This is a genomic window from Acidimicrobiales bacterium (genome assembly GCA_036270875.1).
GTDB lineage: Bacteria > Actinomycetota > Acidimicrobiia > Acidimicrobiales > AC-9 > AC-9.
Genome location: DATBBR010000034.1, coordinates 1 through 53841, shown reverse-complemented (window position 1 = coordinate 53841; position 53841 = coordinate 1). Strand labels below are relative to the sequence as shown.

The 53841-nt window shown below is 70.4% G+C and carries 56 protein-coding genes; 15 read left to right on the top strand and 41 right to left on the bottom strand.

Annotated elements, in window-relative coordinates; translation table 11 throughout:
* Window positions 1-837 (bottom strand): DUF2156 domain-containing protein (locus VH112_04010; GenBank protein HEX4539386.1); only part of this gene is annotated, 837 nt, incomplete at its 3' end.
* A 353-nt stretch (window positions 838-1190) separates the two neighbouring features.
* On the opposite strand from VH112_04010, the gene VH112_04005 reads away from it, so the two are divergent.
* Window positions 1191-1976, top strand: coding sequence for a hypothetical protein (locus VH112_04005; GenBank protein HEX4539385.1), 786 nt, complete (start codon window positions 1191-1193; stop codon window positions 1974-1976).
* A gap of 17 nt (window positions 1977-1993) precedes the next feature.
* Here VH112_04005 and sigH read toward each other — a convergent pair whose 3' ends face one another.
* The 5 genes from sigH to VH112_03980 all read right to left on the bottom strand — a co-directional run bounded on the left by sigH (window position 1994) and on the right by VH112_03980 (window position 5342).
* Complete coding sequence (sigH, locus tag VH112_04000) at window positions 1994-2641, bottom strand: RNA polymerase sporulation sigma factor SigH (GenBank protein ID HEX4539384.1); 648 nt, start codon at window positions 2639-2641, stop codon at window positions 1994-1996.
* A 178-nt stretch (window positions 2642-2819) separates the two neighbouring features.
* Entirely contained in the window at window positions 2820-3713 is an 894-nt protein-coding gene (gene rlmB, locus VH112_03995) for a 23S rRNA (guanosine(2251)-2'-O)-methyltransferase RlmB (protein ID HEX4539383.1), read from the bottom strand.
* Complete coding sequence (ispF, locus tag VH112_03990) at window positions 3710-4192, bottom strand: 2-C-methyl-D-erythritol 2,4-cyclodiphosphate synthase (GenBank protein ID HEX4539382.1); 483 nt, start codon at window positions 4190-4192, stop codon at window positions 3710-3712. Before ispF ends, rlmB begins: the two co-directional genes overlap by 4 nt.
* Complete coding sequence (gene ispD, locus VH112_03985; protein ID HEX4539381.1) at window positions 4189-4842, bottom strand: 2-C-methyl-D-erythritol 4-phosphate cytidylyltransferase; 654 nt, start codon at window positions 4840-4842, stop codon at window positions 4189-4191. Before ispD ends, ispF begins: the two co-directional genes overlap by 4 nt.
* A 20-nt stretch (window positions 4843-4862) precedes the next feature.
* Window positions 4863-5342, bottom strand: a complete 480-nt coding sequence (locus VH112_03980) for a CarD family transcriptional regulator (GenBank protein ID HEX4539380.1) — start codon at window positions 5340-5342, stop codon at window positions 4863-4865.
* A 143-nt stretch (window positions 5343-5485) separates the two neighbouring features.
* Between VH112_03980 and VH112_03975 the strand changes: the two genes are divergently transcribed.
* Window positions 5486-6145, top strand: coding sequence for a Crp/Fnr family transcriptional regulator (locus VH112_03975; protein ID HEX4539379.1), 660 nt, complete (start codon window positions 5486-5488; stop codon window positions 6143-6145).
* Between the two features lie 10 nt (window positions 6146-6155).
* On the opposite strand, the gene disA is transcribed toward VH112_03975, so the two are convergent.
* The 4 genes from disA to VH112_03955 all read right to left on the bottom strand — a co-directional run bounded on the left by disA (window position 6156) and on the right by VH112_03955 (window position 11663).
* Entirely contained in the window at window positions 6156-7226 is a 1071-nt protein-coding gene (gene disA / locus VH112_03970; protein ID HEX4539378.1) for a DNA integrity scanning diadenylate cyclase DisA, read from the bottom strand.
* Between the two features lie 39 nt (window positions 7227-7265).
* A complete protein-coding gene (gene radA / locus VH112_03965) occupies window positions 7266-8705 on the bottom strand; it encodes a DNA repair protein RadA (protein ID HEX4539377.1) in 1440 nt (479 codons plus the stop codon).
* Between the two features lie 96 nt (window positions 8706-8801).
* Complete coding sequence (locus VH112_03960; GenBank protein ID HEX4539376.1) at window positions 8802-9173, bottom strand: universal stress protein; 372 nt, start codon at window positions 9171-9173, stop codon at window positions 8802-8804.
* A gap of 36 nt (window positions 9174-9209) precedes the next feature.
* The gene (locus VH112_03955; GenBank protein ID HEX4539375.1) at window positions 9210-11663 is read right to left on the bottom strand and encodes an ATP-dependent Clp protease ATP-binding subunit; all 2454 of its coding nucleotides are present in this window, start codon (window positions 11661-11663) and stop codon (window positions 9210-9212) included.
* A gap of 203 nt (window positions 11664-11866) precedes the next feature.
* Between VH112_03955 and VH112_03950 the strand changes: the two genes are divergently transcribed.
* Window positions 11867-12844 (top strand): polyprenyl synthetase family protein, encoded by a 978-nt coding sequence (locus VH112_03950; protein HEX4539374.1) that lies wholly within the window; start codon window positions 11867-11869, stop codon window positions 12842-12844.
* Window positions 12845-12853: 9 nt separating this feature from the next.
* On the opposite strand, the gene lysS is transcribed toward VH112_03950, so the two are convergent.
* From lysS to VH112_03855, 19 genes are all read right to left on the bottom strand, one after another.
* Window positions 12854-14269, bottom strand: a complete 1416-nt coding sequence (lysS, locus tag VH112_03945; GenBank protein ID HEX4539373.1) for a lysine--tRNA ligase — start codon at window positions 14267-14269, stop codon at window positions 12854-12856.
* Window positions 14270-14294: 25 nt separating this feature from the next.
* Window positions 14295-15101, bottom strand: coding sequence for a type III pantothenate kinase (locus VH112_03940; protein HEX4539372.1), 807 nt, complete (start codon window positions 15099-15101; stop codon window positions 14295-14297).
* A 3-nt stretch (window positions 15102-15104) separates the two neighbouring features.
* Entirely contained in the window at window positions 15105-16088 is a 984-nt protein-coding gene (gene nadC / locus VH112_03935) for a carboxylating nicotinate-nucleotide diphosphorylase (protein ID HEX4539371.1), read from the bottom strand.
* 4 nt (window positions 16089-16092) lie between these two features.
* The gene (locus VH112_03930; GenBank protein HEX4539370.1) at window positions 16093-17736 is read right to left on the bottom strand and encodes an FAD-binding protein; all 1644 of its coding nucleotides are present in this window, start codon (window positions 17734-17736) and stop codon (window positions 16093-16095) included.
* Window positions 17736-18134, bottom strand: coding sequence for an aspartate 1-decarboxylase (gene panD / locus VH112_03925; GenBank protein ID HEX4539369.1), 399 nt, complete (start codon window positions 18132-18134; stop codon window positions 17736-17738). The genes VH112_03930 and panD overlap by 1 nt, the downstream gene beginning before the upstream one ends.
* 37 nt (window positions 18135-18171) lie before the next feature.
* Entirely contained in the window at window positions 18172-19020 is an 849-nt protein-coding gene (gene panC / locus VH112_03920; protein HEX4539368.1) for a pantoate--beta-alanine ligase, read from the bottom strand.
* On the bottom strand, window positions 19011-19781 hold the full coding sequence (locus VH112_03915) for a DUF2520 domain-containing protein (GenBank protein ID HEX4539367.1): 771 nt from the start codon (window positions 19779-19781) through the stop codon (window positions 19011-19013). The genes panC and VH112_03915 overlap by 10 nt, the downstream gene beginning before the upstream one ends.
* A gap of 53 nt (window positions 19782-19834) precedes the next feature.
* Window positions 19835-20284, bottom strand: a complete 450-nt coding sequence (gene folK, locus VH112_03910) for a 2-amino-4-hydroxy-6-hydroxymethyldihydropteridine diphosphokinase (GenBank protein HEX4539366.1) — start codon at window positions 20282-20284, stop codon at window positions 19835-19837.
* 3 nt (window positions 20285-20287) lie between these two features.
* Window positions 20288-20665 (bottom strand): dihydroneopterin aldolase, encoded by a 378-nt coding sequence (gene folB / locus VH112_03905; protein ID HEX4539365.1) that lies wholly within the window; start codon window positions 20663-20665, stop codon window positions 20288-20290.
* Window positions 20652-21203: a hypothetical protein gene (locus VH112_03900; protein HEX4539364.1), complete on the bottom strand. Its 552-nt coding sequence runs from the start codon at window positions 21201-21203 to the stop codon at window positions 20652-20654. The genes folB and VH112_03900 overlap by 14 nt, the downstream gene beginning before the upstream one ends.
* Window positions 21200-22024 carry a dihydropteroate synthase gene (gene folP / locus VH112_03895; GenBank protein HEX4539363.1) on the bottom strand — a complete coding sequence of 275 codons (825 nt, stop codon included), beginning with the start codon at window positions 22022-22024 and terminating at the stop codon, window positions 21200-21202. Before folP ends, VH112_03900 begins: the two co-directional genes overlap by 4 nt.
* A gap of 185 nt (window positions 22025-22209) precedes the next feature.
* Window positions 22210-22779 carry a GTP cyclohydrolase I FolE gene (folE, locus tag VH112_03890; GenBank protein HEX4539362.1) on the bottom strand — a complete coding sequence of 190 codons (570 nt, stop codon included), beginning with the start codon at window positions 22777-22779 and terminating at the stop codon, window positions 22210-22212.
* Window positions 22776-23366: a hypoxanthine phosphoribosyltransferase gene (gene hpt / locus VH112_03885; protein ID HEX4539361.1), complete on the bottom strand. Its 591-nt coding sequence runs from the start codon at window positions 23364-23366 to the stop codon at window positions 22776-22778. The genes folE and hpt overlap by 4 nt, the downstream gene beginning before the upstream one ends.
* 25 nt (window positions 23367-23391) lie before the next feature.
* Complete coding sequence (gene tilS / locus VH112_03880) at window positions 23392-24297, bottom strand: tRNA lysidine(34) synthetase TilS (GenBank protein ID HEX4539360.1); 906 nt, start codon at window positions 24295-24297, stop codon at window positions 23392-23394.
* Window positions 24294-25352: a zinc-dependent metalloprotease gene (locus tag VH112_03875; protein HEX4539359.1), complete on the bottom strand. Its 1059-nt coding sequence runs from the start codon at window positions 25350-25352 to the stop codon at window positions 24294-24296. The genes tilS and VH112_03875 overlap by 4 nt, the downstream gene beginning before the upstream one ends.
* 165 nt (window positions 25353-25517) lie before the next feature.
* Window positions 25518-25706 (bottom strand): hypothetical protein, encoded by a 189-nt coding sequence (locus VH112_03870; protein HEX4539358.1) that lies wholly within the window; start codon window positions 25704-25706, stop codon window positions 25518-25520.
* A 44-nt stretch (window positions 25707-25750) separates the two neighbouring features.
* Entirely contained in the window at window positions 25751-26011 is a 261-nt protein-coding gene (rsrA, locus tag VH112_03865; protein ID HEX4539357.1) for a mycothiol system anti-sigma-R factor, read from the bottom strand.
* 33 nt (window positions 26012-26044) lie between these two features.
* Window positions 26045-26614, bottom strand: coding sequence for a sigma-70 family RNA polymerase sigma factor (locus VH112_03860; protein HEX4539356.1), 570 nt, complete (start codon window positions 26612-26614; stop codon window positions 26045-26047).
* A 101-nt stretch (window positions 26615-26715) separates the two neighbouring features.
* Window positions 26716-27426 carry an MBL fold metallo-hydrolase gene (locus VH112_03855; protein ID HEX4539355.1) on the bottom strand — a complete coding sequence of 237 codons (711 nt, stop codon included), beginning with the start codon at window positions 27424-27426 and terminating at the stop codon, window positions 26716-26718.
* A 186-nt stretch (window positions 27427-27612) separates the two neighbouring features.
* Here VH112_03855 and VH112_03850 point away from each other — a divergent pair, with 186 nt between their 5' ends.
* Window positions 27613-28962, top strand: coding sequence for an alkaline phosphatase family protein (locus VH112_03850; GenBank protein ID HEX4539354.1), 1350 nt, complete (start codon window positions 27613-27615; stop codon window positions 28960-28962).
* Between the two features lie 53 nt (window positions 28963-29015).
* Here VH112_03850 and VH112_03845 read toward each other — a convergent pair whose 3' ends face one another.
* Window positions 29016-29198, bottom strand: a complete 183-nt coding sequence (locus VH112_03845; protein ID HEX4539353.1) for a hypothetical protein — start codon at window positions 29196-29198, stop codon at window positions 29016-29018.
* An 83-nt stretch (window positions 29199-29281) separates the two neighbouring features.
* On the opposite strand from VH112_03845, the gene VH112_03840 reads away from it, so the two are divergent.
* The gene (locus VH112_03840; protein ID HEX4539352.1) at window positions 29282-30160 is read left to right on the top strand and encodes an aldo/keto reductase; all 879 of its coding nucleotides are present in this window, start codon (window positions 29282-29284) and stop codon (window positions 30158-30160) included.
* Between the two features lie 29 nt (window positions 30161-30189).
* On the opposite strand, the gene VH112_03835 is transcribed toward VH112_03840, so the two are convergent.
* Both VH112_03835 and VH112_03830 read right to left on the bottom strand, forming a co-directional pair.
* Complete coding sequence (locus VH112_03835) at window positions 30190-32493, bottom strand: MMPL family transporter (protein ID HEX4539351.1); 2304 nt, start codon at window positions 32491-32493, stop codon at window positions 30190-30192.
* Between the two features lie 136 nt (window positions 32494-32629).
* Window positions 32630-33820: an acetyl-CoA C-acetyltransferase gene (locus VH112_03830; GenBank protein HEX4539350.1), complete on the bottom strand. Its 1191-nt coding sequence runs from the start codon at window positions 33818-33820 to the stop codon at window positions 32630-32632.
* Window positions 33821-33925: 105 nt separating this feature from the next.
* Between VH112_03830 and VH112_03825 the strand changes: the two genes are divergently transcribed.
* Complete coding sequence (locus VH112_03825; protein ID HEX4539349.1) at window positions 33926-35062, top strand: NAD(P)-binding domain-containing protein; 1137 nt, start codon at window positions 33926-33928, stop codon at window positions 35060-35062.
* 2 nt (window positions 35063-35064) lie between these two features.
* Here VH112_03825 and VH112_03820 read toward each other — a convergent pair whose 3' ends face one another.
* The gene (locus VH112_03820) at window positions 35065-36045 is read right to left on the bottom strand and encodes an aldo/keto reductase (GenBank protein HEX4539348.1); all 981 of its coding nucleotides are present in this window, start codon (window positions 36043-36045) and stop codon (window positions 35065-35067) included.
* 88 nt (window positions 36046-36133) lie between these two features.
* Here VH112_03820 and VH112_03815 point away from each other — a divergent pair, with 88 nt between their 5' ends.
* Entirely contained in the window at window positions 36134-36997 is an 864-nt protein-coding gene (locus tag VH112_03815; protein HEX4539347.1) for an LLM class F420-dependent oxidoreductase, read from the top strand.
* A gap of 163 nt (window positions 36998-37160) precedes the next feature.
* Here VH112_03815 and VH112_03810 read toward each other — a convergent pair whose 3' ends face one another.
* Window positions 37161-38150, bottom strand: coding sequence for an alpha/beta hydrolase (locus VH112_03810; GenBank protein ID HEX4539346.1), 990 nt, complete (start codon window positions 38148-38150; stop codon window positions 37161-37163).
* Window positions 38151-38237: 87 nt separating this feature from the next.
* On the opposite strand from VH112_03810, the gene VH112_03805 reads away from it, so the two are divergent.
* The 4 genes from VH112_03805 (at window position 38238) to VH112_03790 (ending at window position 41666) form a co-directional block, all read left to right on the top strand.
* Complete coding sequence (locus VH112_03805; protein ID HEX4539345.1) at window positions 38238-39464, top strand: alpha-hydroxy acid oxidase; 1227 nt, start codon at window positions 38238-38240, stop codon at window positions 39462-39464.
* A 334-nt stretch (window positions 39465-39798) separates the two neighbouring features.
* Window positions 39799-40440 (top strand): hypothetical protein, encoded by a 642-nt coding sequence (locus VH112_03800; GenBank protein HEX4539344.1) that lies wholly within the window; start codon window positions 39799-39801, stop codon window positions 40438-40440.
* Between the two features lie 36 nt (window positions 40441-40476).
* Entirely contained in the window at window positions 40477-41091 is a 615-nt protein-coding gene (locus VH112_03795; protein HEX4539343.1) for an alpha/beta family hydrolase, read from the top strand.
* Window positions 41092-41309: 218 nt separating this feature from the next.
* Window positions 41310-41666 (top strand): hypothetical protein, encoded by a 357-nt coding sequence (locus VH112_03790; protein HEX4539342.1) that lies wholly within the window; start codon window positions 41310-41312, stop codon window positions 41664-41666.
* Window positions 41667-41715: 49 nt separating this feature from the next.
* Here VH112_03790 and VH112_03785 read toward each other — a convergent pair whose 3' ends face one another.
* Window positions 41716-42708: a Gfo/Idh/MocA family oxidoreductase gene (locus VH112_03785; protein ID HEX4539341.1), complete on the bottom strand. Its 993-nt coding sequence runs from the start codon at window positions 42706-42708 to the stop codon at window positions 41716-41718.
* A 4-nt stretch (window positions 42709-42712) separates the two neighbouring features.
* On the bottom strand, window positions 42713-44101 hold the full coding sequence (locus VH112_03780) for an amidase family protein (GenBank protein HEX4539340.1): 1389 nt from the start codon (window positions 44099-44101) through the stop codon (window positions 42713-42715).
* Window positions 44102-44232: 131 nt separating this feature from the next.
* On the opposite strand from VH112_03780, the gene VH112_03775 reads away from it, so the two are divergent.
* A complete protein-coding gene (locus VH112_03775; GenBank protein ID HEX4539339.1) occupies window positions 44233-44988 on the top strand; it encodes a DUF427 domain-containing protein in 756 nt (251 codons plus the stop codon).
* A gap of 75 nt (window positions 44989-45063) precedes the next feature.
* Window positions 45064-46188, top strand: coding sequence for a HoxN/HupN/NixA family nickel/cobalt transporter (locus VH112_03770; protein ID HEX4539338.1), 1125 nt, complete (start codon window positions 45064-45066; stop codon window positions 46186-46188).
* A 48-nt stretch (window positions 46189-46236) separates the two neighbouring features.
* Here VH112_03770 and VH112_03765 read toward each other — a convergent pair whose 3' ends face one another.
* Both VH112_03765 and VH112_03760 read right to left on the bottom strand, forming a co-directional pair.
* Entirely contained in the window at window positions 46237-47133 is an 897-nt protein-coding gene (locus VH112_03765) for an A/G-specific adenine glycosylase (GenBank protein HEX4539337.1), read from the bottom strand.
* Between the two features lie 45 nt (window positions 47134-47178).
* Entirely contained in the window at window positions 47179-48189 is a 1011-nt protein-coding gene (locus VH112_03760) for a M23 family metallopeptidase (protein ID HEX4539336.1), read from the bottom strand.
* Window positions 48190-48352: 163 nt separating this feature from the next.
* On the opposite strand from VH112_03760, the gene VH112_03755 reads away from it, so the two are divergent.
* Both VH112_03755 and VH112_03750 read left to right on the top strand, forming a co-directional pair.
* Window positions 48353-49069 (top strand): molybdopterin-dependent oxidoreductase, encoded by a 717-nt coding sequence (locus tag VH112_03755; protein HEX4539335.1) that lies wholly within the window; start codon window positions 48353-48355, stop codon window positions 49067-49069.
* On the top strand, window positions 49053-49676 hold the full coding sequence (locus VH112_03750; protein ID HEX4539334.1) for a cytochrome b/b6 domain-containing protein: 624 nt from the start codon (window positions 49053-49055) through the stop codon (window positions 49674-49676). The genes VH112_03755 and VH112_03750 overlap by 17 nt, the downstream gene beginning before the upstream one ends.
* A 689-nt stretch (window positions 49677-50365) precedes the next feature.
* On the opposite strand, the gene VH112_03745 is transcribed toward VH112_03750, so the two are convergent.
* The 3 genes from VH112_03745 to VH112_03735 all read right to left on the bottom strand — a co-directional run.
* A complete protein-coding gene (locus tag VH112_03745; GenBank protein ID HEX4539333.1) occupies window positions 50366-51742 on the bottom strand; it encodes an FAD-binding oxidoreductase in 1377 nt (458 codons plus the stop codon).
* 267 nt (window positions 51743-52009) lie between these two features.
* The gene (locus tag VH112_03740; GenBank protein HEX4539332.1) at window positions 52010-53344 is read right to left on the bottom strand and encodes an adenylate/guanylate cyclase domain-containing protein; all 1335 of its coding nucleotides are present in this window, start codon (window positions 53342-53344) and stop codon (window positions 52010-52012) included.
* 119 nt (window positions 53345-53463) lie between these two features.
* A partial coding sequence (locus VH112_03735; GenBank protein HEX4539331.1) for an SH3 domain-containing protein occupies window positions 53464-53841 on the bottom strand: 378 nt, incomplete at its 5' end.

Sequence of the window (53841 nt, the reverse complement as noted above, 5' to 3'; positions counted from 1 at the left end):
CCTGCCCACGGGCACGCATGCGAGGCTGGCCCGCTCGACTCCGGCGTCTCCGAAGCCGATCAGGCTCTCGGCAATGAGGGCATCAATGGTGGCGTATGGGGCATCGGGGGCTCGGCGCATCAGGTCGAGCACCCGGGCCCGCCCGTCGTCGTAGCGGTGCCAGCTCACGAACCCGACGACCCGCCCTCCGGCGTCGACCGCGACCCGACAGTCGACCCGGTCGAGCTCCTCGGCATCGAAGCGGCCCAGGGTGAACCCCATCTCGCCGCCACGCTTGGTCGCCAGCCAGGCCGCCGAGACGGCGGCCGTCCCGTCGGCGAGGTCGTTCGTGAAGGGGACGACGGCGATGCCCGCTCGGCGGGCGGCGTTCAGGCTGTGGCGGACTTTTGCCCGGCGAGGTCCCGCCAGGGAAAAGGAGCCGAGATCGACCACGGCGTCGTCGGCGATGGGAACCGCGTGCATCCCGCGCCTCCGGTAGGGCTCGGGATCTGCCACGCAGGCGAACACCGGTCGGAGACGCTCGCCCGCGAGCACCTCCAACAGCTCGTCCAGCGCCGCCTCGGCTGCATCGACGGGCGCCGCCACGTCGGTGGCCAGCACCGCCCATCGACCCTGGCGCACCCACCCGGCGGCGCCGGCGCCCACCCTGATCACCCGGCGGTCGGCGCCGACGAGAAACGGGCTGGCCGAGCTCCGGCCCCAGTGGGCCACGGCCGCCTCGGCGAGGGAGGCGATAGTGCCCGGACTGTCGACAGGGTGCGGCGCAGGTCGGGCGACTCTCCGCTGCACCCGGTAGGTCGCGGCCACTGAGCCGGCGTACATGACCGCGGTCTTCATTGGTCCTCCTCCCCCCAGGGAACGCCGCTTCGGCGTCCAGGACTGAATGTTCCCGTCGGCTCCGTCGGCGGACTGCGGGCTCCGCCATGATCTCGCCCAGACCTGACGATGAGCTGACCGGTTTCTGACGAAACGCTGACGCGTTCGTTACTGAGGCGTTTCGGCGCCGCGCCCGGACGTCCAGGACGCGGCCCCAGTTGGGATAGGGTCGGCGCAACCCGCCGCCCGGGCAAGTCCGGTGCGAGTCCGGCGCAGTCAGCACTCCTGTAGCCGCCCGCTTTCGGGCGGGAGCCAGAAGGCCGGCGGTGGGACCCCCACAGCCCCGTTCGACATCACGTCGGAAGCGAGACGCCGTGGCCGCGCACTCCCTGCTGTCCTGGCCCACGCTGTCCATTGGCGGCACCGGCTTCCTCCTCGGGTGCCGCCACGGGCTCGACTGGGACCATCTCGCCGCCATCACCGACCTCACCACCGCCAACGCGCCGGCGGGCGCCTCGGGTGCTCGCCGCACGGGTCGGAACGGCCGCACCGTCAGCCTCGCCCTCTGGTACTGCATCGGCCACGGGCTCGTCATCGCCGCCCTGGGCGCTGTCGTCGGCGTCCTCGGGGTCGGCCTCCCCGCAGGCATCGATCGGATCTTCGAGGGCGTCGTCGGCGCCACGTTGGTCGCACTGGGGGCCTTCGTGCTGTGGCAGCTAGGTCGGGACCGCGGCGAGTACCGCTACGCCGGCCGAGTGAAGCTCCTGGTCGGCATCGTCCGCCGGGCGTGGTCGCGTGCCAGGCGTCGCGGGACTCCGCCCGCGGGCGCGCTCGATGACCTGGGGCCCCGCTCCGCCTTCGCCGTCGGCGTGCTCCACGGGACCGGCGCCGAGACGCCGACCCAGGTGGTCCTCTTCGCCAGCGCCGCGGCGTCGGGATCGACCGCCGGTGCGATGTTCATCCTGCTCGCCTTCGTCACCGGGCTGATCGTGAGCGACCTGGGCATCGCCGCCGCCTGGCTCACCGGCCTGGTCGGTGTGCGTCGCTCCGTGCGGGCCCAGCTGGTGCTGGGAGGGCTCACCGGCGTGTCGTCGTTAGCTGTCGGCGGCCTGTTCCTCGCCGGCCGGGCGGCCGAGCTGCCTGCGCTGTTCGGCGGCTGAGCCCGCCGGCAGGGCCGCTAGGCGTCGACGAGGGCGTCCTCGGCGGCCCGCTCCTGGAGGTGGAGGTCGACCTTGCGCTTGATGCGCTGGAGGGCGTTGTCGATCGACTTGACGTGGCGTCCGAGCCGCTGGCTGATCTCCTGGTAGGACTTGCCCTCGACGTACAGGCGGAGCACGTCGACCTCGAGTACCGACAGCATCTCGGCCATGGACCTGCGCATGTCCTCCATGCGCTCCCGCGACACCGCCTGCTCGGCCGGGTCGGTGGCGTGGTCGGAGCCGAGCAGCTTCTCGACCAGGCGGTCGTTGGGCTCGTCGTCGGGCCGCGTGGCCGAGATCGACACGTACTGGTTCAGGGGCTGGTGCTTGTGGCGGGTGGCCGTCTTGATGGCGGTGATCACCTGCCTGGTGATACACAGCTCGGCGAAGGCCCGGAAGGACGACTGCCGGTCGGGACGGAAGTCTCTGGCCGCCTTGTACAGCCCGATCAGCCCCTCCTGCTCGATGTCGTCGGCGTCGGCGCCGACCAGGAAGTAGGTGCGCGCCTTGGCCCGGGCGAAGCGCCGGTAGCGCTGGAGGAGCACGTTCAGGGCACAGCCGTCTCCGGCGTGAAAGCGGGCCACCAGCTCGTCATCAGGGCAGTCAATGTCCGGGACCCGGTCCATTCGAAGCGACATGTTCTCCAACCCCTGGGTGCTGTGACCGAGCTGCGGCGCTCGATGGTGTCTGGACTAGTTCTTTGTAACCAGTCGGAGCGCCCGTGTCAACCGTCACATCCGGTCCAGGATCAGGGCAGATGTACCCGCATCCCCCAAGGTGACACAAAAATTCTCCTGCCGGGGACTAGTACGAGAGGGCCAATCGCTGCCTGGCCACCTCGAAGCAGGCCACGGCGCCGGCGGCAGCGACGTTCAGCGAGGCGAGGGACCCGACGCCGGGGATGGCCACGACCAGGTCGCAGCGCTGGCGGGTGAGCCGCGCCAGGCCCCGGCCCTCGGATCCCAGCACCAGGGCCAGCGGCTGATCAGCGAGGGCCAGCCCGAACAGCGACGTCTCGGCGCTGCTGTCGAGCCCCACGGTCCAGACGCTGTGGCGGGCCAGCTCGGCCAGGCTGCCCGGCACGCTCGGGACCATGGCCATCGGGAGCCGCTCGATGGCCCCGGCCGCGGCCTTGGCCACCGTGGGCGTGACGTGGGCGGCGCCGTGACGGGCGAGCACCGCTCCCGTCGCTCCCGCTCCCTCGGCGGTGCGCAGCAGGGCGCCCAGGTTGTGGGGATCGGTGACCCCGTCAAGGACGACGAGGAAGGGGCTGGGCCCGCCCGGCGACGGCTGGCACAGGACGTCGAGGTCGACCGCCGGCAGGGCCTCGGCGTGGGCCAGCACCCCCTGGGGCACCTCTGTTCGGGACTCAGCGTCGAGACGCGACCTGGCCACGGTCCGCAGGCGCACGCCGCCCTCCGCGGCCAGCAGGCGGATCTCATCGAGGAGCGGAGAGTCGTCGAGGCCCTCGGCCAGCCACACGTCCCGAGTGCGCCGGCGACCGGCGGCCAGCAGCTCGCGCACTGCCCGGCGCCCCTCCACCTGCTCGCCACCAAGCCCGCTGGTCTGACGGCGCGCCGCGTCCCGGCCTCTGGCCGGACGGCGCTCGGCGGCTCGGCGGCCGGCCGGGACGCCGCTCGGAGCCTGCCCGCGGCGAGGCCGTCGAGACCCGCCGGGAGGTCGCGACCGGCCCGTCATCCGTCGCCGCCTTCCAGGAGAACCACCGCCAGACAGGCGATACCCTCGGCCCGCCCCAGAGACCCCAGGCCTTCGGACCGCTTCGCCTTCACGCTCACCGGCGCCTCGAGGACGCCGCTCAGTCGGTCCTGGAGCCGTGTCCGGTACGGAGCCAGCATCGGCGTCTCGAGGACCACGGTGCAGTCGGCGTTGACCGGTCGCCATCCTGCGTCGTGCACCATGACGGCCACCTGGGCGAGCATCGCCACGCTGTCGGCGCCCGACCATGTGAGGTCGGTGTCGGGGAAGTGCTGCCCGATGTCTCCCAGGGCCGCGGCCCCGAGCATGGCGTCGGCGAGCGCATGGGCGACGACATCGCCGTCGCTGTGCGCGGCCAGGCCCGACGCCCCCTCGATGGCCACACCGCCGAGCACGAGCGGACGACCAGGGTCGGCGCTGAATCCGTGGACGTCGAAGCCCAGGCCCACCCGACTGGTCATGCCCGCAGCAGCGCTTCCAACACGACGAGATCGGAGGGCTTGGTCAGCTTGATGTTGCGGGGATCGCCCGGCACCACCACGACCGTTCCCCCGGCGGCCTCGACCAAGCCGGCGTCGTCGGTGGCCTCGCCCCCGGTCTGATGGGCCGAGCGCAGCTCGCCGGCCCGGAATGCCTGTGGAGTCTGCACGGCAACCAGCTCGCTGCGATCCAGTGTGGAGACGACCCGGCCCTCGGCTACCTGCTTGACGGTCTCGGCGACCGGAAGGCCGGGAACGGCGGCGTCAACTCCCGGGGCGAGCGCCTCCACCACCGCTTTGAACAGGTCGGCTCCGGCCAGGGGGCGGGCGGCGTCGTGGACGACGAGCACCTCGGCGTCGCCCGGAACGGCGTCCAACCCGGCTCGTACCGATTCGGCGCGCGTCGACCCGCCGGCGACGACCACATCGGCTCCGCGGGCCTCCGCAGGAGCGGGACCGGGGACCACGAGCACGACACCTGCGGCCACCGATCGGGCCGCCTCCATCGACCAGTCGAGGACCTGGCGTCCTCCCAGCGTCTCGAACTGCTTGAGCCGTCCGAAACGACTCGAGCTTCCCGCCGCCACGACGATCGCCCAGACCCCAGCCCGCCGCGTCCCCGGCTCACCCACTCCTGTGGTGACCCCTGCCGCTAGGGCAGCGCCTCGTTCAGCTTCTCCTCCGCCTCCTCCTCGCTCACGCCGATGGCGAAGGTGAGCTCGGAGACCAGGATCTGGCGGGCGCGTGTGAGCATGCGCTTCTCGCCCGCCGACAGGCCCTTGTCCTTGTCCCGTATGGAGAGGTTTCGAACAACCTCGGCGACTTGGTAGATGTCGCCGGACTTGAGCTTCTCGACGTGGTTCTTGTAGCGACGAGACCAGTTCGTCGGCATCCGGGCCTCCTTCTTGCGAAGGACGGCGAAGACCTCCTCGACCTCCTCGTCGGTGATGACCTCTCGGAGGCCGACCTCGTCGGTGTTGTCGGCCGGGACCATGAGGGTCAGGTCCCCGTAGGCAAGGCGGAGCACCAGATACTCGCGGTTCTCGCCGAAGACGTCCTTCTTCTCGCGCTTTTCGATCACGGCGGCGCCGTGATGGGGGTAGACGACCTTGTCACCGACGTCGAACGACATACCACTCCCAAGAACGAGACGGCGAGGGGGATACCTCTAGGGTACGGGGACAAGGCGACTATGGACAACTCCGCGGGCGAGGTATCTGCCCGGCAGCGGTCCCGGCCCTCTCGGTGCAGGTCCAAGCTACGCTGCGGCTACAGATGCAGCACGGCGAGTTGCTGACCAGATCGGAGCTGTTCAGGGGACTCGGTTCCCCCGCCATCGACCAGGTGGTGGAGGCGGCGCGGGCGGTCACCCTCCAGCGCAACGACATGGTGTTCGCCCAGGACGACCCCGCCGAGGAGCTCTTCATCGTCCGGTCCGGGCGGATCGCCATCGCCCAGCGGTCGCCCGACGGGCGTCAGACCATGGTCGCCCTGATGGAGCGGGAGGATCTGTTCGGGGACATGCCCCTCTTCGACGGCCGGCCCCGCTCGGCCGAGGCCAGGGCTCTGGAGCCCTCCCAGCTGGTCGGCGTGCCGTACGGGCCCATCAGGGACGTCCTGGCCCGGCAGCCGGAGCTGCTGTGGTCAGTGGTCTCCATGCTGGCCGGCCGCCTGCGGGCCACCAACGCCGCCCTCGCCGACAGTGTGTTCCTCGACGTTCCCGGCCGGACGGCCAAGCGGCTCCTCGAGTTGGCGGGCCCGGCCGACGAGTTCGTGCTGCCCGTCACCCAGGAGGAGCTGGCCGGCCTGGTCGGGGCGTCGCGGGAACGGGTCAACAAGGCGCTGGCCGCCTTCCTGCGGCTCGGCTGGCTGCAGCAGGCCGATCGTCACTACCGGATCCTCGACCGCGAGCAGATGACCCGCCGGGCGACCTGATCGCCCGGGCTCAGCTATAGCGGTCGAGGATGCTGGTCTCGGCCAGCCGGGAGAGCCCGTCCTTCACGGCCCGGGCCCGCGCCCCACCGACCCCGCCGACCTCGTCGAGGTCCTCCACCGTGGCCCGCATGGTCTTCTGCAGGGTCGAGAAGTGGGCCACGATGCGGTCGATCACGGTGTCGGGCAGGCGGGGGATCTTCGAGAGCAGCCGGTAGCCGCGGGGCTCGAGGCTGGCGTCGAGCTCGACCTCCGCAGCGACACGAAGGATGTGGGCGACGTTCTTCACGTCCAGGAGGTCCTCGCTGGACAGGCTGGCCAGCTCCTCCATGGCTTCGTCGAGGTCCCGGCCTCGATGCTCGTTGAGGTAGTCCTTCACCACCAGCCGGCGGTCGTCGTCGACGCCCCCCATCAGCTCGTCGAGAGCCAGGAGCAGCAGACGCCCGTCCTCGCCCAGCTCCACCAGGTACCCGTGCACCTCCTCGGCGATGCGGCGAACCATCTCTGCCCGCTGCAGCACGGTGGCGACGTCGCGCACGGTAACGAGGTCCTCCACCTCGAGGGTGGACAGGGAGCTGCTCACCGTGTCGAGCCGGTTCTTGTAGCGCTCCAGGGTCTGGAGCGCCTGGTTGGCCCGGTTGATGAGCTGGGGGATGGGCTGAAGCGGGTGCTTGAGGTCGTGGCGGTAGACGGCGATGATCGACATGTCCTCCGACACCGAGATGACCGGCACGTCGATCGATCGCGCCACCCGCTCGGCCGTGCGGTGACGGGTCCCCGTCTCTGTGGTGGGCACGTTCGGGTTGGGGACGAGGTGCACGTTGGCCCGGGCGATCCGGCTGGCGTCGGGCGACAGGATGATCGCCCCGTCCATCTTCGCCAGCTCGGATAGCCGTTGCGGGGTGAACCCGGCGTCCACCAGGAAGCCGCCCGAGCAGATGGAGAGCACCGCGGGCCCGTCCCCCACGACGATGAGGGCCCCCATGTTGGCCTGCAGGATGCGATCGAGGCCCTCACGCAGTGGACGTCCAGGGGCCACGACCGCCAACGCTTCGATCATGGCCACGCTACGCCCGGCCAGCACAGGCGAATCGTAGCCTCGAGGTGCCGAACTGATCGATAGTTACGGCACGAGGTCCAAGGTCCGGCCTCCGGAGCCGGCTGTGCTCTCGGGCCGGCCCCCCGGGCCGGCGGTGCCCATCGGTCGCTCGGCCAATAGGAGCTCGACGGCCTCGGCCAGGGTGGCCACCCTGACGATCTCCATCCCGGCCGGTCCTTGGGGCCCCGAGGCCGGCACCACGGCGCGGCGGAAGCCCAGGCGTACGGCCTCGGCCAGGCGACGCTGCAGCTGCGCAACCTGACGGACCTCACCGCCGAGGCCGACCTCGCCGCAGACCACGAGATCCGGCGGCAGTGCCCGGCCGCTCACCGCCGAGGCCAGGGCCAGCCCGAGCGCGAGATCGGCGGCCGGCTCGGTCACTCGCACCCCACCAGTGACCGAGGCGTACACGTCGGCTCCGGTGAGCGCCAGCCCCACGCGCTGCTCGAGGACGGCGAGCTGCAGCGCCATTCGCCCGCTGTCCAGGCCCTGCGCGGAACGCCGGGGCATCGGCAGCTTGGTCGGCGCCACCAGCGCCTGGAGCTCGACCAGCAACGGACGATGACCCTCCATGGTCGGAAGCACCACACCGCCCGGGACTCCCGTCTGTCGATCTCCGAGCAGCAGCTGGCTGGGATCGGCGATGCCGGCCAGGCCGGCGTCGGCCATCTCGAACAGTCCGAGCTCGCCCGTGGGACCGAAGCGGTGCTTGGTGGCCCGCAGCAGCCTGAGGGCGTGGTGGCGCTCCCCCTCGAAGGACAGCACGGTGTCGACGACGTGCTCGAGCACCCGAGGTCCGGCCAGGGCGCCTTCCTTGGTCACGTGCCCCACGAGCAGGGCGGCCACAGCCGACGACTTGGCCACCTGCAGCAGCTGCGACGCGCACTCGCGCACCTGGGTGACGGTGCCCGCCGTCGACCCCAGATCGGGATCGAGCACGGTCTGGATGGAGTCGACGACGACCACGTCGGGGTGCAGGTCGGCCACCGCCTGCAGCACGTTGGGGAGCGAAGTATCGGAGAGCAGCCACAGCCCGGGCAGCAGGGCGCCGAGCCGCTCGGCCCGCAGACGGACCTGCTGGGCGGACTCCTCTGCCGACACCAGCAGCGCCTTGGTGCCCGCCGCGGCCATCGCGGCCACCGCCTGCAGCAGAAGGGTCGACTTGCCGATGCCGGGCTCGCCGCCCACCAGCGTGACCGAGCCGGGCACGAACCCGCCGGCCATCACCCGGTCCAGCTCGGCCAGTCCCGTCGGTATCGGTGCGGAGGCGGCCGCGTCGACGTCGGCGATCGGGCGCGGGGGCTCCGCCGGTTGACTGCCGGTCGCGGGGCGACGTCCCTTGTCGGCCGGGACAATCTCCTCGACCAACGAGTTCCAGGCGTCACACGACGGACATCGCCCGCTCCATCGAGCGGAGACGCTGTCGCACTGGTGGCACCGGTGCACGGTGCGGTTGCGGCCCATTGGGTGGCACGGTATCGGCCGGGTGCGACAGTCCGAGGGATACCTGTTCGGTTCCACCTTTTGTCGAAACGGCAGGGCGCGAAGAGCCGGTGCTACTCAGGTGGTGCGGACGACCAGGACGTTGGACGAGGCGTGGTGGCTGACTTTGTTGGGGACCGATCCCATCAGGAACCGGCTCACGCCTGTCATCCCCTTGTTGCCCATCACCAGCAGGTCGTACCGGCCCCGCTCGGCCTCGTCCAGGAGCACCGCCGCCGGATCGCCGTTGATCGCCATGGCGTCGATGGCCACGCCGCTCCCCCGGTGGCGGGCGACTTCGGACTCGGCCGTGAGCAGCGCCTTGGCCTCTGCGCCCACGGTCAGCACCGTGAGCCTGGCACCCGTGGCCTCGGCGAGCTCCACGGCCCGGTCCACGGCCTTCGCCGCGGTGCGCGAACCATCTGTTCCGACGAGTATCCGTTCGTACACGAGGCGTCAGCGTAGAAGCCTGCAGGGGGGCAGGCGCTACTCCGACGCGGGACCGGCTCCGGCCAGCTCCACCGGGGGCGGCTCGATTCCCTCGATGGCCCGGAACACGACCTCGCCGTTCTCGACGTCGACGATGATCGTCTCGCCCACCCGGAACTCCTTCCACAGGAGCTTCTCCGACAGCGGGTCCTCCACCATCTGCTGGATCGACCGGCGCAGCGGGCGGGCGCCGAGCTGAGGGTCGTAGCCCTTCTCGGCCAGCAGCTCCTTGGCTGCCCGGGTCATCTCCAGGCCGAGGCCCTGTCCCTCGAGCTGCTCGCGCACCCGCTTGGTCATGAGGTCGACGATCTCGACGACCTCCTCACGGGAGAGCTCGTGGAAGACGATGACCTCGTCGATGCGGTTGAGGAACTCGGGCCGGAAGTGCTGCTTCAGCGCCTCGTTGACCCGCTCCTTCATGCGCTCGTAGGTCACCGACTCGGTGGTCTTGGCGAAGCCCACCGAGGCCCGACGCAGGTCGGCGGTGCCCAGGTTCGAGGTCATGATCAGCACGGTGTTCTTGAAGTCGACCGAACGACCCTGTGAGTCGGTCAGCCGCCCGTCCTCCAGGATCTGGAGCAGGGTGTTGAACACGTCCGGGTGCGCCTTCTCTATCTCGTCGAACAAGACCACCGAGAATGGCTTGCGTCGGACGGCTTCGGTCAGCTGTCCGCCTTCCTCGTAGCCCACGTACCCCGGTGGCGAGCCCACCAGCCGGCTCACGGTGTGCTTCTCCATGTACTCGCTCATGTCGAGCTGGATGAGCGACCCCTCGTCGCCGAAGAGGAACTCGGCCAGGGCCTTGGCCAGCTCGGTCTTCCCGACGCCGGTAGGGCCGAGGAAGATGAACGACCCGCTCGGCCGCTTGGGGTCCTTGAGCCCGGCCCGGGTCCGGCGGATGGCACGGGACAGGGCCTGCAGGGCAGGCTCCTGGCCGATGACCCGCTTGTGGAGCTCCTCCTCCATGCGCAGCAGCTTGGCCGTCTCCTCCTCGGTCAGCTTGTAGACCGGGATACCCGTCCAGTTGGCCAGGACGTCGGCGATGACCTCCTCGTCGACCACGTCGAACAGGTCGATGCCCTCCGCCCGCCACTCGGCCTCCTTGGCCGCCTTGCGCTCGAGGCGCTCCTTCTCCTCCTCGGAGAGCTTCTTGGCCTGGTCGAAGGCCTGGCGCTCGATCGCCGTCTCCTTGTCGTGGCGGATACGGCCAATCTCGTCCTCGAGCTCCTTGTAGTCGGGCGGGGTGGCCATGCGGCGGATGCGCAGGCGGCTGCCCGCCTCGTCGATGAGGTCGATGGCCTTGTCCGGAAGATAGCGGTCCGAGATGTAGCGGTCGGCGAGGTTCGCTGCGGCGACCAGGGCCTGGTCGGTGATGGTCACCGAGTGGTGGCTCTCGTAGCGGTCGCGCAGTCCCTTCAGGATCTCGATGGTGTGGTTGAGCGACGGCTCCTCGACCTTGATGGGCTGGAAACGGCGCTCCAGGGCGGCGTCCTTCTCCAGGTGCTTGCGGTACTCGTCGAGGGTCGTGGCGCCCACCGTCTGGAGCTCGCCTCGGGCCAGCATGGGCTTGAGGATCGAGGCGGCGTCGATGGCGCCCTCGGCGGCACCGGCGCCCACCAGGGTGTGGAGCTCGTCGATGAACAGGATGATGTCGCCTCGGGTGCGGATCTCCTTCAGCACCTTCTTGAGGCGCTCCTCGAAGTCGCCCCGGTAGCGGCTGCCCGCCACGAGGGCCCCGAGATCGAGGGTGTACAGCTGCTTGGCCTTGAGCGTCTCGGGGACGTCGTTGGCCACGATCTTCTGCGACAGGCCCTCGACGATGGCGGTCTTGCCGACGCCCGGCTCGCCGATCAGCACCGGATTGTTCTTGGTCCGGCGCGAGAGAACCTGCATCACCCGCTCGATCTCGCGGTCCCGGCCGATGACCGGGTCGAGCTTGCGCTCTCTGGCCAGGGTTGTCAGGTTGCGCCCGAACTGGTCCAGGACGGGTGATCCCGACGGGGTCTCCTGGCCCGAGGACGGACCGCCCGAGGTCGACTCCTTCCCCTGGTAGCCGGAGAGGAGCTGGATCACCTGCTGGCGCACCCGCGACAGGTCGGCACCCAGGTTCACCAGGACCTGGGCGGCGACGCCCTCACCCTCGCGGACCAGGCCGAGCAGCATGTGCTCGGTGCCGATGTAGTTGTGACCCAGCTGGAGGGCCTCCCGCAGGGACAGCTCGAGGACCTTCTTGGCCCGGGGGGTGAAGGGGGGCGAGCCGGTGGGCGAGCTCCCGGCCGGCCCGATGGTCTCTTCGACCTTCTCCCTCACGGCCTCCAGCGAGATCCCGAGGGACTCCAGGGCCTTGGCTGCGACGCCCTCACCCTCGTGGATGAGGCCCAGCAGGATGTGCTCGGTACCGATGAAGTTGTGGTTGAGGAGGCGCGCTTCCTCTTGAGCGAGGACGAGCACGCGTCTGGCTCGATCTGTGAAGCGTTCGAACAACTACCGGCCTCCTGGGAAGGCTGTCTTCATGATCTCATTCTACCCGTGGCTGTCCAGTTCCTCGCCCTCCTCTTTTTCTGGACCACCACCCTCTGACGGCCCCCGGTTGGGGGAGGCAACCCCCTGTCGGTTGTCGTCAAGGTAGGCATCTCGCCTAAGTTCCTGTGACAGTGAACGTCGCTGAGGTGCTCGGCCTTCCCGGGCTCGAGGACGATCTGGCCCGCCTCGAGGACACCCTCTGCCGAGTCGTGGCCACCGAAGACCCCTTCCTCAGCGAGGTCGCAACCCACCTTATCGCCGCGGGGGGCAAACGGCTCAGACCTTCGTTGACCGTGGCCGCGGCCGCGGCCGGCGACGCCGTCGCCTCCGAGGATGTCCTGCTCGGAGGGGTCGCGGTGGAGCTGGTGCACCAGGCGTCGCTCTACCACGACGACGTCATGGACGAGGCCACGACCAGGAGGGGAGTCCAGAGCGTCAACGACCGGTGGGGGAACCTGGTGGCCGTCGTGGCCGGGGACTTCCTGCTGGCGCGGGCCGCCGGGATCGCCGCCAGCCTGGGGACCGAGGTGGCCGGGCTGCTGGCTGCCACCCTCGCCCGCCTCTGCGAGGGCCAGATCGGCGAGGTCCACACCGCCTTCGACGTGGACCGCAGCGAGCAGGCCTACCTCGCCACCATCCGCGACAAGACGGCGTCCCTGATGGCAGCCGCCTGCCGCATCGGCGGCCTGACGGCCAACCTCGACCGCCGCCAGGTGGACGCCCTGACCACCTTCGGGGAGTGCTTCGGCATGGTGTTCCAAATTCGTGACGACATCCTCGACGTCGTCGCCACCGAGGAGGAGCTGGGCAAGGGTGTCGGCCAGGACCTGGAGCGGGGCATCTACACCCTGCCTGTGCTGCGGACCCTGGGCGACGGCGGCATCGGCCCCGAGCTGCGGTCGTTGCTCGGCCGCCCGCTGGACCGGAGCCAGCGGGACAAGGCCCGGGACATGGTGACCACGTCGGGCGGCATCGCCTCGGCCGTCGGCGCCGGCCGGCGCTACGCCGACATGGCCGCCGCGGCCGCCTCGACGTTCAGCTCGAGCCCCACCGGCTCGGCCCTCGGCCGGCTGGGCCACATCGTGGTCGACGACATCCCCACCGGCTGAACCGTCTGATCAGTCCCGCCCCGCTTCAGGGCGGAGGGTGGGGAAGGCGATCACGTCGCGGATGTTGGCCACGTCACCCAGCAGCATGACCAGACGGTCGATGCCGATCCCGAGCCCGGCGGTCGGGGGCAGGCCGTACTCGAGCGCCCGCAGGTAGTCCTCGTCGACCACCATCGTGGCGTCCGGGTCCCCTGCCGCTCGTCGGGCCGCCTGCTCCTCGAAGCGGGCCCGCTGCTCGTCGGGGTCCACCAGCTCCGAGAAGGCGTTGCCCAGCTCCCGCCCGGCGACAACGGGCTCGAAGCGCTCGACCAGCCCGGGCCGGGTGCGGTGGTCGCGGGCGAGGGGCGACACCTCTTTCGGGTAGTCGCACACGAACACCGGGCCCCACAGCTCGGCCTCGGTGGTCTTCTCGTAGATCTCGAGCACGAGCTTGCCCGGTCCCCACGAGGGAACCACGGGCACGTCGTGAGCGGCGGCGATGGCTCGCAGCTCCGGAACCGTCATGCCGACGTCGACGGCCGCGCCCGCGTGCTCCTCGATCAGCTCGGTCATCGTGGCCCGCCGCCAGGGCGGGGCCAGGTCGATGGGGCGCCCTCCGTAGGTGAGCGAGGTGGTCCCGAGGAGCTGGCGGGCGACGCTCGAGACCAACTCCTCGACGAGCTCCATCATGTCGGTGTAGTCGGCGTAGGCCTGGTAGAGCTCGAGCATCGTGAACTCGGGGTTGTGGCGGCGCGAAAGACCCTCGTTTCGGAAGACGCGCCCGAGCTCGAAGACGCGCTCCATGCCGCCCACGACCAGACGCTTCAGGTACAGCTCAGGCGCGATCCGAAGGTAGAGATCCATGTCGAGGGCGTTGTGGTGGGTGACGAACGGACGGGCGTCCGCTCCTCCCGGCACCGGCTGCAGCACCGGCGTCTCGACCTCCACGAAGCCGCGATCGCCCAGCCACGCCCGGACGTGGCTGACGGCGCGGCTGCGCAGGGCGAAGATGTCGCGTGACGACTCGTTGGCCCAGAGGTCCACGTAGCGCTGGCGATAGCGGACGTCGGGGTCTGCGATGCCACGCCACTTGTCGCCAAAGCCCCGCCGAGCCTCGGCCAGCAGCTCCCACGCCCCGACCTTCACCGACAGCTCGCCCCGGCGCGTCCGGACGACCTCGCCGGTCGCTCCCACCCAGTCTCCGAGGGAGAGGCGAGAGAACGATTCGTAGCGCTGGGTGAAGCCGCTCCCAGCGAAGAGCTGGACGGCGCCGCTCGAGTCCCGCAGCTCGGCGAACGTCAGCTTGCCCTGCGGCCTGGTCAACATGAGACGCCCGGCCACAGAGACCGACGCGCCGGACTCCGCGCCCGCGCCGAGGTCGGCGAACGCGGCCTGCAGGCCGGCCGCCTCGTCGGTGCGCTCGAAACGGTAGGGAACTTCGGGCATAGTCCTCCGGATCCTGGGGCGGCCTCTAACGCGGAGCCATGTTGCGCTCGAAGACGAGCCGCAGCCCGTGGAGCGTGAGCCAGGGCTCGTGGTGCTGCACGCTGGTGCACACACGGCAGATCAGCTCCGCCAATCCTCCGGTGGCCACGACCGTCGAGGGGCCCAGCTCGTCCTCCAGCCGCCGGCACATGCCGTCCACCATCGCTGCGCAGCCGTAGACGGCGCCTGACTGGAGCGCCTCCACGGTGCTCTTGCCGATGAGGTGCCGAGGAGCCTCCACCAGCTCCACCCGGCGCAGGGCGGCCGCCCGCTCGAACAGGGCGTCGAGGCTGATCTCGACGCCAGGTGCGATCGCCCCGCCCAGGTACTCACCACGCGCCGAGATGGCGTCGAAGGTGGTGGCCGTCCCCAGGTCCACCACGATGGCCGGCCCTCCATACAGGTCGAAAGCGGCCACCGCGTTGGTGATCCGGTCAGCGCCGACCTCCTTCGGGTTGTCGATCATGATCGGCATCCCCGTCCGGGTCCCGGGCTCGACCACGACGACGGGCACGGGGTACCAGCGGTTGAACGTCTCCCGCAGGGCGGCGGTGACCCTGGGCACGCCCGAGGACAGGGCGACGCCGGTGACGGTGTCGGCGACGTCGAGGTCCTTGAGGTCGAGCAGCTGGGTCACCAGGAGGGCGTACTCGTCGGCCGTGCGCTCGGACTCGGTCGCGATGCGCCAGTGGTGGAGGAGCTCGCCGTCCACGCTCGGCGGCGCGTCGGCGGCCCCCGGTCCGAACATGCCGACGACCGTCTGGGTGTTGCCGACGTCGATGGCGAGGAGCACGGGTCAGGCCTCCACGCCACCGGGCCGGCCTCCCGGGCCAGCCTCGCCGCCGGGCCGGCCTCCCGGGCCAGCCTCGCCGCCGGGCCGGCCTCCCGGGCCGGCGACCATGGCCAGGTCGAGGGCGATGTCGAGCGCCGGCGCGGAGTGGGTGATCGCTCCCACCGAGATGAGGTCGGCGCCCGCCGCCGCGAAGGCGCCTACGGAGTCGAGCGTGACGCCGCCGGAGACCTCGACGAGCACGCGGGCACCGCCGAGCCCGCCGGGGTCGCGCTCGCGAACCATGGCCACGCAGCCGGCGACCTCGTCGGGCGTCATGTTGTCGAGCAGCACCTGGCCGGCACCCGAGGCCACCGCCTCGGCCACCTGCTCGGGCCGGTCGCACTCGACTTCCAGCAGCCGTCCCGGCCAGCCGCGCCTGGCTCTGGCCACCGCATCGGCGATCGTCAGGGCGCCCAGATGGTTGTCCTTCACGAGGACGCCGTCCGAGAGGCTGCCCCGGTGGTTCACCCCGCCACCCGCGCGCACCGCAGCCTTCTCGAGCGCCCGCAAGCCGGGCGTCGTCTTCCGGGTGTCGAGGATCCTGGTCGCCGGGTTGGCCGCCTGAGCCCGATCCACGAAGCGCCGCGTGGTGGTGGCCACTCCCGAGAGATGGCACAGGAAGTTGAGAGCCGTGCGTTCGGCGCTCAGCACCGAGCCGGCCGGCCCGCAGACAGTGGCGATGGTGCGACCAGGGGTCAACGGAGCGCTGTCGTCCAGCTGCCAGGCCACCGCGGTCGACGGGTCCACCTGGACGAACGCTTCGGTGGCGCAGGCGCGTCCGGCGAGCACGCCCTCGGCCCGGGCGACCAGACGGGCGTCGGTCCGCCTGTCGACGGGCAGGAGCGAAGCCGTGAGGTCGCCGAGGGGCAACAGGTCCTCGGCCAGGGCGCGACCGACCGCCTCTCGGACCGCCAGCAGCGGCGGGTGGAGACCGGGCAGCTGGGTCACGTGGTCACCGGCTCGGCACCAGTCGGCAGCGCAGCGCGGGATCCTGCTCAGGAAAGTCGGAGCGGGAGTGCGCGCCCCGGCTCTCTCGTCGGGCAGCGGCGGCCGCGAGCACGGCCCTGGCCACCTCGACGAGGTTGGCCAGCTCCCAGGTCGCCGGCCCGCGACCCGGGCCGGCGACATCCTCCACCACAGCGCGGGCGGCAGCCAGGGACTCCTCGCTCCTGACCACGCCGGCGCCGATCGTCATCGCCTGCTGGAGCCGGTGCCGGCGCTTGTCGACCTCGCCGTCGTCGGCCGCCGCCGCTTCCTGTCCTGAATGGCCGGACGCACAACGGTCGAGGAGCCGCACGGGGATCGTGTCACCGTTGCCGGAGCCGCTGGTGACGTAGCTGGCGGGGGCGCCGTCGAGCGCCTCCAGCATCGGGCCCATTGCGCCCGTGGGCTCGGGCCCTTCGCGGCCATCAGCGATGGCCTCGACCACCCGCGCCGCGAACACCATGCCCTCCAGCAACGAGTTCGACGCCAGCCGGTTGGCGCCGTGGACGCCGGTGCAGGCCACCTCCCCGCACGCCCAGAGGCCCGGGAGGGTGGACGCCCCGTCGAGATCGGTCAGCAGCCCGCCCGACAGGTAGTGGGCGGCAGGAGCGATCGGAAGCCAGTCCGAGCTCGGGTCGAGGCCGATCGAGCGGACCGAGGAGGCGATCGTCGGAAACCGCTGATCGAACCGCTCCAGCCCCGTGGCGTCCAGCCACAGGTGGTCGACGTCCTGCTCGAGCATGCGGGCAGCCATGGCCCGACTGACGACGTCGCGCGGCGACAGCTCCTCGACGAAGCGCCGACCGTCGACATCCCGCAGCCGGGCTCCGTGGCCCCGCAGCGCCTCTGAGAGCAGCGGACGGGGCATGGCCGGATGGTGCAGCGCGGTCGGGTGGAACTGCATGAACTCGACGTCGGCCACCGCGACCCCGCGACGCAGGGCCATGGCGACGCCGTCCCCGCTGGCCTCGGACGGATTCGTGGTCACGGCATAGAGCTGGCCTGCGCCCCCCGTCGCCAGCACCACGTGGGACGCCCGAACCTCGTGAGGCTGCCCGCTCGGATCGAGGGCCACCACGCCCTGGCAGCGCCCGGCCTCGACAACGAGATCAACGGCGAACCACCCTTCGAGGAGGGCCGCGGCCGTCTCCCGCACGGCCTCGACCAGCGCCCGCTCGATCTCGGCCCCGGTGGCTGCGCCACCGGCGTGCACGACACGAGCGGTCGAGTGACCGCCCTCGCGGGACAGAGCGAGCCCGCCTCCGGGGTGGCGGTCGAACACCGCTCCCATGGCGATGAGCTCCTCGACTCTCGTCGGCCCCTCCCCGACGAGCACCTTCACGGCGTCGACGTCACAGAGACCGGCCCCTGCGGCCAAGGTGTCGGCCAGGTGCAAGTCCGTCGAGTCCTCGTCGACCCCCAGCACGGCGGCCACACCGCCCTGGGCCCACCGAGTCGTCGACTGGGCCAGCTCCGCCTTGGTCGCCACACCGACGCGGAGCCCCGAGCCCCCGGCGGCCCGCACGGCGGCCGACAAACCCGCCACCCCGCTCCCGACGATGAGGACGTCCAGCGCCGCCGGACGCTCCGCCGGAAGGCCGGGGGTCGTCACTACGGATGGGTGGGCTGGAGCCCGATGTCGACCTCGTCGGCCCAGCCTCCCGGGCCGGCCACGGTCCGGTTGGCCGCGTCTACGTGCACGACGCGCGGCTCGAACCCGTCGAGCTCGGCGTCCTCGTAGTCGGCGTAGGTGAGGACGATCACCTTGTCGCCCGGATGGACGAGGCGGGCGGCGGCGCCGTTGAGACAGACCTCGCCCTCCTGACCGGCGATGGCGTACGTCTCGAACCGGGCGCCGTTGTCGATGTCGAGCACGGCCACCTGCTCGTGCTCTCGGATGTCGGCCAGCTCCATCAGGCGGGTGTCGAGGCTGATCGAGCCAACGTAGTCGAGCTCGGCTCCCGTCACGGTGGCCCGATGGATCTTGGACTTCATCATGCGGCGTCGCATCTCTTGCCTTTCGGGAGGATCGGGCGCGGGAGGGCGCTCATGGCGTCCGCGCTCCGAGGTTGTCGATCAGTCGGGTGGAGCCGAAGTGAGCAGCGACCAACAGGCGGACGTCGCCAGCGAGTGTCGCGGGCACGGTCAGGTCGGTGGCGCCGACCACGGCGGCATAGTCGAGCTTGGCAAGTGGCTCGGCTGTCACGACCGCCGCCATCGCCGCCGAGACCCGTTCCGAGATGCGCTCGCCCCCGTCGACGGCGCTGCGACCGGCCTGCAGGGCCCGGTGCAGCACGGAGGCGGCCGCCCGCTGCTCCATGGTCAGCCGGGCGTTGCGGCTCGAGAGGGCCACGCCGTCGCGATCCCGTACCGTCTCGCAGCCGATCACCTCGACCGGGAACGAAAGGTCGGCCGCCATTCGGCGCACCACGAGCAGCTGCTGGTAGTCCTTCTCGCCGAAGTAGGCGCGGGAGCGCCCGACGGCAGCGAACAGCTTGGCCACCACGGTCGCCACCCCTTCGAAGTGCCCCGGGCGGACGCTTCCCTCCAGACCCTCGGTCAATCCCGACACCCGCACCGACGTCAGCACCGGACCCGGGTACATCTCCTGCTCCGCGGGCAGGAACACGCAGTCCACGCCGCCGCGGCGAGCGAGCTCGACATCCCTCGCGTGGTCCCGCGGGTAGCTGACCAGGTCCTCGCGGGCATCGAACTGGAGCGGGTTCACGAAGATGGTCATCACCACGGTGTCGCATTCCGATCGGGCCCGTTCCACCAGCGCCAGATGGCCGGCGTGGAGGGCGCCCATGGTCGGGACCAGGCCGACCTGGCGGCCCGTGGCCCGCTCCTTCTCGAGCGTCCGGGTCAGCTCCTCGAGCGTCTCGATCACCTGCACGCGGCGGGCTCCACAATTGGGACCTTCGCGGCCTCGGGCGGGGCCGCAGTGCGCGCCTCCACCAGGCGCTGGGACAGCTCGACGAGCGCGTCGTAGGCGGGCCGCTCGGCGGGCTCCAGCACGGCGCGGTGTCGCTCGATCGTGGCCCCGTCCCCCCGGACCACCGGACCGGTGAGAGCTCGCGCCGGGCCGACGGCGGCGACATCGTCGACGGCGCCGCGGGCGAGCTCCATGAAGGCTGCCAACGGGACCCCAGCGCCGGCCGCCACCCGCTCGACCTGGCCGAGCAGGGCGACCACGTGGTTGGCGGCCAGGCACGCGGCGGCGTGATAGGCGGCCCGGTCCTTGTCGGGCACGGCCAGGGCTCGGCCTCCGAGCGCCGCCACCACTTCGAGGGCCAGCGGGTCCCCGGCCACGGCGAAGTAACACCCGGCGGCGAGGCGAGCCGCGCCCGAGCGCGGCTCGGGGAGGGTGACGAGGGGATGCACCGACGCCCGCCGGGGGTGGGGATCCAGCACGTCCAGCCCGAGCGATCCGGCCAGGTGGAGCACCACGGTGTCGGGCGAGGGGTCGACGGCAGCGCTGACCGCGGCGACGGCACTGTCGGGAGTGGCGATCACGAGGGCACCGACGCCGTGCGCCGCGGAGCGCAGGTCGTCGTGGGGCCCCAGCATGCCGACGAGCTCCCAGCCGGCATCCGACAAGGCCGTGGCGAGTGACCGGCCGGCGCGACCCGGGCCGATCAGGCGAAAACTGGTCAAACGACCTCTCTCGACGTTCCGGCCCCTCCGCGAGGGTGCCGTTCGTGCAGTGGCTACAGCGTACCCAATCTGGTGACCTCGCCGGAAACGCGCGTCTCCCAGCCCTCGGGCACCAGCTCGGGAGCCAGGTCGGCCAGCGGCGCGAGCACGAAGCGGCGCTCCCACATCCGGGGATGGGGCACCACGAGGTCGGGTTCCTCGAGCTTTTGGTCACCGGCCAGGAGCACGTCGACGTCGAGAGGCCGCGGACCGAAGCGCTCGCCCCGGACTCTGCCCTCCGCCTCCTCGAGACGGCCACCGAGCTCGAGGAGCTCCCGCGGCGTGCGCTCGGTGGCCAGCTCGACGACGAGGTTGAGGTAGGGCCGCTGCTCGGGGGGCCCTCCAACCGGCTCCGTCTCGTACAGCGGTGAGACGGCCTCGACATCGGGCAGGGAGGCGACCGCGCGTCGCAGGGCGGCGCGACGGTCCCCGACGTTGGACCCGAGGCCCAGGAAGGCGCGCACGCCCTACGGGCGGGACCTGGTGATGCGGACGCCGACCGAGCCGAGGTCCGCAGCCAGTGGCGGACGCAGTTTGCGCACTCCGACGATGACCGAGGTCACCCGGGTGTCGGCGAGCACCGCGGCGGCGATGCCCTCGGCCAGGGCCTCCAGCAGGCGATAGCTCGGGCCGGCGACGATCGCCGCCGCCCGCTCGACCACCTGGCCGTAGTCGACGGTGTCCTCGAGATCGTCACTTCCGCCGGCGCTCCTCAGATCGGCCTTCACGTCGAGGTCGATCTCGAACGGCTGGCCTCGGCCCTGCTCCTCGGGCAGCAGCCCGTGGGTACCGACGACCCGGAGGGCCCGGATCTCGATCCGGTCCGGGCGATCACCGGGTGTCATCGGCCTCACCGGCTGTCGCTTGGGGCCGGCCTGCCGGGCCGGTCTCGAGCTCCGGTGAGAGGGCCACCAGCTGTCGGCCGAGCGGGCCCATCTGCTTGCGCACGATGCGCTCGACGGCGGCGATCGACTGTGGCCCAGAGGGCACCTTTCCCGACCAGCGGAGGTATCCGGCGATCACACCCATGACCCGGTCACCGAGCTCCTCCTGGTGCAACAGGAGCCGCTCGCCGTGGCCCAGCCAACCCTGCAGCTGCACGAAGAGGTCGGGAAGAACCTGGCGAGGCTCGGCGCTGGAGCCAAAGGGAAAGTGCGCCCACGGCAGGTCCATCTCGTCGTAGGCGTGGAGGTTGTGAGGGGACCCGAGCAGCGACACCACGAGGGTGAACCCCTGCTCTCGGAGCCAGATGATCTCCTCCTGACGGCGCACCCGCCGGTGGTTGCGGGCGTAGCCGCCGGGGCGCTCGCTCACCGCCAGGTGATCCCTGATCACCCAGGCGAAGTTGCGTGGGGCGATCCCGGCCGCCCAGCGGCCCTTCACCTCCGCCCCACGAGCGCGTCGCCGCCGCCTTGGACCCCGCCGGCCTCCCGGTCGTCGCCCACGACCTTGGCCGCCTGGAGCGTCGGGGCCACGTCGTGGACCCGAACCATGTCGGCACCGTTCGCCATAGCCCACACCGCCGTGGCGATCGATCCCGGCAGGCGCTCGCCGGCGGGAAGGGGGACCGGCCCACCCTCCACGAGCCGGCCGAGGAAGCTCTTGCGGCTGGTGCCGATCAGGACGGGGTGGCCGGCGGCCACCAGCCGGCCGAGGTGGCGGAGGAGGCTCAGGTTGTGGGCGGGCGTCTTGCCGAAGCCGATGCCCGGGTCCACCCAGACCTCGCTGACCCCGGCCGCCAGCGCCCGCTCGGCCCGTTCCTCCAGGAAGGCCACGACCTCACTGACGACGTCGTCGTAGCGGGGGTCGTGATGCATCGTCCGCGGCGTGCCCCGCATGTGCATCGCCACCCAGCCCACGCCCTCCGCCGCGGCCACCTCGTGCAGCGAGGCGGAGATGTCGTTGACCAGGGTCGCTCCGGCGCGCACCGCCGCCTCGGCGACCGGCGCCTTGGTCGTGTCGATCGACACCCGCACGTGGGGGGAGAGCGCCTCGATGACCGGGATCACCCGCCGGAGCTCTTCGGGCTCGGCGACGGGCTCGGCCCCCGGCCGGCTCGACTCACCACCGACGTCAACCATGTCGACGCCGTCGGCCACCATCTCGAGGCCGTGAGCCACCGCGGCCTCGTGGGAGAAGAACTGGCCTCCGTCGGAGAAGGAGTCCGGCGTCACGTTGAGCACACCCATCACCAACGGCCGCATGGGAGTCAGCGTAGGTTCTCAGCCTGCTGAGCGGGGGACGCTGGGGCCCGCCGAAGTGCACCAGCGCCGCCGGCCGGGCCGCGACGGGCCCGTGCGGTCGGAGCCGGCCTCCCGGGCCGGCCTAGGCTCCCCGAGCCGACCTCCCGGGCCGGCCAAGCCTCCCGGAGCCGGCCTCTCGCGCCGGCCTAACGGCCGCGGATGAACTGCATGGCCTCGGCCCGGGTGGCGACGTCGGAGCGAAAGAGGCCCCGCACCGCCGAGGTCACCGTCAGGGCCCCCGGCTTCTTCACCCCGCGCATGGACATGCACAGGTGCTCCGCCTCCATCACCACCAGGACGCCCCTCGGCGCCAGCCCCCGCTCGAGCGTGTCGGCCACCTGACTCGTCAGCCGCTCCTGGACCTGGAGCCGCCGGGCGTAGGCCTCGACCAGGCGGGCGATCTTGGAGAGCCCGGTGATGCGACCGTCGTCGTTCGGGATGTAGGCGACCGCGGCCCTGCCGATGAACGGCACCATGTGGTGCTCGCACATCGATGCGAAGGCGATGTCCTTCACCATCACCATCTCGTCGTGCTCGGCCGCGAACGTCACCGTGAGGTGTCGCTCGGGGTCGTCGTGGATGCCGGAGAACAGCTCCTCGTACATGGCCGCGACCCGGGCGGGCGTCGCCTGCAGACCGTCCCGGTCCGGATCCTCGCCGATTGCCTCCAGGAGCTCCCCCACCGCCTTCTCGATGCGACCGCGGTCCACGCTCACTGCGGCCTCGGCAGGTCGTTGCCGACATAGACGCAGACCCTGGGGAGGTTGCGGTATCTCTCGCCGATGTCCAGCCCGTAACCCACCACGAAGTCGGGGGGGATGCGAAACCCGACATAGCGCAGGTCGAGCTCGGTCCGCTGCAGCCCCTCCTTCACCAACAGGGCGCACACCTCGAGGCTGGCCGGTCCACGGGCCAGAAGGTTGCGCCGGAGGTACGACAGCGTGAGCCCGCTGTCGACGATGTCCTCGACGACAAGGACGTGGCGACCGGAGAGATCGAGGTCGAGGTCCTTGACGATGCGGACGACACCGCTGGTCTTGGTGGCGGTTCCGTACGACGCCACCGCCATGAAGTCGAACTCGACCGGCAGCCGGATTGCGCGGGCGAGGTCGCTCATGAACACGAAGGCACCTTTCAGGACACCCACGAGCAACGGAGGACGATCTGTGTAGTCGACGGTGATCTGGCGACCGAGCTCCTCCACCCGGGCCGTGAGCGCGTCCTCCGCCACCACCACCCGTCCCAGGTTGGCTTCGTCCTGGAAGGTGGCAGGAAGGCGGCCGTCGGTGTCCGGGCCGTTCACCTGCTCGACCCTAGCGGTGAGGTGGTCAAGGTGCATCGGCGACAGGGACCGCGGCGCCTTGGGGCGCGCCTTCCAGCGCGAGGCGCCCTCGGGAACGGCGCACTCGCAGGCCGGCGCCCACCTCGCACGCCCGACCACCGCCGCGGGCGACGTCGAGGACGCGTTCCACGGCGTCAGCCGTGGGTGCGTAGGGACCGTCGCCCCGCAGCCAGGTACGCACGGCCCGACGGGCGAGCGCTGCAGGGGCACGAGCCAAGGCCCCTCCGTCGGTGGGGTCGAGGCCCGCGGCGAGGGAGTCGAGGTACTCGGCCTCGTCGGCCAGGAGCGCGGCCTGGCGGGTGAGCACGGGAATGACGTCGCGCTGCGCGACCTCGTCCAAGAGGGGCATCACCTCGTGGCGCACCCGGTTGCGGCGATGGGTGGGATCCGCGTTCGTCGGGTCCACCACCGGCGTGAGGCCGAGGTGCCGGCACACGGCCACGGTCTCGGCCCGGCGGAGGCGGAGAATCGGGTGTCGGCGCCCGAGGCGCATACCACCGAGGCCCCCGGCGGCGGCACCCCGCACGAGGTTCAGGACCATCGTCTCGGCCTGGTCGTCGGCCGTGTGCCCGGTCGCCACGTCGGCGGGCAGGACAGCGAGACGCGCCGCCCGGGCCCTGGCCTCGAGGTTGGGTCCAGGACTGAGCGCCAGCCGCTCGGCCCGGAACCTCGCCCCGAACCGGCGGGCGGCGTCCTCGACCACGCCGGCCTCGCCGGCCGACCCCGCACGCAGACCGTGGTCGACGTGGACCGCTGTCACCGCGCACCCGGCCTCGGTCGCCAGGGCCAGCAACCCCAGCGAGTCCGCTCCTCCCGAGACGGCGCAGCTGAGCGCCGACCCCGCCGGCGGGAAGGCACAGCGGCTGAGAAGGTCGGCGAGTATCGCGCTCACCCCGCCCTGACGCGGCGCATCCAGCTCGGCGGGTCGCGGATCTCGTCCAGAGTGGGGAGCGCGTCCGGCCCTCGCCAGGCCAGCCCCAGCAGCTCCGGCCCGCCCGCCGCCTCGACGGCCGCCACGAACCGCTCACCGTCCTCGTACTGGCGCATCTTGGCCTCGAGACCGATCAGCTGCTGGACCAGCCGGGCCGGTCCCCGCACCTGGCGCCGGCGCTCCCGCAGCACCCGGCTGAACCGCTCGGCGCTCGGGATCCGAGCCGCCCCGGCCCGGTCCATCGTCACGTCCCCATGGCCCTCGAGCAGGCTCATCAGGCCTTGGACCTGGCCCAGCACGGCGTGCTGCTCGGTCCCCATGACGAGACCCAGCAGTCCGCCGTCCGACAGGGGGTTGCGTCCCATCCGCACCTCGTCCGCCGCCCTCCTGAGGCCCTCGAGGAACCGGCGAGGGTCGGGATCCATGGCGCCGAGGGTCTGGTCCACGAGGGAGAGGAAGTGGGCCCGCATCCACGGGATGCCGGTGAACTGGGCCCGATGGGTCACCTCGTGCAGGGCGAGCCACAGGCGGAACTGACGGGGCGGGAACGAGAACCGCTTCTCGAGGCTGAGCACGTTGGGCCCGACGTAGTAGACGATGTCCTGCTCCTCGACGCGCTCGTCCTCGGCGAGGAGCAGGTCGTACTGGCCGAGCACCCTGGTGGACATCCACCCGAGCACCGTGCCCACCTGCACGCCGGCGGCGGCCCTGCTCACCGGGGCGATCGGGCTCGCCAGCAGGCGGGGGCCGAGCCGCTCGGTGACGGGCCGGAGCAGCCGCTGGAACGAGGCCACGTTGGCCCTGACCCATCCCGGACGGTCGGTCACCCGCGCCCGAGCCGGGCCCGCCAGCGAGCGCAGCCCCGTGGCCCGTGCGACCAGCTCCTCGGCCTCGACCGTCAGCTCCTCGAAATCCGGCTGGAGGGACGAGTAGTGGTAGGACTCGGCGAAAGGCTCTCGGCCGGCGACCCGAACGGCCACCCGCTCGGCCAGATCCCAGGACACGGCTTCAGTCACGGCATCTCCAGGCGCGGTACGGATCACGCCATCATGCACCCGCACCGGCCTCAACCTTGCATCATCAGGTCCGCCTGCCCGGCCGGCCCCTCGGGCTCGGCTGGTCCCCGCCGTCGACCGCTCGGGGATGGCAAGACGCCTCCGCCGACCCGGCGCGGTCGTCGATCAGGCGATCTTCTTGCCCCGGGTCCGGGGCACGGCCATGGGCTCGTGCTGATAGCAGAACTTGCCGTTGTTGTAGATCGATAGCTTCGTGGAGCACCCCTGCTCCCGGCATACCCTCCCTGCACCGAAGGAGCGCGACGGCCGATCGCTACCCGACAACGACGTCCCCCGTACCACACGTTCAGCCACGTCGGTGACAACGAACAGCCGAGCGGCGGTATTCCTCGCCCGCCCTAGGGGCGCTGGTCGACGTCCTGCTCGTGGCGCAGTGCCCACGCGACCCGCCCCCGCAGCGTCTCTGGTACGTGGTCGCGGCACTTGGCCGCCAGCATGTGGCGCAGGTCGGCCTCGAAGTCGAACGCTTCGAGGCAGGGATGACAGCTGTCCAGGTGTTGAGATATCTCCAAACGCTTCTCGCTGGTCAGCTCGCCATCGAGAAAATGGTAGAGGCGATGGACCGCCTCCCAACACTCATCGTGGTCCGCTTCAACCATCACCAACTCCCACGAATCGCTCCCTACGAATCATCATTCCCGATCACCTACGAGACCGCGTTCCATACCAAACTCAAGCAACGCTTTCTGGAGCGCCCTTCTTCCGCGGTGGAGTCGACTCATGACCGTACCGATGGGAATATCCAGGATGTCGGCGATCTCCCGGTACGAGAATCCCTCGACGTCGGCGAGCAGAACGGTGATCCGGAAGCTCTCCGGCAGCGACTCCAGCGCCTCCTTGACGTCGGTGTCGGTGAAATGGTCGAGGACCTCCTCCTCGGCGCTCCGGCCCGCCGTCGCCGCCTCCAGACCCCCCAGCCGGCGGTAGAGATAAAGATCTTCGACATCCTCGATCTCGGTCTGCTCGGGCCGCCGCCGCCGAGACCGATAGGCGTTGATGAACGTGTTGGTGAGGATCTTGTAGAGCCAGGCCTTGAGGTTAGTGCCCTGCTCGAAGCTCCCAAATGCCCGATAGGCCTTCAGGTACGTCTCCTGGACGAGGTCCTCGGCGTCGGCGGCGTTTCGGGTCATGCGCAGGGCGGCCGTATAGAGGGCAGGCATGAAGTCCATCGCCTGGTCGGCGAACGTCGCCTTGTCAGCCATGCCCTGCACAGTACCCCCCGTGAGCCGGCGATCCCCTCGAAACTCCCGCAGACCGCGAGAGCCGTGCCAGGGGCCTCTGTCCGGCGGCGGCCCGTAGCCGGCTACTGCCCGAACATCATCAGCCACTGCTCGGGCGTCTCCGGGCGGAAGACGTAGTTGAGCCGGCGGGTGTCGCCCATGGTGGCGGAGGGGTCGGCCGAATAGAGGTGGCCGGGGAAGAGGATCGTGTCGTCGGGAACTCTGGCCAGACGACGGGTGAGGCTGTCGTACATCGCCTCCGGGTCGCCGCCCGGCAGGTCCGTCCGGCCACAGCCCTCGAGGAAGAGCGTGTCCCCCGCGACCAGCCGGTTCTCCACCATGAAGCACTGGCTGCCGGGGGTGTGGCCAGGCGTGTGGAGGAGCGTCACACCCAGGTCGCCGACGTCGACGACGTCGCCGCTCTGGTGGTGCTCCAGGAGGTCGGCCACGCCCGTGGCCCGAGTCACCCAGGGCGCCTCGTCGGCCTGCACGTGCACCGGGACCTCCTTGTGCTCCAGCAGCTCGCGCAGGCCCTCGATGCCGTGGCCCATGAGGTCGCCACCCACGTGGTCGGGATGCCAGTGGGTCACGAGCGCGCCCGTCAGCCGCATGTCATCGGCGGCGAGCAGGTCGACCAGGTCACTCACGCCATAGGCGGGATCGACGACGACGGCGTCTCCGGTCTCCCGGTCGCCGATCAGGTACACGAAGTTCACCATCTGCCGGGCGACGAAGTCGGTGCGGGCGAAGTCTCGACCAGCGAGAAGCTGACGAAAGTACAGGCGGTCGCTCATGAGTCCCCGTGGTCCGTTCGGCTCGGGTCGGCCCAACATGCCGGCCCGAGGAGAGCAGGCACGATCGTAGGCGAGCGGGGCGCTCGCCCCGTCGCTCGAGCCCGGCCGGCGTCGAGCGCCGGCCAACAGCGGGTGAACTCTCCGGGACCGGGCAGGACGGGGCGCTCCTAGGGCGAACCTCGCGCTGTGGACGATCAGCTGTCCCGTCGGGCCCTGCTCCGGGGCATGGCGGCCGGCACGGGCCTCGCCCTCGCCGGGACGGTGCTCGGACGAACGGTGGGCCCAGCCTGGGGAGAGTCGCTGCGCCGTCCGGGCTCGCTGCCCTATCCGGCGCTGCCGCCCGGAACCGACACCCTCCCCAAGATCGAGCACATCGTCGTGCTCATGATGGAGAACCACTCCTACGACTGCTACCTCGGGATGCTGGGTCGAGGACCGGGCCAGCGGGCGAGGGGCGACGGCTTCCGGCTCGGGGCCGATGGCCAGCCCACGGCGACCTGCCCCGACAAGCAGGGCCGGCCTGTGCGCGCTTATCACTCCCCCACGACCTGCCAGGACCAGGGAGGCGTGAGCCAGAGCTGGGACGCCAGCCACATCTCGCTCGACGGTGGGCGCAACGACGGCTTCGTGCGAGCCTCCAGCAACCAGGCCATGGCCTACTGGACCGGAGCGGACCTGCCGTTCTATTACGGGCTGGCGAGCACGTTCCCGCTCTGCGACCGGTACTTCTGCTCCACGCTGTGCCAGACGTACCCCAACCGCCGATATCTCCTCGCTGGCACGTCGCTGGGAATGGTCGGCGACCCCTTCCCTTCGGTGACCGATCCGCGTCCTCCCAACGGGACCATCTTCGACCGGTTGAACGCCCACGGCATCAGCTGGAAGGACTACTTCGCCGACCTGCCGACCGCCGGGCTGTTTCCGTACCTGGTCGAGGACAATCCCGGCAAGGTCGTGCCCGTCGCCGAGTTCTTCGCCGACGCCGCCGCCGGCACGCTCCCCGCCTTCAGCATCGTGGATCCCGAGAGCTTCGAGGGATCGGAGGAGAACCCCCAGGACGTCACCGTCGGCGAGAGCTACGCGTCGTCGGTGATCAACGCGGTCCTCCACGGCCCGGGCTGGGAGAAGACTGTCCTTGTCTTCACCTACGACGAGCACGGCGGTTACTACGACCACGTCCCGCCGCCTCGGGCCGTGCCTCCCGATGGTGTGCCGCCCCAAATCACCGTGCCGCCGGACCAGCCGGGAGGCTTCGACCGCTACGGGTTCAGGGTGCCGGCCGTGATCGTGTCGCCGTGGGCCAGGCGGGACTACGTGTCGTCGGTCGTGCACGACCACACGTCGATCCTCAAGCTGGTCGAGACCAAGTGGAACCTTCCCGCCCTCACCTACCGGGACGCCAACGCCAGCAACCTGCTCGACTGCCTGGAGCTCTCGGCCCGCCGCCCGCCGTTCGCCGCACCACCAGAGCTGCCCGCAGCGCGGCTGTCATCGGGAGCCGTCGGCTGCGTGGCCAAGAACCCGCCCATCCCGTGATGTCGGCGGCGCCGCGGCGCGCCGGCGGCGGCAGCACCGCCGCCCCAACGCCGCTACTTCATCCCTGGTAGCAGCAGGCGGAGGAGGCGACGACCGAACCTGCTCTCGGACTTGAGCTGCTCGATCTCCTGATCGATCTGGCGGCGCTCGTCCTCGTTCGACGTCTGCTCGCGTAGCTGGCGGAGATGGCGGAGCCGGTCCTCCGCCCACTTGCCGCCGTTGATGATCTGCGGCATGTGCCGAAGCTTAGGCGAAAGTGCCCCTTGGCTGGATCAGGGCGCAGCGCGCGCGTCCAGCGCAGACGGTAGCGTCGCCGTTGGTGATCGAACGGTCGGAGTTCGGGAGGACGGGCCACCAGAGCAGCCGGGTCATCTTCGGAGCGGCAGCGCTGTGGCGGATGAGCCAGGAGCGGGCGGACGAGCTGCTCCCCATCCTGCTGGATGCCGGCGTGAACCACCTCGACGTGGCCGCCGCGTACGGCGATGCCGAGCTGCGGCTGGCGCCGTGGCTCGCTGAGCACCGCAGCGACTTCTTCCTCGCCACCAAGACGGGCGACCGGGTCGGGACCGATGCCCGAGCCAGCCTCGAGCGCTCGCTAGAGCGACTGGGGGTCGACCAGCTCGACCTGATCCAGCTCCACAACCTGGTGGAGGAGGACGAGTGGCAGGTCGCGCACGGCCCCGGCGGCGCCGTCGAGGCCCTCGAACAGGCCCGGCGGGAGGGCCTGGTCCGCTTCATCGGGGTGACCGGGCACGGCCTGCGGATCGCCCGCATGCACCTCCGCAGCCTCGAGCGCTTCGACTTCGACTCCGTGCTCTTCCCCTACAACTTCTCCTTGCTGGCCGACGGCGCCTACCGGGCGGACGTCGACGAGCTGCTCGCCGTGTGCAGCGAGCGCCGCATCGCGGCCCAGACCATCAAGTCGGTCGCCCGGCGGCGGTGGGTAGACGACGGGCAGCCGCGGTTCAGCTGGTACGAGCCCCTGCCGGCCGGCCCGGCGCTGGAACGCGCCGTGCACTACGTCCTGGCCCACCCGCAGCTCTTCCTCAACACGTCGAGCGATGCCCGCCTGCTGCGGCCGATCCTCGAGGCGGCGGCGGCTCCGGTCCGTCCCCCATCGGATGCCCAGCTGCGCGACGACTGGGCCACCGAGGGCGTGGAACCGCTGTTCGACGGCTTCTCACTCGAACGAATCTGAGCGCTCGCGTCGCGTCGCCCCCACCTCGACTATCGGCGCACGTCCTCGGTCGCGGGGGCCCCGGCGTCGAGCGCGGCCTCGTGCTCGGGGCGGGAGAGGGAAGATGGCCACCAGTTCCACCGGCCCAGCAAGGCCACGGCCGAGGGCACCAGCAACGTTCGCACGATGAACGAGTCCATGAGGATGCCGAGGGCGAGGCCGACGCCGATGGCCCGCAGCTGGCTCCCGTTGGAGCCGCTCCCGGCGGAGAGGGCGAGCACGGCGAAGGTCCCGGCCAGGACCAGGCCGGCCGACGTGACGGTCGTACCGGTGGCGCCGAGGGCCTCGGTGATGGCGTGGCGCAGCGGAAGATCCTGGGCCTCCTCCCGGATCCTCGTCATGACGAGGATGTTGTAGTCCTCCCCGAGGGCCAGCAGGAAGATGAACATCAAGAAGGGCAGGAAGAAGATGAGACCAGAGTCGCCGGACAGGTCGATGAAGATGATGACGGCCAGTCCGAGGGCGGCCAGGTAGGACAGGACGACACTGAGGATGAGATAGAGGGGGGCGAGCAGGCTGCGCAGCACCAGGGCCAGGAGCACGGCGATGATGGCCACGGCGACGGGGATGATGGTCCTGAGGTCGCTGCTCGACACCGAGCTGATGTCGTAGGAGGCCGGTGCGATGCCGGCCACCCCGCTGGCGGTCGCACCAGCGGCGCGGGCGGCCTGGGTGACCGCGGCGCGCATGGCGGGTACCTGCTTGAGCGCCGCCGTGGTCTGCGGGTCGCCGGCGGTCAGCGACGCGTTGATCAGCACCGTCCTGCCGTCGGTGCTGATCAGCTGCGACGCCGCCCGGTAGGCGTTGTAGGTGGTCGCTGGCACACCGAGCCCCGGCGGCGCGATCGCCGGTAGGGCCTGCACCGGGCCGAGCGTGGCGTGCAGGTTGGCCAGCTGGGTCGGGGTGAGCGCGGTCCCGTTGGGGTTGAGCGGGGTGTCGAGGGACTTGAAGACCGAGGCGTGGCTCAGCTGGGACTGGAGGGTCGCGAGCGGGGTGGGATCGACCCACACGGAGGTCGCGAACTTGAACACCAGATCGGTGGGGTTCGCCGCCGCCTGCGGGAAGTGGGCGGCCAGGGCGGCGTTGCCCTGGGCCGAGTCGCTCGACGGCGGTGGCGTCTGGTTGCCGAAGCCGGAGGGCTTGTTGCCGAGCGCGGCCACGGCCAACAGACCGAGGACCACCACGCCGACGCCCAGCGTCACTCCAGGCCGCTCGACGACATGGCCGGCGATGCGTCCCCAGGTCCCGAAGCGATGAGGGCCGACCTTGGGCTTGGACGGCCAGAAGACGGCCCGCCCGAAGATGGCAAGCAGGGCGGGCAGCAGTGTCAGCCCGGCGACGAGCATGAGGGCGATGCCGATCGCCAGGGGTACGCCGAGACTCTGGTAGATGCCGAATGTCGCGAGCAGCAGGCTGAGCAGGGCGGCGATCACCGTGGCCGCCGAGAAGCTGATCGTCTCGCCCACCCGCGACACGGCTTTGACCACGGCGTCCTTGGGCGCGAGGCCTCCCTGGATCTCCTCCCGGACCCGGAAGACGAGGAAGAGCCCGTAGTCGGTCCCGGCACCGAGCACGAGGACGATGAGCAGGACCTGGGTGAACAACGAGACCTGCAGACCCGCCGTGGCCGCTTCCCCGATCAGGGGTCCGGCGATTGAGAAGACGATGATGGCGGGCAGCACCGTGAGGATGGGCGCCAGCACCGAGCGGAACACCAGGAACAGCAGGGCGAGGATGAAGACGATCGAGAACAGCTCGGTGCGGTTACCGGCGTTGTTCGAGGCGCTCTGGTTGTCCACCCCAGCCGCGATCTCCCCGGCCAGGTGGACACTGAGGCCGGGGGGAACGGGCTGGGCCCGGATGGCCGAGCGCAGCGCGTCGACCAGGGTCTTGTCGGCGTTCATCCCGCCCTGGAGGTTGGCGAGCACGCGAAGCTCGACGGCCTGGCCATCCGGTGACACCCCGACCAGTTGCACCGACTGCACTCCCGCCACCGCTCGGGCCGCGGCCTGGATCCGGGAGACGGCGGCCTGGTCGGCAACCGTGAGCTGCGACCCCGACCGCGAGGCCACGATCGGCACCGGGACCGAGTTGACCGGCTGGAACGGCGTGGCCAGCTTCGCAGCCTCGAGGCTCGGGGAGTTGGACGGCAGGAAGCTCTGGTTGTTGGCCTTGACCGCGCTGCCCAGAGTCGGCAGGGCGGCTCCCGCCAAGCCCGCGCCGACGATCCAGACGACGACGATCAGGTACCGGAACCTGACGGAGAAACGGCCTACCGCAGCGAGGAAGGTCAATGCCTACTCCAGAGGTGTTGAAATGTCGCCGTGCGACCAGTTGCACGCGGAGTACCGCCGATTGGGACGAAATGTAGCGGATCCGCCGGGCGCCGTTGCCCGCGGGCGCCCGTCGTGGCGATCCGCGGCCGCTGTCTCAGCTGAGTCCAGGCAGGCGCACGATCAGGGCGTCTCCCTGACCGCCGCCACCACACAGGGTCGCGGCGCCGTGCTCGACCCGACGGCGACGCATCTCGTGCACCAAGGTGACGAGCATCCGCGCGCCGGTCGAGCCCAGGGCGTGGCCCAACGCCACCGACCCCCCGTTGACGTTCACTCTGGCCTCGTCTGCGCCGAGCATGCGCGAAGCGTGCACTGCGATCGACGCGAAGGCCTCGTTGATCTCGATGAGCCCGAGGTCGTCGACCTGCAGGCCGGCCTTCTTGATCGCCCGCTCCAGGGCGATGGCGGGGACGGTGTGCAGGTACTCGAAGCGCTCGGCGCACATCCCGTGGGCCACGATCTCGGCCAGCGGCTCGATGCCGAGGGCCTGTGCGCGCTCGGCGCTCATCACCACGGTCGCTGCCGCCCCGTCGGACAGCTGTGAGGCGTTGCCGGCGGTGATCGTGCCCTTCGGCGTGAACGCGGGAGGCAGCCCGGCGAGTGATCGGCTCGTCGTGGCTGGACGGAATCCCTCGTCGCGCTCGACGAGGATCCTGTCGTCCGGCCCTGCTCGGACCGGGACACCGACGGTCTCTTCGACGTAGCGGCCCATGTCCCAGGCCTCGGCGGCCCGCCGGTGGGAGCGGGCCGCCCACTCGTCCTGGTCCTGGCGCGAGATAGCCAGGGCCGCGTTGACGTCGTCGGACGATTCGCCCATGTGCTGGCCGGTGAAGGTGGACCACAGCCCGTCGTGGATCATCGTGTCGACGAGCTGGGCATCGCCCATCCGCAGGCCCCACCGCCCGCGGGGCAGCACGTACGGCGCACCAGTCATCGACTCCATCCCGCCGGCCACGGCGACGTCGATCTCCCCTGCTCGGACGAGCTGGTCGGCGAGGGCGACCGCGGTCAGGCTGGACAGGCACACCTTGTTGAGGGTGATCGCCGGCACCTGCACGGGAACGCCGGCCGCGACGGCGGCCTGGCGGGCGGTGATCTGGCCCGCGCCCGCCTGCAGCACGTGACCCATCAGCACGTAGTCGAGATCAGCGGGCGCGACGCCGGCCCGCCTGACTGCCTCGGCGATGGCGACCGCCCCCAACTCGACCCCGGAGCAGCTCCGCAGAGCGGAGCCGAAGCGTCCGACGGGCGTCCTCACCGCCGACACGATCACCGAAGATGCCATCTGCTGCTCGCCCTTGCTCGGGCCCGTGCCCGTGGCCGGCCTCCGAGGCCGGCAATGGCGAGGCTAGCCTGAGCTGGTAGGCACCGCGGGGGGAGGGACTCGCCGATGGTGACGACACCGCTGGTCGTCATAGGAGCCGGACCATACGCCTTGTCGGCCGCCGCGTTCGCCCGCCGTCACGGCATCGAGACGGTCGTGCTCGGCAAGCCGATGAGCTTCTGGCGGGAGCACATGCCCGCGGGAATGTTCCTTCGCTCGGGACCCGACTGGCACCTCGACGCCGCCGGAGTGCACACCCTGGAGGCGTACCTGGAAGAGCGGGGGATCACCCCCAGTGACGTCGACCCGATCCCCGTCGGTGTGTTCCTGGACTACGCCGACTGGTTCCGGCACGCCGAGAAGATCGAGGTCCGCGACGACCTCGTGGCCGAGCTGACGACCCTCGACGGCCACTTCGAGGTCACCCTCGCCGGTGGCGATCGTCTCGCCGCCGACGCGGTGGTGGCCGCACCCGGCCTTTCCAACTTCGCCGCCAAGCCGGACTGGGCGGCCCCGTTGGCCGAGGACCACGGATCCCACACCTGCGACCTCGTCCGGTTCGACGAGCTCTCGGGGGCGCGGGTCCTCATCGTCGGCGGGCGGCAGAGCGCCTACGAGTGGGCGGCGTTGATCGGCGAGCAGGGGGCCGAGCGCGTCGACGTGGTCCACCGCCACGATGTACCGCACTTCGACCAGGTGAGCTGGCGGTTCGTCGACGCGTACGTCGACACCACGCTGCGGGTGCGGGGCTGGTGGCGCCACCTCGCGGCAGCCGAGCAGGATGCGATCTCCAGACGGTTCTGGGAGGTCGGGCGGTTGACCCTGGAGGCGTGGCTGGCTCCCCGGCTGAGCAACGTCAACGTGGTGCGCTGGCCCGGCGCGGAAGTCGTCGAGGCCGTGCCCACCGGCGACCAGGTCAAGGTCCGCCTGTCGAACGGCGAACGCCTGCTCGTCGACAAGGTCGTGCTCGCCACCGGCTACCGGGCCGCGCTGAGCAGAGTTCCCTACCTCGAAGGGGTCGTGAGCGACGTCGACACGGCCGAGGGCTTCCCCGTGCTGGACGAGAGCTTCGGCACCAGCGTGGCCGGCCTCTACCTGCCGGGGTTCGCCGCCACCAGGGACTTCGGCCCTTTCTTTGGCTTCGTGAAGGGAGCCCCGACGGCTGCGACGCTGATCGTTCAGGATCTCCTAGCTCGCGATTGAGCCTAGAAGTGGCCCAGCACAGGGTGCGCGACGTAGGGCTCCTCGAGCCGTTGCATCTCCTTGTCGCTCAGGTCGAGCTGCTCGCCGGCCAGCGCGTCCTCGAGGTGGCTGAGCTTGGTCGAGCCGACGATCGGCGCCGTCACGCCGGGGCGGTGGAGCAGCCAGGCCAGCGCGACCTGGGCCGAGGGCACGCCGCGCTCGCCGGCGATCTCCGCCACCCGATCGACCACGTCGAAGTCGGTGGGCTGGCTGTAGAGATAGTCGGTGAACGGGTCGGTCTCGGACCGGGTCGTGCGCTTCTCGCCCTCGCGGCTCCGGGTCCCGGCCAGCACGCCCCGAGCGAGGGGGCTCCAGGGAATGACCCCCACCCCCTGATCGAGGCACTGGGGAATCATCTCGCGTTCCTCCTCGCGATAGATGAGGTTGTAGTGGTTCTGCATGGACACGAACCTGGACCAGCCTCGGCGCTCCGCTGTGTGCTGGGCCTTGGCGAACTGCCAGGCGAACATGCTGCTGGCGCCGATGTACCTGGCCTTCCCGGCCTGGACGACATCGTGGAGAGCTTCCATCGTCTCCTCTATGGGCACCCGGGGATCCCAGCGGTGGATCTGGTACAGATCGACGTAGTCGAGGCCAAGGCGTCGAAGCGACGCGTCGATGGCCGACAGGATGTGCTTGCGAGAGAGGCCACCGCCGTTCTCGCCCGGGGTCATGGGCATGAACACCTTCGTGGCGATGACCGCCTCGTCCCGGCTCAGGTACTTCCCCACGAGCCGCCCGGTGGCGACCTCGCTGGCCCCGTTCGAGTAGGTGTCGGCGGTGTCGAAGAAGTTCACACCCCCGTCGATCGCGGTCCGCACGATCGGGTCGGCGGCGTCCTCGTCGATCACCCAGGGGCGGTCGCTGTCGTTCCCGAACCCCATCATGCCCAAGCAAACCCGTGACACCCGCAGACCCGTCGCCCCGAGATTCGCGTACCTCATCGAGCACCTCGCAGTCGTCCAGGCGTCCTCTGGCCCGGCAGTTCGACCCTATCTCCACCGCGGCCCGACGGCCCACTAGAAAGGAGCCATGAACATCGGAGTTGTCTTTCCCCAGACCGAGATCGGCGCCGACGTGGAAGTGGTCCGCCGGTACGCCCAGCGGGCGGAGGAGCTCGGCTTCACCCACGTCCTGACCTATGACCACGTGCTCGGAGCCGACCCCGCGGTCCACCGCGGCTGGCAAGGTCCCTACGACGTCACCACCACGTTCCACGAGCCGTTCGTGCTCTTCGGCTACCTGGCGGCGGTCACCTCGCTCGAGCTGGTGACCGGCATCATCATCCTCCCTCAGCGCCAGACCGCCCTGGTCGCCAAGCAGGCGGCCGAGGTCGACCTCCTCAGCCGCGGTCATTTCCGCCTCGGCGTCGGCCTCGGGTGGAACGCCGTCGAGTACGAGGCGCTGGGCAAGAGCTTCGCCGACCGGGGCAAGCGGGTCGGCGAGCAGGTCGAGCTCCTGCGCAGGCTGTGGACCGAGAAGACCGTGACCTTCGACGGCACCTACGAGAAGGTGATCGGAGCCGGCCTGGCACCGCTGCCGCGGCAGCGACCGATCCCCGTGTGGTTCGGCGCAGCCTCGCCCCCCGCCTACCGGCGTGCCGGTCGGCTCGCCGACGGCTGGTTCCCGCAGGTGCCCCCGGGCCACGGCCTCGAGGAGGCTCGGGCCATCGTCCACCAGGCCGCCATCGACGCCGGCCGGGACCCTGAGACCCTCGGCATGGAGGGGCGGGTGACCTGGGGCGAGGGGGGCGCCGAGAAGCTGGCCGAGCAGGCCGGGAGGTGGTCCGACGCCGGTGCCACACACCTCTCGATCAACACCATGGGGGCGGGGCTGGCGTCGGTCGACCACCACCTCGACGCGCTCGAGTCGGCCATCGGGGCCGTCAGGCGGTGAAGGCCCGGCTCGCCACGACCGCCACGGTGCCGTCGGGCTGGACCCGACTCAGTGTGCCCCGCTTGATCTCGACCACGAGCACGCTTCGATCCGCATGGCCACAGGTCCCTCGGGGAACTGCAGGCCGGTGGCCACCACGCGGAAGTCGGTCATCCGCGTCGTTCTAGTCGTGTGCGCCGATACCGGCGGTAGCAGCAAGCGGTGGCCGTCGGACAAGGAAGTCGACGATGCCGGCGGCGATGCTGTCGGGCTCCTCCGCCGGAAGCATGTGGCCACCCTCCTCGAACCACACGATCTCGCTGTCGGGAATCAGCGCGTGCATGCGGCGCTGAACCACCGGAGGGGCGAAGAAGTCCCTGCCCCCGGCGAAGATCAAGGTCGGTGCGGTCACGCCCGGCAACATCTCGACTGCGTGGTGGTTGCGAAAGCCTCCGATCATCCGCCACAACACCGAGAAGTCGATGGAAGCAATCTGTGTCACGTGCGGCCCGATGCGCTCGGCCGTCACCTTCGGTCCCGCCACCTTGATCGCCTGCAACATGGTCAGGGCCGTCTCGGGCGCCGAGATACGCCGGACGACCGGTTGGAGGAAGCCGAAGGGCAGCACCCGGAACAGCACGTCGGCGATCGGGAACAGCCGGTCCATCACCGGCTGGTCGGCAAAGGTCTGCACCGGGTTCTCGAATGTGCCCGCCACCGGCAGGAGGGCGGCGACCCGATCGGGTGCCTGACGGTAGATCTCGAAGATCAGCTGGACGCCGATCGAGTGCCCGACCAGCGCCGCCACCTCGATGCCCGCGTCGTCGAGAACCTCGAGGAAGTCAGCGGCCACCCGCTCGACCGAGACGTCCTCGGGACGGAGGGCGTGCGAGTTGTAGCCAGGTGGGCGGGGCAAACCCGACTGGCCGTGCCCCCTCGTGTCCACGAGCACGGCCGTGTGGCCTGACTCGATCACGGCCGGCGCGATGACGGACCAATACGTGTCCGTGCAGCTCCACCCGTTGACAAAGAGGATCGGCACCTTGGCCGGCCCCTGAGACCGGCCCGACGAGAGGGCCCCGTCCCCGACGACGGTGTAGGCGATCGGTGTCCCGTCCGTGGTCGTGATGAACCGGTCCTTGGGAAAGCAGGCGTACTCCTCGGCTGATGTCATGCCACCATCTTCGCCGAGCTGACGATGCTGGGTACAACCGGAGGTCGGTGCGGATCGGTGCGGGGAGTCCCTAAGCTCGGCGCCGACATGCTCGAGAGTCTCCGGTCGGTGCTCAGGTTCCGCCCCGTGGACCGCGACCGCGTTCAGCGGCGGCTCGCCCGGGCGGCGTGCGTCGACGATCTCCGCCGTATCGCCCGTCGGCGACTCCCACGAGGGGTGTTCGACTACATCGACGGCGGCGCAGAGGACGAGCGCACCCTCGGAGCCAACCGCCGCGCCTTCACCCGAACCACCTTCCGGCCCCGCGTGCTTCGCAACGTCGCCGCGGTCGACCCATCTACCATCCTGCTCGGCCGGCCCATACCGATCCCGCTCGTCCTGGCACCGACCGGGTTCAGCCGTATCGCCGACCCGGCCGGTGAGCTCGCGGTGGCCCGCGCCGCCGCCGAGGCCGGAGTCCCATACACCCTGTCCACGCTCAGCACCCGGTCGATCGAGGAGGTCGCAGCGGCCCGTCGCGGCCCCAAGTGGTTCCAGGTCTACGCCTGGCGCGATCGCGGTCTGGTCAAGGAGATGCTCGACCGGGCCGCCGAGGCGCGCTACGAGGCCATCGTGCTCACCGTCGACACCGCGGTGCTGGGGCGACGCGAGCGCGACGTCAGGCGCGGCTTCACGCTCCCGCCGAAGGCCGGGCTCGACACCATCGTCGACGGCGCCATCCACCCCGCCTGGACCTGGGGACTGCTGCGCGGCGAGCCCATCCGCTTTGCCAACGTCGCCGGACGCGAGGTCGGCGACGGGGCGACGGCAGCATCCCTCGCCGATTACATCAACTCCCAGTTCGACCCCGGGCTGTGCTGGGACGACGTCGAATGGATGCGGACGGCCTGGAGCGGCCCGATCGTCATCAAGGGCATCCAGACCGTGGAGGACGCCCGCATCGCCGCCAGCTCGGGCGTCGAGGCCATCGCCCTCTCGAACCATGGCGGCCGCCAGCTCGACGACGCGCCCGCCCCGCTCGACCTGGTCGCGCCCGTCGCCGAGGCGGTGGGCGACCGACTCGAGGTCATGTGCGATGGCGGCGTTCGCCGCGGCAGCGACATCGTCAAGGCCGTGTGCCTCGGTGCCCGCGCCTGCATGGCCGGCCGGGCCTATCTGTACGGTCTGGCCGCCGGCGGCGAGCGTGGTGTCGCCCACGTGCTCTCGCTCCTCGACACCGACGTACGGCGAACGATGGCACTGGTTGGAGCCGAGTCGATCGCCGCCCTCGGACGTGATCTGGTCACCGTCTCCCCATCGGCGACCCCCGACTGAACCGGCCCGGTGCTCGAAGCACCTTCCGCTCGCGTCACATCCCAAGCGAGCTGGGTGCAGGGCGGCCGGGCCCGTGACTACCCGACCACCCCCCAACCGACGTACGCGTGGCCTACTGGGGCCCACACGCAAACTCTGCATCGGGCCAGTTGTTTTTCCCACCTGACAGGTCCGGCAAACCTCACCGTCAGGCGCACGAGGGCCGCTACGGTAGAGCCAGCAGTCGCGGTGGGCTGGCGGTGCGCGGTATGCAGCAATCTTCGTGCGAGGCGCTCGGGGCTGCCCGGCTGGGACGCGAGTCGCTAGGCGACACACACGAGGACGACGGAGAGCGATGAACGAAAGCACCTTCGAACGGTCCCGCTTCGCCGTGGTGATGCGGGGCTACGACCGAGGTCAGGTGGACGCGATCATGGAGGCGTGCGAGCGCTGGGCGGGCGAGGCCCAGGCTCATATGGACGGCGCCCAGGAGAAGCTGGCCGAGGCGGACCGCCGCGCCGCGGCCTTGGAGGGCAGGCTGTCCGAGCTCGAGGATCGCTCCGGTGAGCCCCCGCGGTCGGTGCAGGTGCTGACCGAGCGGGCCGACACTGTGCTGGGCCGGGCGTGGGAGGCGGCCGACGAGCTCCGGACCACCGTCCAGGCCGAGGCCCGAGCGGACAAGGAGGGCGCCGAACGCGACGCAACTCAGCTGAGACAGGCAGCCCGGACCAAGGCCGACGAGATCGCGGCCGAGGCCAGGCGGCACCAGGAGAAGGCGACGCCCTCGACGCAAGCGGTGCGGCGCCAGGCCGAACGCCACATCGAGGAGGGCAGGGCGGAGGCGGCCGAACGCGCACGCGCCGTCTGGCAGCGGGCCGAGGGTCCGATATCCGAGGTGCGCCGGGAGCTGGCTCGTCTCGAAGACCAGCAACAGGCGACACTCGAGGAGCTCGCCGGGCTCCGGCGGTCGCTCGACGGCCTGGTGCAGGTCTCCTGAGCCAGCAGCCCCTCGGCGGCCGTCCTCTCGTCCACCATGCCGAGCGGTAGCGGTCCCGCCGGCATCGTGCTGACCCCCGGCGCCAGCGCCGGGCGGGACCAGCCAGCGCTCGTGGCCATCGACGGCGCCGCCACGGCGCTGGGCTTGCTGGTCGAGCGGGTGGACTTTCCGTACCGTCTGGCCGGGCGGCGCAGCCCGGACTCTCCTCGGGTGCTGGTGGCCACCATCGTCGATGCCGCGGCGGGGCTCGCCGAGCGGGCCGGCGTCGGCCGGGAGCGGATCGCGCTCGGCGGACGATCCCTCGGCGGCCGCATGTGCTCGTTGGCGGCGGCCGAGGGGCAGCCGGCGGCAGCCCTCGTGCTGGTGAGCTACCCGCTCCATCCGCCGGGCCGGCCGGAGCGCCTCCGCGACGAGCACTTCCCGAGCATCGGCGTGCCCTGCCTGTTCGTCTCGGGCACGCGCGACGCCTTCGCCAGCCCCGACGAGCTGGAGGCGTCGGCGGCAGCCATCTCCGGTCCCGTCACCCACGTCTGGATCGACGGCGGCGACCACGGCCTTCGGCGAAGAGACGCCGAAGTGGCGGGGGCCGTGGGCGAGTGGCTGGGCACCCTCGTGCCCACGGTCCGACCCCGGCGATCACGACGGGCGTGACCCGCAGCACCTAGCGCGGCGGCGGGACGAAGGGCGGCCGCGGCGCCGGAAGCCGGTGTGATGGCACAACCGGACTAGTCCCTCAAGGGTCCGAAAATGGACCCTTCTACCCATTTCGCTTGTCGGTAGCCGGGGGCAAGCTGGATCTCGTTGTGAGTGAGGTCCCGACATACCGGAAGAACAGCCGATAACGCTGTTCGCTTGCGGGGGAGCTGCGGGTGAGGCGTGAACGAGGCGAAGAGCAGGGCGGGGAAGCGCCGGCCGACCAGAGCAGAGTGCCGGCAGGGGTCTGGCACTCGTCCTGGGGCCTCAGGTTCAGCCTCGGATTGGTAGCGCTGCTCGTCTGGGCGGGAGCCACGTCGGTGCCGTCCGCGCCCACGCCTGCCCGCGGTACGTCGGTGTCGCCAACGGTGACCACGCCGGTCATGGCGCCCGTGAATCCGGCCCTCCCCGCACCCTCGACGATGGACCCGGCGACGGCGACGCCGAGCCTGCCGCAGCAGACACTCGATATCACCTATGACTACGGTCCCGGTCCGCAGCCGGTGCCTGGTCAGGCGGCGCCACTGCCGTGATGCGTGAGGGGCCGCTGGCCAGCTCGATCGGCAGCGGCCCCGAGCTCCGCTAGTCCGTCGCTCCCCGCCGGGGCTCCAACCCGGCCGCCCGGTAGATGTCGTCGATGACCCCCATGTTGGCGATGCTGTCCGCCGGCGGCGTGAGCGGAGGGACGGATCGCCGCACGGCAGCGACGAAGGCGGCGAGCTGGTACGAGTAGGTCGAGCCGCCGCGGACGCGCCGGCGCCGAGTCCCGTTCTCGCTCCTGACGGTCAGCAGGTTGAATACCTGGGGGCCGATCGGGTTGAGGATGTGCATCCTGCCCCGTTCACCGATGACCGCGGCGCTGGATCTGAGGATGCTCGACGACCACATCGACGTCGTCACCCGCCCGGTCGTGCGAGGGCCGAAGGCCAGCTCTGCCTGCACGAACCGATCGACCCCCGGAGAGCGGAGCCGCGCCGTGGCACCGGTGACGGTGGGCTCGCGCCCGGACAGAGTACGAACGATGTGGACCGGGTAGCAGCCGGCATCCATCAGGGCACCACCGGCAAGGTCGAGCTGCCACCGGATGTCGTCGCGTCGAAGGAGGGGAAAGCAAAGAGCCGCCTCCACCCGGCGAACCTCGCCCAGCTCGCCGCTCTGCACGATCTCGAGCGCCTGGACCGCCAAGGGGTGGTACCGCCAGTGGAACGCTTCCATGACGACCCGACCCGACTTCTCGGCGGCCGCAGCCACCCGCTCGGCCTCGGGAGCGTTGGCGGTGAACGGCTTCTCGCACAACACGTGCTTTCCGGCCTCGAGCGCCAAGAGGGTCCACTTCCCGTGGAGGCTGTTGGGCAGCGGGTTGTACACGGCGTCCACATCGTCGTCGGCGAGGAGCGCCTCGTAGGTCTTGTGGACGACCGGGATGCCGTGGCGCTCGGCGAACACCGCCGCTCTCGAGGGATCGCGGGCGGCGACGGCTCGGATGTCGGCGTCGGCCGTGGCCTTCGCCGGGCTCACGAGCGCGTTGGGAACGATGCGGGCGGCGCCGAGACAACCGAATCGGAGGGGCTCCACGCCGCTAGCGAGGCGATCCCGGCGCCACCAGCGGCCAGGGTCGTTCCCGCTCGACGACGCGAGCGAGGTCGAGCAGCAGGGCGTCGGCGTGGTGGCGGCCGATCACCTGCATCCCGACGGGCAAGCCCTCGATCAACCCGGCCGGGATGGAGATGGCGGGGTTGCCGCTGATGTTCGCCGGGATTGTCAGGGCGCCGTTGTTGTCGGGGCCGACGGTCAGGTCCCCGACCTTGGTATTGAGCGTGCAGTCGGCCGGGTAGGCCACGTCGGGGTTGGTGGCGCACACGATGAAGTCAACCTGGTCGAACGCGTCCGCCATCGCCTCGTTGGCTGCGGTGCGGTTGACCTCGGCCTTGGCGACCACGTCGAGGTTGACCACCTGGGACGCCATCTGCAGCCCGAACGCCATCTCCGTGGTCAGGTCGGGCAGGCAGTCGGGATAGCGGTCGCCCAGCTCGCCCACCAGGGTGGCCAGATTGGCCAAAGCCCACTCGGCGCCCGAGCTCGGGAGCTCAACCGGGACGTCGACCACCCGGAGGCCGGCGTCCCGAGCCAGCGCCTGGCCCGCCTCGACGACCAGCGCCTCGACCTCCGGACGCACGACCGCCGATCCGAGCGTGGGAGCGATCGCCACCCGCATGCCGGTCAGATCGTGCCGGTCGAGGTCGCGCTCCCAGCCCTCGACGCGGGGCAGGCTGTACGGATCACGGCCGTCGTGACCGTTGCACACGTCGAAATAGCGGGCGACGTCGCGCACGGATCTCGCCATGCAACCGAGGACCACGGTCAGCGGCCCGATGACCGTCTTCGGTCCGCGCGGAATCCGCCCCGCCGTTCCCTTCATGCCGACGAGCCCGCAGAAGCCGGCCGGGATCCGGATCGAGCCGCCGCCGTCGCCGCCCGTGGCCAGGGGCAGTAACCCGCCGGCGACGGCGGCCGAGGAGCCGGCCGACGAGCCGCCCGTCGTCCTGGTGAGATCCCACGGGTTGCGGGTGACTCCGTGAAGGAGGCTCACACTCACGTTGAGCCCACCGAACTCGCTGGCCGTGGTCTGGCCGACGAGAACCGCTCCCCCCGCCCGCAGTCGCGTGACGACGGTGGCGTCCTGATCGGCGATTCGGTCTGCGAAGGCCCGTGACGCCTCCGTGAGCGGCCAGCCGGCGACGGCATCGAGCTCCTTGACCCCTACGACGAGCCCGCCGAGAGGCGCCGACACGTCGGCCACGCCCGCCCGTTCGCGGGCCGCCTCGGCGTCGAGATGGCTGAAGGCGTTCAGCTCACTGGCGGCGATGGCATCGAGCGTCGCCTCGAGCTCCTCCTTGGGGGATCGCTCCCCGGAGCGATAGGCGTCGATGAGGGAACAGGCGTCAGCCGCCCACGGTGCGTCGGACATGGCGGCAGCCTACGAGCAACCCTCACCCCCGGTCATCCCGGAGAGCCCCGACAGGCCGGGCTCGGAATGGTGACGGAGCCAGGGCGGTTGGTCCAAGGGACAGCACGTATTGCCGACGACGGGGTATGCCCATGGTGGCCGAGGCAAGAGGTCGCGTTCGAGTCGAGGATGGGCCCAAGCGGGTCCGGACCTACCTCGGCGGGGAGGTGGTCGCCGACACCGTGCGGCCCAAGCTGGTGTGGGAAGTGCCGTACTTCCCCGCTTACTACATCCCTGAGGAGGATGTCCGCATGGAGCTGCTCACGCCCACCGAGCGCCGGGAGCAGTCGCCCAGCCGGGGCGAGGCCAGCTACTTCAGCGTCAAGGGCGGCAGCAAGGAGGCCACCGACGCGGCGTCGACCTATCCGGAGTCGCCGCTGGCGGAGCTCCGTGGCCTCGTCCGCTTCGACTGGGAGGCCATGGACGCCTGGTTCGAGGAGGACGAGGAGGTGTACGTCCACCCACGCGACCCACACACCCGGGTCGACATCCTGCCCAGCTCCCGTCACGTCGAGGTGATCGTGAACGGTGTGAAGGTCGCCGACTCCCACCAGCCCCGGCTGCTGTTCGAGACGGGGCTGCCCACCCGTTACTACTTGCCTCTCGTCGACGTTCGCTTGGACCTGCTGCACCCGTCGGACACGACCACGCGTTGCCCCTACAAGGGCACGGCCAGCTACTGGTCGGTCGAAGCCGGCAGCCAGGTGGTGCCCGACCTGGCCTGGATCTACCGGGCTCCCGTGGCCGAGAGCGTCAGGATCGCCGGGCTGGCGTGCTTCTACAACGAGAAGGTCGACATCTCCGTCGATGGGGAGCGCCAGGAGCGGCCGCACAGCATCTTCTCCTAGCGGGCTCTTCCGAGCTGGGTCTTCCTAGCCGGACGTACTTGCGTCCAGTTCGCATCTGAGACAGGCTACGCGGCGATGCCCGTGCGAGACCGCTTGCGTCCGGCAGAGTGGCGGCGGGTGGGGGCCATGACCGGGTTCATTCTGCTCCTGCACGTCCTCGGCTTCGGCATCCTCGCCCTCGTCGTGTTGCCCGGTCACTATCACCTGGGGGCGAGGGCCTTCGGATTCGGCACCGGTGTGCTCGCCTACACCCTCGGGTTGCGTCACGCCTTCGACGCCGATCACATCTCGGCCATCGACAATACGACCCGCAAGCTCATGGCCGACGGCAAACGTCCCCTCAGTGTGGGGTTCTTCTTCTCCCTCGGGCACTCGAGCGTCGTGTTCGTCCTGGCCGTGCTGCTGAACTTCGGGATCAAGGCCCTGGAGAGCCAGGTCCAGAACGACTCCTCCTCCCTCCACCACTACACGGGCCTCGTCGGCACCAGCGTCTCGGGGGCATTCCTCTATCTCATCGCCATCCTGAACGTCGTCATCCTCGTGTCGATCATCCGCGTGTTCCTCGAGATGCGCCGCGGCCGCTACGACGACAAGGAGCTGGAACGCCAGCTCGACTCGCGCGGGCTGATGAACCGGTTCTTCGGGCCGCTGGCCCGACGCGTGGACGCGCCCTGGAAGATGTACCCGATGGGCATCCTCTTCGGGCTCGGATTCGACACCGCCTCAGAGATCGCCCTGCTCGTCATGGCCGGGGGGGCGGTGGCGAGCGGCCTGCCGTTCTACGCCATCCTCTGTCTGCCCATCCTCTTCGCCGCTGGCATGTCGCTGCTCGACACGATCGACGGCTCGTTCATGAACTTCGCCTACGGGTGGGCGTTCTCCCGGCCCGTTCGCAAGGTGTACTACAACCTCACCATCACCGGCCTGTCCGTCGCCGTGGCCACCTTCATCGGGACCGTCGAGCTCCTCTCCATTCTCGGGACCGAGCTCCGCCTCACCGGCGGGGTCTGGGACCTCACTGCCAACTTCAACATCAACCAGGCCGGCTACTTCATCGTCGGGGTCTTCGTCGTCACCTGGATCGCGGCGCTGGCCCTCTGGCGTTTCGGACGCGTCGAGGCCCGCTGGGAGGACGCGGCGGCGAGGGCTCGGGGCGCGGGGGCGCGCCAGCCGGAGCTGGCCCGAGAGGGATCGCCCTAGCCGCTGCAACCGTCCCGTCCCACCCCTGATGACCGGCTCGCGGCCAGGTCACGGGAGGCGAAGACAGCCGTCGGCCCCCAGCACCGCCAGTCCGTCGGCCACGAGCGAGTCTGCAATGCGATGGGCGCGCCCGGCTTCCCCTTCGGCGGCCGACCAGCCGGCGGCCGCCGCCACCTCGGCGGCGGGGACGGGCGAGCGCCGGAGCGCGGCAACCAGCCGTCCTCGACCTTGGCGGTCGGATCCCGTGAAGGATCCCTGCGGCCGCCCGACGCCAGTTGACCCCTCGGCGGGATCTGGATCCGGCCAGCCCGCGGCCTCCCAACGGCACGAGCTGCTCGCCTCGCCTGCCCGCCCCGCCACCGGGCAGCGGTCGCAGGCTGGCCGCCGTCGGGTGCACACCAGGGCGCCCAGGTCGAGCATGGCCTGGTTCCACACCCATCCCATGTTGGCCGGAACGAGCGCATCCGCCATCGCTTGCACCTCGGCCCTGGTGTCGATGCGAGGGCCGGCCACAGCCCGGGCCAACACCCGCGCCGCGTTGGTATCGACGACTCCGACGTCGGCCTCGTGGGCGAAGGCGAGCACCGCCCGCGCCACGTAGGGTCCGACGCCCGGCAGCGCCAGCAACGACGGGAGGTCGCCCGGCAGGCGCCCGTCGTGACGCTCCACGACGACGACGGCCGTCCGATGGAGGCTCACCGCCCGGCGGTTGTAGCCGAGACCGGCCCAGGCCCGCACGACGTCGCCGACCGAGGCCGCTGCGCACGCCTTGGGCGTTGGAAACCGCTCGAGGAAGTCGGGCCAGCGGGTCGCGACCCTGGATACCTGGGTCTGCTGCAGCATCATCTCGCTGATCAGCACGGCCCACGGGTCTCTGGTCTGTCGCCAGGGCAGGTCACGCCGCGACTGCGCGGACCAGGCCAACAGCTCGGCCTCGAGGCTCACGAGGCCCGACGATAGCGAGCGACGGGCCGAGAGGACGGCCGTCGGTCAGCTGCCGGTCGAGTGCCCGACGACGGAGTTGATGTACTGCAGCATGGGTGCGCCTGCTCCGTTGGGGCCGACCGGGTAGAAGCCGACCTCGAGATGGGGTCCGGTCGACTCGCCCACGATCCCGTAGCCGACGATGGTGATCTGCTGGCCCTGAGCCACCGTGGCGCCCACGGGCACGAGATCGGGTCCGGCGTGGCCGTAGTACACCGCCCGGCCGGCCAGGGGCCCACTGGTGATCTGCAGCACGGGCGCGTTGGGACCGAAGCCGCCGATGCCCTCACGGATGATGACGCCCGGTCCCATGGCGAACTCCGGGGTGCCGCCAGGAGCGGAGTAGTCGACGCCGTCGTCGACCGTCCCGTTCTTGAGGTACTGCACGGGCAGCGGCAGACCGCCACCATCGGTCGCCGGTGGGGGCGACGGCGTTGCCGACGTGGCGACGGCCGGCTGGGGCCCCTGGGCGGCCGACTCCAGCGCCGCCCTGGCCCTGGCTGCGTCGGCGAGAGCGGCCTCAGCCGCCTGCTCCTGCGCCTGGAGGCTCACCTGCTGGGCCTTGAGCGTCGACCGGACCTGCTCGAGGCGACGGGATGCGTCGCGTGCGTCGCCCGTCACCGTCTTGAGGTACTCCGTGCGCACCAGCGAGTCGTCGGTGCCACCGTTCGAAAGCGCGGCCGCCGTCGGGGGCACGCTCCCGTCGACGAAGGAGTCCACGACGTCCTGGCGCAGATGGGAACGCGCGGCAGGGATCTGGGCCTCGGTCTTGGCCAGCGCTGCCGACGCTCCCGCCAGTTGCAGGCCTACCGCATTGACTCTGGCGCTGGCGGCCTCGTAGCGGCCGGCGATGGCCTCGAGCTGGGACTGGGGTCCGATCGGAACCCCGGCGCCACCGGGGTCGGCGGCGTCGGCCCCGGCAGGTTTTGGCGTCAGGGCGAGGGGGTAGCTGAGAGCAGCCGCCGCCGCCACGGCGAGCGCGGCACCCCTGCGGGTGAACCTCAGAGCTGAATGCACAACGGAGCGGCAAGCTACCGGGGCGCTGTGTCGAGATGCAAATCAGCATCAAGCAAATTTCGATAATTGACTAGCTCGATAGCAAGCGGCGCCGACGCGCCCAGCGGCGCCAGGCCCAGGGGGGTGACGCCACTGCGCACCGACGGGGCTCTAAGTTCGCCTGGTGAGCCGGGACGAGGGAGCGCCTGTCGCCATCGGGAGGCGGGTGTTCCTGGGCATGGCCGGCCTCGGGGTTCTGGGGATCGTGTTCGGGTCGAAGGCCCAGCGGGTCGTCGGGGACGCCCTCAGCCCGCTGACGGGCGGTGGTGGCGGCCTGGCGTCGATCCTGCCCGGCGCCGACGGCTTTCGCATCTACTCGGTCTCGTCGTCCCTTCCGTCGATCTCCACCTCGCAGTATCGCCTGCGGGTCGAGGGCCTCGTCGACCGCCCGATGGTGCTGACGTTCCCGGATCTGCAGGGGATGCCCCATACCCAGTTGGCTCGCGACTTCCAGTGCGTGACGGGGTGGCGGGTACCTGACGTCCACTGGGCCGGCGTCCGCCTGTCCGAGATCCTGCGGGCCGCGGGGGTGCAACCCGGGGCCAAGGCACTCACCTTCGAGTCCTACGACGGCACAGATTTCGAGAGCCTCACCCTCGACCAGGCGGCCCGACCCGACGTCATCGTCGCCGACCGCATGCTCGGCGGTCCGGTGACGAGCGAGCACGGCGGGCCGGTACGCCTGTACGTGGCACCGATGTACGGCTACAAATCGCTGAAGTGGCTATCGGCCATCCGCGTCGTCGACCGCGTGGAGCCCGGCTTCTGGGAGGAAAACGGCTACGACGTCGACGCCTGGGTGGGCAACTCCAACGGCCGCAGCGATGCCCAGACCAGCTGACGACCGGCGGCTGGTCCGCTTCGACCGCATCGAGCGGCTGGCCCACTGGTCCCTCGCCCTGCTGTTCATCGTCCTCATGCTCACCGCAATCCCCCTCTACGTGGGCTCGGTGGCCCAGCTGGTGGGACGTCGGGCGCTCCTGGCGGAGATCCATTCCTGGTCCGGGGTGGCCCTTCCCGTCCCGCTGCTGGTGTCCCTGCTCGGCCCGTGGGGCCGCGGGCTCCGGCGTGACGTGCGCCGGCTGAACCTCTGGACTCCGGATGAACGTCGCTGGCTACGCAGCGTCGGTCGTCATCCGGTGGTCGAGCCGGGCAAGTTCAACGCCGGCCAGAAGCTCAACGCCGCCTTCACCGGCGGCGTGATCGTCGCCATGCTGGCGACGGGATCGGTGATGCACTGGTACAAGCCGTTTCCCGTCGACTGGCGCACCGGAGCCACCTTCGTCCACGACCTCATTGCCTTCGCCGTCTTTGCCGTGGTGATCGGCCACATCGGCTTCGCCCTGACCCATCGAGACGCGCTGCGGTCGATGTTCCGCGGGTGGGTCACCAGGCGCTGGGCCAGGGTGCACGCCCCCCAGTGGGTGAAGGAGCTCGAGGTCGAGTAGGGCGATGTACCCACCCGCCGCACAGGATGGTCGCTCATGGTGCATTGGTCGTGTTCCACCTTTGGTCGAAAGAGCCTCTCGTCCCGCGCAGGTCGCCGCCCACTTTCGACGTGAGGTGGAACGGAGGTAACGCCCGCAGGCCGGGGCCGAGCATGCCGAGTCGTGCGACCTCACCAGGGGCGGGTCTCGCTCCGGAAGAAGCGGAGGTGCCGCTCGCACAACCCCAGAAGGTCTTCGGCCCTTACGACTCCCGAGCACTGCCGACCGTTGAGAATGTCGGCCCAACATCTCTCCTCGGGCGGGACCAGATCTGCTGAGCAGGCCGTCAGTGCGGGTGTGAGCCGCCCGCGCCCAGCAGTCGCCGCCGCTTCAGATCCTGTCTGGCCGACCACCCCCAGCCGTGGTCGATCGAGGGCCGAATGTCTCCTACGATGCGCCGGCACCTGTCTCTCTCGTCTCGGTCAGCCACGACGTGCTCCTGGTCCCTTATTCCCGGGCAGGGACGACAAGACACCAGGAAGTCAGGACTTCACCCTCGAGTCGCGTCAATCCTGCTCGTGTGGTGAGACGTCGAGAGGAAGATGTCTAGGGGTTGGGTCTACGAGCTGCCGTGGATCGAAGTCCGGAACACCGGGCGCGAGGCACAGGCGAGGTGGGTGTGCCAGTCCCCGGCGGGCCAGCGAGATTGCTCAACCGGACGGGCTGATGTTCTGGTTCATCCGAAAGAGGTTGCCGGGGTCGTACTGCTTCTTGATAGACGCCAGGCGGTCGTAGTTGCCCTTGTAGTTGTCCCGGATGCGGTCCTGGTCGTCTCCGGCCATGAAGTTGACGTAGCCGCCCGGGGCCGAGTGCGGCTCGAGAGCCTTGTAGTAACCCTTGACCCACTGGATGTTGTTGTCGTTGTCCGCTGGGTCGGGCCACATGCCGGCGATCACGGTGGCGAAGGTCGCATCACGGTAGGCAAAGGCCGTGGCCTCGGAGGGAACCCGATGACAGGCACCGTTGATCGGGTAGATGTGCATCGTCGAGCTGAGCGCCGGGACCTTCGGGCCGTGCTCCAGGTGGGCCTGGATGGCACCGTCGGTCAGGTCGGAGGCGAACGACGCCTTCCAGTAGTGCTGGAGACCGGGCGGTAGCAACGGGTCGAAGGCGCTGTTGAGAGCGGGGTACGGCATCGGGCTCACCATCTCGGCCACTGTCGGGGCGGCCTTTTGGATGGGAGCGAGCGCCTCCTCACCCTTGTCCAGGGGGCCGGCCCAGCAGGCCACCATGGCGCAGAACGTCTTGCCGTGTTCCTGCTCGGGGATGAACGGGAGGGGCGGGGCGATCTGGAAGGCGGGGAACGTTCCCATCTCCTCCGGAGCGTCCGTGATGTAGTCGCGGTAGAACTCGAGCACGTCGCGGGTCCGGTCGAGCGGATAGAAGAAGATGCCGGCGAAGATGTCCTGGACCGGGTGCAGCTGGTACTCGAACGAGGTAATGACCCCGAAGTTCCCACCGCCGCCGCGAAGGGCCCAGAAGAGGTCCGCGTTCTCTTTCTCGCTGGCGACGAGAAACCGGCCGTCGGCAGTCACGACGTCGGCCGACACCAGATTGTCGCAGGACAGCCCGAAACCGCGGTCGAGATAGCCGATCCCGCCCCCGAGAGTGAGGCCCGCAATCCCTGTGGTCGAGACGATGCCTCCCGTCGTGGCCAGGCCGAAGGCGTACGTGGCGTGGTTGAAGTCGCCCCAGGTGCAGCCGGGCTCGGCGCGGGCACGTTGTGTCGCCGGGTCCACCCGAACGCCCCTCATCGATGAGAAGTCGATGACCACCCCACCGTGGTTGGTGCCGAAGCCCGGAACGCTGTGCCCACCTCCCCGCACCGACAGGTCCAGGCCGCTGTCCGCAGCCAGGGTGACCGCGGCGCGCACATCGCCGACGTCGGCGCAGCACACGACGACCTGCGGATGACAGTCGATCATGCCGTTGTACACCCTGCGTGCCTCGTCATATTCGGCATTGTCAGCCGTGATGACTTGGCCGCGAACGCTCTCCCGCAACGCTTCGATATCCGGCGCGCCCATCGCAATTCCCCCTTGCCCTCGCCCTGTAACGCCGACCATTGCACACAGGGATGGGAGAGGCAATGGCCGAATCCAGACGTAAGTGCTCAAGACGGGCAGGTGCCATCCCATGGCAACGAGGGGCGAGGCGGAAGATCCGATAGAAGATCGAGTAGGCACCGTTGGGTGTGAAACGGGTCTGGGCAATCCGGCAATCTGTCGCCTCGTCCACTCGCGATGAACCGTCTTAGCGCCGCGACGTCGCCTCGCGAGGAGCAAGTTCGGCAGTCAAGCCCTCGCGGCGAACAGCCGCCAGCGTCCGGGCACACCCTTGAGGTCGTGTTCTCCCCGATCAGCAAAGTCGAGCCCCGAGCCCGCCACCAGGTCGGTCACGGTCCGGGAGACGAGGACCTCACCAGGCTGGGCCAAGGACTCGACTCGCGCGGCGATGTTCACCCCGAGGCCGGCGATGTCGTCTCCCCGCAACTCGACTTCGCCGGTGTGCACACCGGCTCGTACCTCCAGCCCCAGGGCCTGAGCGCCGTCGCTGATAGCCCTGGCGCACCTCACGGACCGTGCCGGGCCGTCGAACACCGCCAGTACGCCGTCGCCGGTCGTCTTGACGAGCCGACCGCCGTATCGCTCGACCTGACGCTCGGAGAGGGCGTCGTGCCGATTCAGCAGGAGCCTCCACGACCTGTCTCCGAGCTCGGCTGCCCGGCGGGTCGAATCGACGATGTCGGTGAAGAGGACACTAGCCAGCACCCGGTCCGGTTCGGGCACCGACCGGGCACCGGTGAGGAACTCCTCGGTCTCGTCGAGGATCTGGCCGGTGCCTTCGGTCCACCAGAAATGATCTGTGCCCGGGAGCTCGACCAGCCGAGCACCGTCGATGTGCTCAGCCAAGTATTGGCCATGTACGAACGGGATCATGCGGTCCGCGGTGCGGTGCATCACGAGGACCGGTGCGTTCACCAAGGGAAGCGCGGGCCGGACGTCGATGTCCAGGTACGAGCTCATCAGAGCCACGGCCGCTCCCGGACTCGCGGCCAATCGCTGCAGACGGGCGAAGGACTCCCGCGCCGCCGGGTCGTGGGCGACGCTCGGGGCCCAAGCGGCAAGACCGACGCCGGTTCCCCAGCGGGGCTCGAGGTATTGGGCGAACTGATAGACCAGCTCGGTCGGCATCCCGATCTCGTAGTCAGGACATGCCGTTAGGCGGGCGTACGCACCTAGCAGGACCAGCGCCCGTGTCCGCCCGGGATGGGCTGCGGCGAAGAGAAGGGCCATGGGGCCGCCCTCCGACACGGCGAGAAGGGCGGCGTGCTCGGAGTCGGCCGCCTGCATGACCGCTTCGATGTCGAGCATGCGGCGGTCGATGTCGGGGAGTCGCCCGGTTCGGTCGGACATGCCGGTGCCGCGCTTGTCGAACATGATCACCCTGGAGAACGACCCGAGCCGGCGAAGGTCCCGGGCGATGGCTTCGTCCTCCCATTGCAGCTCGAGGTGGGAAATGAAGCCTGGAACCACCACCAGATCGAAGAGCCCGTCGCCGAAGACCTGGTAGGCGATGTGGACCCCATCATCGGTCTTGGCGTAGTGGGTTTCCGGCGCCCGGTCCACGGGACCATTTGAGCAGGGTCGACGGCGAGGCGCCGGGAAGGGACACGATGCCGCATCTCCGGCCGCTGAGGGCCTGGCATTCCCGGCAGCGACAGAGCTACTCGTCGTCTTCGACCGACCTACTGCTCGACCCCGTCGGTCCCGTCGGTCACGAGGAGCCGGGCGTCGACCCACGTGGTCCAGCCGTTGGAGCAGGCGATATGGGCCCACTGGTCCTGGCGGTCGAGCACCTGTACCTCGCTTCCCGGGTCGAGGCTGGCCACGACGGGACTGCTGAGGTCGGGAGCGGCCCAACACGCCATGCCCCTTTCCGGCGCGCGGTGCGTCGGGCTCCAGGAGGTAACCGGAGCCATCGGCTGGGTCGCCGAAGAGGATTGATCGATCGGCGCTGCCGGTTGGGTGAGCGCCAGCTCGTCCTGGGCTCCGTCCTGGGCTGGCAGGGCCTGGGAGGCGGCCGGCGTGCCGGCAGCAGGGGTGCGGGCGGCGGCCTCAGGAAC

Bases quoted from the DNA above. Each gene is read 5' to 3' on its own strand.
- rlmB (HEX4539383.1), bottom strand. From the start codon at position 3,713: ATGACGGGCCGGTCGCGACCTCCCGGCGGGTCTCGACGGCCTCGCCGC.
- VH112_03830 (HEX4539350.1), bottom strand. From the start codon at position 33,820: ATGGCATCTTCGGTGATCGTGTCGGCGGTGAGGACGCCCGTCGGACGC.
- lysS (HEX4539373.1), bottom strand. From the start codon at position 14,269: ATGCCCGAAGTTCCCTACCGTTTCGAGCGCACCGACGAGGCGGCCGGC.
- VH112_03775 (HEX4539339.1), top strand. From the start codon at position 44,233: ATGGTGGCCGAGGCAAGAGGTCGCGTTCGAGTCGAGGATGGGCCCAAG.
- VH112_03855 (HEX4539355.1), bottom strand. From the start codon at position 27,426: ATGAGCGACCGCCTGTACTTTCGTCAGCTTCTCGCTGGTCGAGACTTC.
- VH112_03800 (HEX4539344.1), top strand. From the start codon at position 39,799: ATGAACGAAAGCACCTTCGAACGGTCCCGCTTCGCCGTGGTGATGCGG.
- ispF (HEX4539382.1), bottom strand. From the start codon at position 4,192: ATGACCAGTCGGGTGGGCCTGGGCTTCGACGTCCACGGATTCAGCGCC.
- VH112_03810 (HEX4539346.1), bottom strand. From the start codon at position 38,150: ATGACATCAGCCGAGGAGTACGCCTGCTTTCCCAAGGACCGGTTCATC.
- VH112_03745 (HEX4539333.1), bottom strand. From the start codon at position 51,742: ATGGGCGCGCCGGATATCGAAGCGTTGCGGGAGAGCGTTCGCGGCCAA.
- VH112_03750 (HEX4539334.1), top strand. From the start codon at position 49,053: ATGCCCAGACCAGCTGACGACCGGCGGCTGGTCCGCTTCGACCGCATC.
- VH112_03975 (HEX4539379.1), top strand. From the start codon at position 5,486: ATGCAGCACGGCGAGTTGCTGACCAGATCGGAGCTGTTCAGGGGACTC.
- VH112_03770 (HEX4539338.1), top strand. From the start codon at position 45,064: ATGCCCGTGCGAGACCGCTTGCGTCCGGCAGAGTGGCGGCGGGTGGGG.
- VH112_03780 (HEX4539340.1), bottom strand. From the start codon at position 44,101: ATGTCCGACGCACCGTGGGCGGCTGACGCCTGTTCCCTCATCGACGCC.
- folP (HEX4539363.1), bottom strand. From the start codon at position 22,024: ATGCGGCCGTTGGTGATGGGTGTGCTCAACGTGACGCCGGACTCCTTC.
- sigH (HEX4539384.1), bottom strand. From the start codon at position 2,641: ATGGACCGGGTCCCGGACATTGACTGCCCTGATGACGAGCTGGTGGCC.
- VH112_03805 (HEX4539345.1), top strand. From the start codon at position 38,238: ATGCTCGAGAGTCTCCGGTCGGTGCTCAGGTTCCGCCCCGTGGACCGC.
- VH112_03795 (HEX4539343.1), top strand. From the start codon at position 40,477: ATGCCGAGCGGTAGCGGTCCCGCCGGCATCGTGCTGACCCCCGGCGCC.
- VH112_03980 (HEX4539380.1), bottom strand. From the start codon at position 5,342: ATGTCGTTCGACGTCGGTGACAAGGTCGTCTACCCCCATCACGGCGCC.
- radA (HEX4539377.1), bottom strand. From the start codon at position 8,705: ATGGGCCGCAACCGCACCGTGCACCGGTGCCACCAGTGCGACAGCGTC.
- VH112_03815 (HEX4539347.1), top strand. From the start codon at position 36,134: ATGAACATCGGAGTTGTCTTTCCCCAGACCGAGATCGGCGCCGACGTG.
- VH112_03820 (HEX4539348.1), bottom strand. From the start codon at position 36,045: ATGAGGTACGCGAATCTCGGGGCGACGGGTCTGCGGGTGTCACGGGTT.
- rsrA (HEX4539357.1), bottom strand. From the start codon at position 26,011: ATGGTTGAAGCGGACCACGATGAGTGTTGGGAGGCGGTCCATCGCCTC.
- panD (HEX4539369.1), bottom strand. From the start codon at position 18,134: ATGCGACGCCGCATGATGAAGTCCAAGATCCATCGGGCCACCGTGACG.
- VH112_03860 (HEX4539356.1), bottom strand. From the start codon at position 26,614: ATGGCTGACAAGGCGACGTTCGCCGACCAGGCGATGGACTTCATGCCT.
- folB (HEX4539365.1), bottom strand. From the start codon at position 20,665: ATGACACCCGGTGATCGCCCGGACCGGATCGAGATCCGGGCCCTCCGG.
- VH112_03825 (HEX4539349.1), top strand. From the start codon at position 33,926: ATGGTGACGACACCGCTGGTCGTCATAGGAGCCGGACCATACGCCTTG.
- VH112_03845 (HEX4539353.1), bottom strand. From the start codon at position 29,198: ATGCCGCAGATCATCAACGGCGGCAAGTGGGCGGAGGACCGGCTCCGC.